Here is a 57,671-nt window from a genome sequence, read left to right on the forward strand (position 1 = left end):
TTTGTAATTATTACAAATCCAGTTGAAATTCAGACCCAGGTTGCGCAGTTTTATGGCCAACTTTTTACCTTTTTTACCTGCTCCCCACACAACCAGCTTCGCGTGGCTGTCCCAATCCAGCTTAAAAAAGTAATGTAGTTTTAAATCGTAATACAACTGATCTTCATACCGGCTATCCGTTCTTGAAATACGGTCCGGATGTTCCCGCCACAAATGCAGAATTTCGTGACAAGCGACGATTTTTATTCCCTGGGAATAAAACCGGAAACAAAGATCGTAATCCTCCGGATAAACCATGCTGCCAAATCCTCCGCATCTCAAAAAGTCCTGCCGGTGTACCAACCAGCATGACGAAGGGATCACACATTCTCTGTAAATCTCGCGGTAATGATTAGACGATACCATCAACCGGTTGAGCCAGGCATCGTACCGTCGAAAACCACCCTGTACATCACCATCTGAAAAATGCTTAATGCAGCCGGTAGCCAGATGTCCGGTCCCTTTTTGTATCAGCAATGTTATCAGACTTTCCAACTTATGGGGGGGCATCAGATCATCTGAATCCATCCTGGTTATGAAAATGCCACAGCTTTGTACAAAACCATATTGCAGGCCAGGTATGATTTCTGCTATCCCCGGATTATTGTGCACTTTGATTCTAGCGTCCTTATCAGCGTATTTTTTTAACAAGGCCAAGGTGTGATCACCCGACTGATTATTAACAGCCAGTAACTCCCAATTCCGATAGCTTTGAGCAATAATGGAGTCCAATGTGGCCTGGAGAAACCTCACACCATTTCTGGTGGTCATGATGATACTAATCAGTGGACCGGACAATTGACCGGTATTCATAAGCTATTAATTTAAATGCATTATCATCGAAATTAGTTAATATTTTATTCAGTGATTCATACTTTTAATTTATTAATACAAAAACAGGATAAATTATTTGTTTAAAATTTAATAATATTGCAATCTTCATTCGCGTTCGATACTTAATAAACAAAAACTGTGAAAGAATACCTCACCCTTGAGCAATTAGACCAGATTGGCTTGCCTCCGATAATTCCATACGCGGCCCCCATAATGCTTACACTCGTATTAATTGAGTGGATTATCAGCAATTACAAGAAAAGGAAGGTGTATCATGGAAAAGATTTTTTGGCTGCTTCGGCAATCGGAATCGGTAACATTATTGCCGGAGCATTGTTAAAAGCGGCTACCTTTGGTTTTGCCTTATTTTTTTACAACCTGGTGCCGTGGACCATCCCATCCACATGGTGGTCCTACATACTATGCCTGGTAATTATAGACTTTTGCCGGTATTGGGCACACAGAATCGCTCATGAACAACGTTTCTGGTGGGCAACACACGTAACACATCATTCCTCAAAACAATACAACTTTTCTGTTTCTTTTAGATTAGGCTGGACACAACACATCAAAATAATTTTTTTTATCCCCGCTTTTTTAATGGGCTTTCATCCGGTAGTATTCTTTATTTGTCATCAAATAGAGGTTTTATACCAGTTTTGGATACATACCGAGTTTATCAGAAAGTTGCCCAAACCCATAGAATACATTTTTGTCACCCCCTCACACCATCGCGTACACCATGCGGTAAATGACAAATATCTTGATAAAAACTACGGTTCCACACTGGTTATTTGGGACAGGATGTTTGGAACTTTTCAACCGGAAGAGGAACAGCCTGTTTATGGCATTACAAAACCTGTAAATTCTTTTAACCCTGTGTATCTGGTGTTCCATGAATGGATGGATATTTTCAGGGACATCAGAAAGTCAGGTTCAATAAAGAAATCCTTTAAAATCCTGTTCGGCCGTCCATAAGGACTTTTCTCTTAGGCATGTTCATTTAAATTTTGACGGCTACATTACGGAAATTTAATATATACATTACCGAAATGTAAACAGCAGAAATCGGCTATTACCCGTTTTGCTATTTTTTTGGACTAAAGATGCACAGACCGCAAAATTTATTACATGGGGTATAGCACATAAGACAGGTAAAACATGGTATAGATTTAGTATAAAAAAAACTTTTGAAAATTCAATTAAGGCGATTTTCATGGATCAAATATTGTCAAATCCTTACTAACCAGGTACATTCAAAAGTGGCAAACAGAAAAATTTCCTTTCCGCTAAGAATATTGAATTTAAGTCGTTATATATTTGCTTATCAGATATTTATGGTTTTAAGATAAAGATTTATCAGAATCAACTAAAAACCTGAATTTTACGTTTTTACTCTTTATTCATACATGTTGGCTATCGTTTGAAATTGAAAATTTATTTTTTCTATTGATTGTTATTTTTGGCGTTATTGTAATGGAATCTAGAACTGTAACAAACGATTTTTTAATAGATGCATCTTTCTTTTTCAAACAATCCAAAGATGCGATTTTCATCATTGACCATGATAAGCTGATTGACACCAACCGTGCCGGGGTGGAGTTATTGGGCTTAAAGGCGCATGATGATGTTTTTGATGACGATGTCTTTAAACTCATCAGAGACCAGAAGGGTAATGCCTATACTTTGCAGGAGTTTATTACCCATCTCAACAATTATCCTCACCAAAACAAAGTTTTTCAGTTTATTACCCGGTTTGCTTTATGCTGGGTGGAAATCTCAAATACCATATACAAAAAAGGTAACCAGGATCTGCTGTTTTCGATCTGGCGGGATATTACGGAATCCAAGCAAATGGAATTTACTTTCCAAAGCAATGAGAAAAAGCTCAATGAGGCCCTGATGCTGGCTAACTGTGCAACCTGGGAATATGATTTCGAAAAGGATGCCTTCATTGTGTGCAAAAGCATGGTGGACATCATCGGAGGCGGAGAAGATTTCCGGATTGTTGAACAGGGTAAATACCTGGTTTCCATTAACCAATACAAAAAACTGATTCACCCTGATGATCGTAAGGTTTTCGACAAAACCAGGAAAAGAATCGTCAATAATGAGCTGGATAACTCTATAGATCACACCGAATACAGGATTATCCGTCCCGATGGTCAAATCAGGTACCTTTATGCAACCACCAGGGTTTTAGTGGAAAAGGACGGTAACTCAATTAAACAATATGGTACTATACAGGATATAACAGAAATCCATAAAATCGAAGGCGAATTAAGCAGAAGTAAAGAGCAACTGTCAGATGCCCTTGCCCTGGCCAATCTATCGACGTGGGAATTGGATGTAGCATCTGACCGGATGAAAGTGGGAGAAAATTTTGTCAAAATGCTCGGTGAAGGTTTGACGGTGTGTGAAGGAAATGTGGTGAATGTCGATGATTTTGTAAGTCTGATTCACCCCGACGACTTGCACACTTATTATCTTGCCATGGACCGGGCTATGAAATCAAGGGTTGAAGACTACCTTGATTTTACAGAATACAGAATTATCCGGCCCAAGGGTGAAATCCGGAACATTTACATTAGCATCAAAGTACAGAAAGATCATGAAGGTAATCATTTAAGGCATTTTGGAACCATACAGGATATCACCCCGATCCGCAAAGCTATTGCCGAAAAGGAGCGATTCGGAAGTATTATTGAAGCCACGTCTGATATCGTCCTGATGCTGGACAAACATCTGAATTTGATTTATCTGAACCAGGCCGCCAGGGATTTTTACGGATTCAGTCCTGAAGACAATGTAACAGGATTTCCTGTGAAAATTTTACAATCGGAGCATTCCCAGAAGCTTACCAGGGATTACGCAATTCCGGTAGCGGCCAGCAGGGGTATATGGAGCGGTGAGAATGTCATTCAGCGCTATGATAAAGAATTGATTACCGTATCTCAGGTAATCATCTCCCATAAAGCCATCGATGGAGAAGTGGAATATTATTCCAGCATTATTCGTGACATCTCGGATCAGAAGCAAATTGAGCAGGATTTGAAATATAAAAATAAAGAGCTGGATACATTTGTTTACAAGGCTTCACACGATCTGCGCGGGCCGATCGCGTCGTTGCTGGGTTTGTATAAGATCGTGGAGAATGAGATCAAAGATGAAAAAGCACTGGAGTATTTTGACTTGTATAATAAGCAGATAACCAGGCTCAACGACATTATTTTAACGCTCATACAACTGACGAAAATCAAGGAAGTAGACATAAACAAAGAGAAAATCAACTTTAAAAGTATAATTAACAGTTGCATCAACTTATTTACCAATTTGCCCAACTTCGATAATGTCAGATTCAATCTTAAAATTGATCTTGACAGGCCTTTTGTGAGTGACCGTGGCTTGATTACCACCATTTTACAAAACCTGGTTGAAAATGCCATCAAATATTCCAAGCCCGGTCAACCGGGCGATGTCGATATAGAGATTAAAAGAAACCTCAACGATGATTTGCTGATCAAAGTGGAAGACAATGGAATTGGCATTGAAAAAAACATTCAGGGAGAGGTCTTTAACATGTTCTTCAGGGCCAACGATCAGGTAATTGGCTCAGGGCTGGGGCTTTACATACTCAAGAATGCTGTGGAAAAATTAAATGGCAAGGTGAGCTTGTTCAGCAAAGTAAACGAAGGAACAACATTTTCCATCAAAATAAAAGATGGGGTTCAACGCTGATATAGCGAACGGATTCAACACAACTTCTCCAAAAAAACAAAAATATTTCATGATGATTTAAACGAAAATAATCTATCAGGTTATATTAGCGTTTAAATTAGCAACGAATTGAAATATGCCGCAATCTTCTAACCAGGTATTGCAATCCCTGAAGAAGGGCCAGTATGCGTCTGTATATTTTTTGCAGGGAGATGAACCCTATTACATAGATCTTATCGCAGATCATATTGAAAAAAATGCCATTCCGGATCATGAAAAGGGTTTTAACCAGATAATCATGTACGGCAAAGACGTCTCTATGAATGCTGTCATCACTAACGCAAGAAGATTTCCTATGATGGCTGAAAGACAACTGGTTTTAGTCAAAGAAGCACAGGAGATACAGGATTTCAATAAACCGGATGCTGTAAAACTACTGGAAGCCTACCTGCAAAACCCGGTGCCGTCTACCTTACTGGTATTTTGTTATAAATATAAAGCACTGGATAACCGCAAGGCACTGGCAAAGCTTATAGACAAAAACGCGTTGCTCGTTAGTACCAAAAAGCTTTATGATAATCAAATACCTGATTGGATCAACAATTATGTGTCGGAAAAGGGTTATGAAATAGCGCCAAAAGCAACTTTTATGATAACGGAGTTTGTTGGTAACAATCTGAAAAGAATCAGCAATGAAATCGACAAAATGCTGGTTAACCTGAATGATACAAAACAAATAAAGGAAAGCCATGTTGAGCAGTACATTGGAATCAGCCGGGAATACAATGTATTTGAATTGCAAAAAGCCCTGACCACCAAAAACGTACTGAAGGCCAATCAGATTATTAATTATTTTGCGGCTAACCCGAGAGCTAATCCCGTTTTGCCAATTATAGCTATGTTATTTTCGTTTTTCAGTAAACTCCTTATGGCTCATCATACCAAAGACAAGTCAGATAAAAACCTGGCTGCAGTTTTGAAAGTGAACCCTTTTTTTGTCAAAGAGTATAAACTGGCGATGAATAATTATCACCTGCCCAAGGTGATAGATAATATTCATCACCTCAAAAATGCAGATTTGCAATCCAAAGGTGTACAGATTGGCACGGTTAATGAAGTGCAGATTTTGAAAGAGCTGGTGTTTAAGTTGTTGCACTGAAAAATAATATTCGCGCGGCAATATAAGCTAAAAAAGACAGTCTCTTGAAAATCACAATAATTGCGTTATTCTAAAGTTATTAGTAAGATTGTTCTGGCTAATTTTTATGGATAAAATAATCCTTTTTATACTAATCCTGCTTTGCTGCTGGTATGGTGTCCCGGCCCAAAATACCATGATCCAGATTGATAATGACAGATATTTCCGCCAGGGGATAGATTTGTTCGATAAGCAACAATACGCGGCTGCACGAACGGCATTTGAAGAATACATCAATCATGAGCCTGAGTCGATAAAGGCCATAGATGCCCGATACTACATTGCCTTTTGCGCGATGAGCCTGTACCATAACGACGGTGAGTTTTTGCTCGACCAATTTGTAAACCGGTATGAAGGGCACCCCAAATCGGTGATGGCTTTTTATGAATTAGGCAATTTTTATTTTAAAAATAAGGATTATACCAAGGCCATAGCGTACCTTGAAAAAACCGACATCAACAAGCTGACCGCCGATCAAAGATTGGAAACCCGGTTTAAACTGGGCTATGCTCATTTTAACAAAAAGAATTTTGATAAAGCCCTGAGTTATTTCAACAATGTGAAACAGGGAACAAGTCCTTACACGGCTGCCTCAAACTATTATGCCGGATTTATTGAATTCAGGAATGGTGCCTATGACGAGGCATTAACAGATTTGAGAAGGGCTGAAGAGGACGAGGCTTATTCTGCTATTGTACCTTATATGATACTCAATGTATATTACAAACAGGAAAGATATGACGAATTGCTGCAGTATGGGGAACAGGTAGTTGCCAGCGGCAGAAAAGTAAAAAACCTGGAGGATTTTAGCTTATTGATCGCTGAATCTTATTTCAGAAAACAGCAGTATGATAAAGCAGCGGAATTCTTTCACACCTATATGCAGAACCAGCGCGGCAAAAAAGATCCCGAGGTTAAATACAGGGTGGCATTGGCCTTCTACAATATGGATAATTTTGACCGTGCTGAAGCATATTTTAAAGAACTGGCATCCGGAAAAAATGCATTGGGGCAGCGTTCCTCTTACTATCTGGGGAACCTGTATTTAAGGAGTAATAACAAAAATTTTGCCCTCACCGCTTTCGATAACGCCGCCAGGATGAACTTTGATCCGGTCATGCAGGAGGAGGCCATTTTTAAACAGGCAAAAATCAACTATGACCTGGGTAACTTTGACGAAGCTATAGATGCTTTAAACAACCTGGCCTCATTATTTCCTGATAGCGAGCGTTCGAGTGAGGCTAATATTTTGCTCAGTGAAGCTTATTTGAAAACCAGCGATTATAACAAAGCTATTGAACACATTGAGAAAATCGGCAAAAAGGATCCCAGAATCAAACGGGCATATCAACAGGTCACTTATTTTAAAGGCACAGAAAATTTCAACAACCGCAAATATCGCCGGGCAGTGCAAATGTTTGACAAATCGCTTACTTACCCTGAAGATGAACAGCTTGTTGCAAAAGCTCATTTCTGGTCCGGAGAGGCCTACTCGATCGGCAAGCGTTACGATGATGCGATCCGTAGCTACAAGGCTGTAATTTCAAGTCCATTCGAGGCCAACAGCAACGAATTTCTAAGAGCCCGTTATGGTATTGGCTATGCCTACTATAACACACAGCAATATGACAGGGCGCTGGAACATTTTGAGGGTTTTGTAAACAGTCCCGGAAATGGCATCGACAGACAGTTCTATACCGATGCTTTAATCCGGCTTGCCGATTGCTACTATGTCACAAAAAACTATGATCTTGCCCTGGCTAACTACCAAAAGGCCATCCATGCCAAAAGCCCCGATCTGGCCTATGCTTATTTTCAAAAAGGGATCATTTTGGGTTTACAGAATAATGTTACGCAGGCGAGGGAGAACTTTGATATCGTACTGAACCGCTACCCTTCATCCACCTATGCCGATAATGCCATGTATCAAAAGGCGCAACTGGATTTTGAACAGGGAAATTACCAATTAGCGGTAGATGGTTTTGGCAAATTGATTTCCCGCAGGCCACAAAGTTCGTTTATACCCCATGCGTTACTTAAAAGGGGTTTTTCAAATTACAACCTCAAAAACTATAATCAATCGAAAAGGGATTATGAGAGAATTCTGGATGATTATCCGACACATACCACTGCCAGTAGCGCCATTTCTGCGTTGCAGGAAGTGTTGACTTTGCAAAACAGGACTTCAGAATTTGAAACCTATCTGGCTAAATACAAAAGCGCCAATCCGGACAACAAGTCTTTGGAAAATATCGAATATGAGACAGCCAAAACCTTGTACAATAATCAGGAATATCAGCAGGCGATACAGTCATTCCAAAAATACATGAGCAATTATCCGGGCAACACCAATGCCTACGAGGCTAAATACTACATGGCTGAGTCTTATTATCGCATGCGGCAGGATGACCAGGCGCTTGACCTCTATTATCAGGTAGAAGCAGATAATAAAACCAGCAGGATCAATAAGGCGGTTCAGCGGATTGCCGAAATTGAATTTGAAAAAAACAATTACAAAAAAGCCATCACTTACTTTGAAAAACTGGCTAATATTGCCAGAAACAAAAGACAATCTTATAATGCCTGGTCAGGATTGATGAGGGCTCATTTTTATTTGAAAAACTACCCTTCGGTGAAGGAATATGCAAACCTGATTTTAGAAAAGGGGAATGTTTCCGCAGATGCCACTAACAAGGCGACCCTTTACATCGGAAAAGCCGAATATGCCTTGGGAAATATTGATATGGCCATGGACCAGTTCATGAATACCCTGAATGCTGCCAAGGATGAAAATGGGGCAGAAGCCCAGTTTTTGGTAGGTAAGATTTTGTATGACCAGAAATCTTATAAAAGGTCTATTGAAACCCTTATAGACTTAAATGCCAATTTTGGTGTGTACGAAAACTGGATTGGTCAGTCGTTTCTGTTAATTGCCGACAACTACATTGCCCTGGAGGAATATTTCCAGGCAGAAGCTACACTCAATTCGATTATTGAGAAATCACCTGAGCAGGAGATAGTTAACAGGGCGAAAGATAAATTACGTCGGTTGCAACAGTCAAAAAATCAGCGACAGGAACAACAGGAAGTGTTGGAAAGTGATACCACCTTCCGGGAGATTGGCAATTGATAATTGACAGTTGACAATTGTAAATGGACAATTTTAAGTTGAAGGGTTAGAATAGGAAAATATGCGTGTTAAACAAAGGTGTTATGTTTTATGTGTTTTCAGCCTTTTTAGTTTTGTAGCAACGGGGCAGGATTGGGAGGATCGAACGGGGGAGATTGAGGATGCCGAGATCGTTGTTGAAAAAGACAAAAAGATTGAATTGCCACCGGCTTCCAGGTTGTATGAGAAAATCTCACCACTGCCGCTTAAAAATGAGGCCGGGCAAATGCAGTTTCAGTACAAAGACTTTAATTATCAGTTGCCGGATCTCGACCCAAAGATCCGTGTATTGACGATTAAAGACCCTTTGTTGAAAAAGTTATATGCCAATTATTTAAAGGCAGGTATAGGAAATTTTGCCAGTGCCCACCTTGAGGCTTTCATTAACAGTAAGAGGAATGAGAAGTATGCCTACAGTTTCCATGGCAAACATGCCTCCTCCGCCAGAGGCCCTGTGGACAAAAAGAATTCCGGATCGGCAGAAAGCTTTTTAGGGGTAAACGGAAAAGTATTTTATGATGCCTTCATATTAAGCGGTAATCTCAACTATAACCACCGTAAAAATCACTTTTACGGATACGATCGACGGGTCGAGGCTTTGCGCGATACGATAGAGCAAAACTTCAATAACTTTTACATAGACGGAGTACTGGAAACCAGGGATACCGGCAGTGATTTTTATTTTAAACTCAAACCATCATTCAGTCATCTCAGCGATCATTTTGACGCGAGGGAAAGCAGGTTCGGAGTGGATTTTAAATCCACGTTTTCTCTGGATGAAAACGTGGGATTTGACCTGAGCAGTTATCTTTCTCTGACCAGAAGAACGGATGGGACTTCCATTAACAGAAATCTGTTCAAGGTCCGGCCAAGTGTCGACTTCCTGGCTGGTCAATTAAAGATTAATGCGGGTTTGAACATAGTTTATGAAAATGACACCATTGCCGGCGCAAACCGGACCCACGTGTATTTATCAGGAAGTGCCACCTATGATCTCAATGATGATGTGCGTGTATATGCCGGTCTGGATGGTGATATAGAGGAGGTAAACCTGCATACCCTTGTGGATGAAAACCCTTTTATCAATGCACAAATCCCACTGGTACATGCCAATAAAGAACTGGAGTTTTATGGAGGAATCAAAGGCTCGTTATTGAGAAGCTTTACACTGAAGGCCGGCTTTTCACTAGCTGATTATGAGAATATGCACTTTTTCATCAACGATCCACTGGATACCGCCAAGTTTAATGTGCTTTACGATACAGGAAACACTACCAGGTTTAATTTCTTCGGTGAGTTCGGGGTTGATAAAAACAACATTTTCAGGGGAGCGGCCAGGTTTGACTTTTATGCCTATGGTATGGACAGGGTAGAAGAGCCCTGGCACTTGCCTACTTATAAATTTAGTCTTTTGGGCTCGTTTAATCTCTTTGATAAGATACTGTTTGGCAGTGACTTGTATACAATGGGAGGCATTAAAGCTAAAAACTTCCTGACAGACGAGGAGGTGGAACTGGATCCGATCGTCGACCTGAATTTTAAAGTCGACTATCGCTATTCGGACCAGGTATCTATGTTTTTGAATTTTAACAATGTACTTTCCAGGAATTATGAGAGATATTATAACTATCCGGCGAGAGGATTTATGTTGATGGCAGGTATTACCTATGCTTTTGATCGCCTGTAAAGAGGAAAAACCGGAAATTTTACAATTTGCCCAATTATTAAACGGAGTGAGTTTATTTCATTTTTTTTGCTTTGTAACTAAAGTTATAAACTTTACATTTAGGTGGATTTTAAGACGTTACGGAAGATTTGGTTACTTTAACTTTAAAAAATCATAAAATGGCTGAATACATGAATCAGAGCGGAAGTAATATGGAATTTGGTAATGATCCCGATTATGGATTGCCGGAAGTAACTTTAACTCCTATAGAACGGGGTGGCATTGGAAGGCGCCAAGGTACGGTAAGATCCGGAAGCCGTTATGGTGCCAATCAGGAAAAAAAATCAAACGCAGCGCTGATTGTTTCTTTACTATTCGGGCTCTTGATAGTGCTGGCAGTACTGTGGTTTTTTTTCGGACAGGATATGTTTAGTTTTGGCGGCGAGGTGAGTCAGGATACCGATAACATTGAAAACACTACTCCTGAAGACCAGAATAGCACACCATTAGATACGGGTGTCGATAGTGATGCAGACAGTGATGAACTGGGTGACGGCGACCCGGAAACGGGTGACGGGGACCCGAATGATGAAGGGGCCGAAAATCTTGGATATGATGAATCAGGAAACGATGTGGTGGTTGGGGCGGGCGTTGAAGCAGGTACTTTTAATGTAATTAGCAACCGGACCGGTCGCACTTATGTCATTATTGGCAGCTTTTTTGATGAGGATTTAGCAAGGGACTATGCTGCCAAACTCGGAAAACAAGGAATCAGTACTACCTTGATAATACCATCGGGGAATAACAGGTTTTATCGTTTATCCATCGCAGATTTTGATACGATTACGGAAGCTATTAATAACCTGGAAGGTTTCAGAGCTGAGTATGGGAGCAGCCTGTGGATCATTAAGCATTGATAGTCATTAAGATCGAATAAATCACCTGATATTTGCCCTGGAGTTTTACTGACACAATTTTAATCAAGTTAAAGGTAAGTATGAATTTATTACAGATTTCAACATCTCAGGCATTGGATACTGTAGGCATCGGATCTGCGGAACAGGCTATTTCCGTATGGGATTTAATGCTTAAAGGGGGGTATATGATGATCCCCTTACTGGTGCTTTCCATGGTGGCGGTATCCATTTTTGTGGAAAGGATGTTTACCATCCGAAGTGCCTCCAGGACTCCCAACCAGTTTATAGATAAAATCAAAAATCTGGTGACAGCCGGAGATATCAATGGGGCCAGGCTTTTATGTTCTCAAACAGAATCACCTATTGCCAAAATGATTGAAAAGGGTATCAGCCGGATTGGCAGCCCTCTAAAAAACATTGAGGTTTCCATTGAAAATGTCGGTAAAATTGAAATTTACAAGCTGGAGAAGAATCTTTCTACACTGGCTACCATATCGGGAGCAGCACCCATGATCGGGTTTTTAGGAACTGTAACCGGTATGATCCAGGCCTTCATATCCATTGCCCAGGAAGAAGGCTCTGTAAGCCCCAAGCTTTTATCGGCAGGCATTTACGAAGCTATGATTACTACTGCCACTGGCTTGATGGTGGGTATCGTAGCTTATCTGGGTTACAATTACCTTGTGGCCAGGGTGCAAAAACTGGTACATAAAATGGAGTATACTTCGGTAGATTTTATTGATTTATTGCAAGAACCCAGGTGATATGGATTTAAAATCAAAACATAAAGTGGAAGCCGCATTCAGTATGTCTTCGATGACAGATGTAATATTTCTGTTGCTCATTTTTTTCATGCTGACCTCATCGTTTATTACGCCCTCTGGCTTGCGGGTAAACCTTCCCAGCAGTAAAAGCTCCACGATTGTTTTACAAAAAGTCACGGTGACCATCACCGAGGATTTAAAGTATTATGTGAATGATAAGCCCACTTCCAGAAGGAATTTTGAAGATGCTTTGAGAAGGGAACTGGAAGGGCAGGAAGGTATTGTTGTTTTACACATCGATAAATCAGTGCCCACCGAGCATCTGGTCAGTGTAGCTGGTATCGCCAAAGCGTTAAAAGCTACGGTCTCTATTGCCACTAAACCCACATAAACGTGTCTGCGCCCAAGGAAAAAAAATATGATCGAGTAGGAACGATTGTCTCCATAAGCATCCACGCCATTTTATTGCTGATATTTTTCTTTTTATTGGCGTGGCAGGCTCCCGACCCTCCGATTCCGGAATACGGCATCGTAGTAAACTTCGGTACGGGTAATGCCGGTAGCGGACGGGTGCAACCAAGAAGGCCGCCTGTCGAGACCAAAAAGGTGAAAGAAAAAGTACCTGAGGAGCCTAAACCTCAAAAACAAGAGCCGGTTGAAGAACCTGTAGAAAAGGCCCCTCAAGCTGTAAAACAAGAGACAACGGAGGAGTCACCCAAGCAAGCAGTCGAAGAGTCAGTGACCCAACCGGATCCTGCCCCGGTAGTTGAAAAAAAACCACAACCTAAAAAGGAGGTTCAACCTAAGAAAAAGGAACCCGGAAAAAAACCGGAGCCCATAAAGGATCCGCAACCCAAAGAGAAAGCGCCGGAAAAAAGTCCGGTAAAAAACAAGCAGCCTGAAAGCAACAGTCAGGGAAAAAGTGAGAAGGAACCGGCCAGAAGCAACCAGGGAGACCGGCCTCAAAAAACCGGTGACCAGGGAAAACCCAGGGGCAGCGTAGACTCAAAGGCACTGTATGGCAGCCAGGGTGGCGGTGGTGGGTCGAGACTGGATTTGGCCGGCTGGAACTGGGATGAGTTACCAAGGCCCGATGACCGCTCGCAGGAAAGTGGCCGGATTGTTTTTGAGATAAAAGTTGACGATCAGGGGGAGATTATTTCAGTAAGAACCATAGAAAAAACGGTAAGTCCCGCCGTTGAAAAAATCTACCGTGATGAAGTAGAAAACCTGACATTCCACAAAACGGCCGAAAATACCAGGCCGGCCCCGGTATCTACCGGCCGGATTACGTTTATTATCAAATCAAATTAATCTGTTTTTTGTAAATTCGGCGCAGATTATTGATTTGTATGAATTATCAGGAAGCACTGGATTTTCTTTATCAAAGTTTACCTATGTTCCAAAGGCAGGGGAAAACTGCTTTTAAAAAAGACCTGGGTAACACCATCACATTGAGTCGACATCTCGGCAACCCGCATCACAAGTTTAAATCAGTACATATTGCAGGTACCAATGGCAAGGGAAGCACCGCCCACAGCATTGCTGCTGTATTGCAATCCGCGGGGTATAAAACGGGACTTTACACTTCACCACACCTGAAAAGCTTCACTGAAAGGATAAAGGTGAATGGCAACATGATGAGTGAAGAGGAGGTCGTCGCTTTTGTGGATAAAAATCAAGCGTTTATCAATGACCTGAAACCTTCTTTTTTTGAGACCACGGTGGTGATGGCATTTGACCATTTTGCTAAAGAGGGGGTAGATATTGCCGTGGTAGAGGTAGGTCTGGGAGGACGGCTGGACGCTACCAATATTATTACGCCATTGATAAGTGTTATCACCAATATCGGCCTTGACCATACCGACTTACTCGGAGATACCCTGTCGCAGATCGCCTCGGAAAAAGCGGGAATCATCAAACCGGGCATTCCTGTTGTCATTTCCGAAACCCAGGGGGAAATTGCCGGTGTGTTTAAGCAAAAGACCGAGGAGTCGGCGGCCGGATTGTATTATGCAGACCAAGAATACCAGGTGCAAAGCAATGAGCTTGGTAATTGTCAGGTACGTAACTCCGATGGAAAGGTGTTACTGTCTTCACTGATTTTTGATTTAAAGGGAAGTTATCATATCAGAAATATTCCCGGTATTCTCAAAACCATTGATTTACTGAGGAAAAGTGGTTTTATTATTCCCGAAAAGGCACTCACTGAAGGACTTAGCCATGCTGCGGCCATTACAGGTTTAAAGGGAAGATGGCAACTGCTCGACAAAAAACCGACAACCATATGTGATATTGCCCATAATGAGTCAGGAATAAGACCCATAATAAAATTCATTTCCCGGCAGTCCTATCCTGGTGTGCATATAATATGGGGCATGGTTAATGATAAAAACACCATCGATATTTTAAAATTGTTGCCACGTGATGCCCACTATTATTTTTGTCAGGCGCAGATTCCAAGGGCCTTGCCTGCCGGAGTACTGGCAGAAAGTGCAAAGACTTTGGGTTTGTCAGGAAAAACATACGACAATGTTAACACGGCTATATCTGCGGCCCGGGAAGCGGCCGGTGAAGATGACATTATTTTTATCGGAGGAAGTGCATTTGTTGTGGCTGAAATTGATAACCTGTAGCCGGGTTATTCTATCGTAGCCAGAATCTTTTCATAGATAGCTTCAGGTTCTGTCGCGTCCACCAGGTTGTTCCGGATGGCATTCACCAAATCTTCAACAATTTGTGGCTCATACCCCATTTTCATCGCTACGCGTGAACAAATATGGATCTCATTAACATCGATGTTCCCGTCAATAAGCATCAACCAAACCAAATCGAATACCATCTGGAAGCGGGCTTTGGCGTTTTGTGGCTCCCTGAACTTGATGTTCTGAAGGTTGGATTTAATGTCAGTGATGTCCTCATTCGACAAATTGAATTTTACAGCGATCTTATTGATGAACTTGTTTTCCTTTTCATCAATATTTCCATCAGACATTGCTACTTTTATCAACTGTTTGAGGTAGTTTTTGTCCGTACTATCTGAATCTTCCCTTTTGAATAAATCAAATAATCCCATTTGATTATAATTTTTTAGAAAAATAGCAGAATAAACACTGGGTTCCAGTGCAAAATCGCCATTATCGCATCTATATACATATATGAGCAAAAATTAAAACGATTTAATATAGGCTATACAGGCTGTATTGAGAGATATTGAAGGTAATGCTGTTTTTTATGTATCGGCCGATACAGGATTTCCATCTATCTGTGAAGTAATGTTTTAATAGTTAGATGAACTGCATGATTGGTAAGTTTCAATTCAATATAATTTTATGGCTATCGCTATAAATCGGTTCTTTCAAGACAGAAATGGGTTAAATACAAAATAAAATTTGCCTTTTTTATCGAAATTTTACCGATGGATATCTGCTGTTTACCGATTTGCCTTTCCAGCCCGCCTGTCTGGCTACTATATTTGAGCAAACAAAATCATAATTAACTCATGTCAAATTTCGTTAAAGATAAAAGAACATTGTTAGGTGGATTTTTCATCCTTGTTGGATTGATATGGATACTGGAGGTGGTGGATGTGATCCCTTATTATATATTCAGGGAATTTCTGTCGGTACCGGGATTTTCATTTTTGTTGGGATTGTTTTTGCTTATAAGCAGCAGGCACAAACTGTTAGGAGCGATATTTGCCGTATTTGGTGGCTATTTTCTACTGGATGAATTTTTCAACATCCCTTACAATGTCGAGCGATTGATTTTTCCGACATTTTTAATTCTTATCGGTGCATTTATTATTTTCAGGGGTAAAAAAAAATCCTATGATGATTATGAGATCGAACCCGAAAGCATGGACTTTTTCGATGAAGTCTCGGTATTTGGTGGCGGGGAAAAAATCATTAATTCCAACAATTTCAGGGGTGGCAAAATCACCTCGATCTTTGGAGGTTCCGAACTCAACCTTAAAAGCGCCAAGTTAAGTGAAGGAAAAAAACTGATAGATATATTCATATTGTTTGGTGGAACCAAACTCATTATTCCGGAAGACTGGAACATTAAAAATGAGGTAACAGCCATTTTCGGTGGATTTTCGGATAAACGAAAATTAGACCCTAATGCCATTCCGGATCCAAGAAAAGAAATAATTATCAAAGGGGTGGTATTGTTTGGAGGAGGTGAAATCAAAAGTTTTTAGCAACACTCATTAGTTTTCGTAACACTCAAAGGTCAAAGCCAATTATCAAGGTAAGCAGGTCAAATATATTTGGTAATGGTTTATTTTAACTCAAACTTCAACAATTGCAAAGTACATGGTTAATCCCATATTACGAAAAATAAGATATTTATGGAATTACCTGATAATATGGGCACTGATTACTGTGGCCCATATTTTGATTATTCACCTCTTTTATGAGGTAAAACTGTTGATAGCTGCAATAGACAGCCTGGTATTTAATAGCCTGTTTTGTGGCCTCGGATTGGTTTATTGGTATCCGGTAAAATATAGTAATATTGATTCCCAGAATTTTATTACCATATTTATTAATCATTTTGCCGCTTCCGTATTAGCGATAGGTACCTGGCTGTTTATCGGGGAGTATATGCTTGAAAAGATATTCTACCGGGATGTTGAATATCTGGGGTTCCTGATGTCTTCACTTCCCTGGCGTTTTGTGGTGGGCATTTTATACTACTCATTGATCGTACTGTTTTATTATATGATCTTGTATTACAACAACCTGCAGGAAAGAATAAGGCACGAAGTGGCGCTGAAATCCCTGGTTCAACAGGCTGAACTCAAAAGCCTGAAGGCCCAGATCAATCCTCATTTCATTTTCAACAGTTTGAATTCTATCAGCTCACTGACTATCACCAACCCTGCAAAAGCTCAGGAAATGGTCATAAAACTATCCGAATTTTTACGATATTCAATCAATCAGGATGGAAATCAAAAAACGACATTTGAAGAGGAACTCAGAAATATTGACCGTTATCTCGACATAGAAAAGATCAGGTTTGGGGACAGGTTGCATTTTGACAAGCAAACAAGTTACGAATGTTTACAGAAAAAACTCCCTAACCTGATCCTGCAACCAATTTTTGAAAATGTTATCAAACATGGTGTGCACGAAAGTATAGATGAAATAACCGTGAGATTGGCAAGTTATTCCGAAAATAATATTTTGTATATCTCGGTAAGTAATAACTACGATCCTGAATCTGTGATAAAAAAAGGGGATGGTATCGGTTTGAAAAACATTAAGGAAAGATTACAGCTATCCTATCAACAAAATAATCTCATGACTATTAACCAAACAGCGCAGTGTTTTGAAGTCAAACTAAGTATTCCCCAGTAACACCTAAAACCCTATAATTTTGATTTTATGAAGTTGACGACAATCATAATCGACGACGAAGCACCCGCCAGGGAGTTGATACAGGCTTTTTTGACAGAAGATGATGAAATCGATTTGCTAGGGGCATTTCAAAATGGATTTGAGGGATTGAAGGCCATCAATGAGTTAAGACCCGACCTGGTCATCCTGGATATTCAGATGCCAAAAATTACGGGATTTGAAATGCTTGAACTGCTGGAACATCACCCTATTATTATATTCAGTACGGCATTCAATGAATTTGCAATCAAGGCCTTTGAGCTAAATGCAGTTGATTACCTGCTAAAACCTTATTCAAGGGAAAGATTCCGCGAAGCCCTTAAAAAAGCTAAAAGCAAAAAGTTAAGCCAGTCACCGGCCCACACGCCCATTCGGAATCTCATTAAACATGTACAGGAGCAGGGGCAGAACTATCTCGAACGTATTGTGGTTAAAACCGGAACAAAAATACACGTCATCACCATCGACCGGATTCACTACCTGGAATCTCAGGACGATTATGTGATGATACATACCGGTCAGGGCAAGTACCTGAAACAAAACACCATGAAATATTATGAAGAACACCTGGATCCTAAACACTTTGTAAGAATTCACCGGTCTTACATTGTAAAAATCAGTGAAATTGACCGGTTGGAGCTGATGGAAAAGGAGTCTTATGTTTTGTGGCTCAAAAATCAGACAAAGCTAAAAGTAAGCAAAACCGGTTATCCAAAACTAAAACAAGCGCTTAATTTTTAGGCCTGGCAATAAAAATCCATACCTGAATTCCTTTGTGGAAAATCCTTCCGTATTGTAGAAAAAATACCCAAATTTGTGGCAACCTTATTTAACATTCGGAGTTAGATCCTTGTATGTGAACAAACAGTCATTTTGTAAAAACTCCATATTTTTAGGTGAAAATCAGCCCTTAATATGCCCAGAGAGAGGTTTTTAATTTTTTTAAACTTATGTTTGGGGGCAATATGGCATAATTTTATCTTTATCGACAGGAATAGTTGTAACTTTTTAAATAACCAGATACAAAAATGAACATTAAAGAAGCCATCCCTTTTAAAGGTCTTAATTTCTCCATGAGCAAACTGTTGTTGATTTCGATGATAGCAGCAGTAAGTATTGGGTCTGTAGGATGTAAAAGCCAGAAAAAGTTGGCCAGGGAGGCAGCGGCGAAAGAGGCAGCGGCCAAAGCGATCCAAATCGAAAAAGCTAAAGCAGAGTTAAACAGACTTTTGGACGACAACAGCGGTCTTTCTTTGGAAGAAAAAGAGAGAATTTTGAATCGCATAAAATCTATGAATCTGAACGATCCGGAAGTGAACGCTTTGATTCGTCAGGTGGAAAACAAGTTGGCAGAAGAAAGGGCAGCCCTGGAAGGTAACGCAGGGGGGGCAGGTAATATGGAAGCCGAACAAAGGTTAAACCAGTATTTCGAAGCCATCGCCAATGCCGGTTCCATTACGGCAGCCAACAGAAACATCAATGAGGCATTGAGTCTGTTCAGTACTCCTGACGCCCTTGTGCTGATAATTATTAGTAAATCGGGAGGTCAGAAAGACTATGACAGGCCCACTTCCATCAAAAAGTACCTCGAATACCTGAAAGATCAGAAAAAAAACATTAACGCCATTGACAACATCGTGTATGATAGTCAGGGAAAAATTAAAGAACTGGAACTAATCAAACAATAATTTAATCCCCCTCATTTCGTTTTGAATATTAATAAAAATATTATGTCAAAGTATCAATTCATATTTGTGTGTGTTTTCGCCTGGTTGATTTCTTTACCGACACTGGCTCAGGATGATGTCAGTCCCGAAAGAAAGCAGGCCATCGACTCTCTGGCCCTGGAAAAAGTAAAGGACCTGGGTAAGTACATCAGTATTATTGGCAACAAAGATACGCCCTTTTCCGAAGCGAACCGGGTTATCGAAAGAGCCATGGAGCTTTTTGCAGACGGAGCGCAGATGGGTGTTTCTTCATTGAACCGTGAAGAGGTGAAGTATTACGGGGTGAGAAAATATTTTGAAAGATTGATGGCCCTTAACTACGATAGGGTAACCATCAGATGGTTCAACATACAATACATAAGCGATCTTGAAAAACAGCCTGATGGCAGGTATGTAGGGGTAATCACCATATATCAAAGGTTTCAGGGTGAATCCGATGATGGCCTGAAATACATGGATACCACCAAAAAAGATATAACAATTTATGTTGAAAGAAAGCAAACCCAAATCGGAGGACGGGTTATCGGCTTCTGGGACGTTTTATTGGGGGACATTAGGGTTACTGAAACTACATCATAAATTTGACCTTGGGAGGCTGTGGCAAATGGAATAGTTTTAGGCAGATCGTTTAAAACATTTACTTTTGCCATAGCTTCTTTGTTATTTTAACAAAATATGGACGCAGGAAAAGTATTGCTTTTTTTACTGACTTTACTGACCCTTCCTTTTTTTGCCAACGGGCAACAGGGAGTAGGTTCCTACCTTGAAGATGAAAGCGCGTTTTACGCGTCGACAAAGCAGGTAAACCAATTTTTTAGACGTTTTAACAGTGAAGAAGACGAAGAGGGGAACCGCATTTATGCCGATTCAAAAAAATACCACAGCCCCAGGTTAAGAAAAAAATACATAGAAATACTTTTCGATAATGAGACTTCCTCCCTGGATAAGGCCCTGAAAGAGATCTTCATCGAGGAAGTTACCGATGCGGCCAATCCCATTTACCTGGATTTTCACGGAGGGGAATGGTTTGCAGAGGTGCATACACGGTTTGTCTATAAGGGCAAAGATTCCCCAGCCGTCTTATTTATGCAGCTTCAGGAAGAGCCGGTGGGTTCCAAATGGGTCATAGACAGGGTATACTTTGAACCATTCAACAAACTTTTTAAGGAAAAAACCAACAAAGAAGGTAAGTTTTTGCATCCGCTGAGTCATGAGCTGGATTTTATGAATCTGAATAAAATTTTTGAAAGAAGGGACGAGATAGAATTATATACCGGCAAGCACTACAAACCGGACCATTTGTCTTTGATGCTGATGGAGGTGAAAAGGGGTAATTTATCATTTGTTACCATTAAGCATGTGAAATTTCATTTTTTTCAAATAGACAATTGGTATTTTGAGCTGTCAGAATTTAACAGAAAAGGTTATAATACAGGGTGGCTTATCTCAAATCTGGCAAAACTTGATCAGGAACAAAAAGAAAGTTACAAGAAGTACATCTTCTTTGAAAACGATTGACGGGATGAGAATTAAGGGCTTACTTACGATTCCGCTTTTAGTATTTTTACTAAGCACCAATGCTTTTTCGCAGACTGCGGCCTTTCAGGAAGAAGAAATCAAGGGCTATGAAGAAAAGGCCAAAAGTCTTGTTTCATTTCTCAATTTTGCCATGAATACCATCGGTGATGAACAAACTTCGGCCAGGGAAAAGGAAATTATCATCACACAAAGCTATTTAAAGGCTTTCAGGGATGAAAAGGTGCAGGTTGAGGATGATTTGGTAGAAAACAGGGATGTGGTAACCAACAAAGATGTACAGGCATATCTGAAAGATATTGATTTCTTTTTTCACAATGTGAAATTCGAATTAAACATTGACAAAGTCGAACACTATGTCAATGCGCAAAACACTTTGTTTTTTAAGGTAAGTATTACCAGAAACCTGAATGGTGTAACCATAGAAGGGGAACAGATAAACAACACCATGCCCCGGTTCATCGAAATCAACGTGGACGACCGGCAGCGGGACTTGAGAATTGTCAGTATTTACACCACCAAGCTGAGTATCGAGGATGACCTGAGAAATTGGTGGACCGATCTGAGTTTTGAATGGAAATCAATCTTCAAGCGGGAAATTGGGGCGATAGACGATTCGTTGAACACCGAACAGTTATTGCGAATTGCCGATATGCAGCATTTAAACATTGACCATAACCGGTATATCCAGGACATCGGCCCATTGACGAAAGTCACCGGACTGAGGTCGTTAAGCATGTCGAATACTCAGATAGATGACTTACTGCCTCTTAGAAACCTTACCAATCTGGAAAGCCTGAATTTTTCTTATACAACGGTCGAAGATGTCGCCCCTTTAAAATATGCCATAGGTTTGAAGGAACTGGTTATGAACAACACCAATGTAGACAATGTTGCGGATTTGGGCAGTTTGAATCAGTTGGAGAAGCTGGATATCAGCTACTCGCGTATCCTTTCCATAGATCCAATAGCGCATGCCACCGTTATGAAGGATCTAAACCTTTCTTTCACACAGGTCAACAACCTGGATTTTGCGAAAGAAATGCAAGGATTAAAAACGCTGGAATTATCCGGAACGCCTGTTAGCCGGTTAAATGGTCTGGAGGAGGCAGACAGTCTCGAAGTGTTAAATATCAGCCAGACCATTATTGATAATTTTTATCCCCTGGAAGGCGCTTCTAATCTGAAATACATTTTTGCGGATAGTACCGAAGTCAGGTCACTGGAACCATTATCCGGGATGAGTTCCCTGGAAAAAGTATACTGCGACAATACCGAAGTCGATGATGAAGAAGTCAGGAAATTTAAACGCAAAAACCCTAACGTGCTCGTTATCCATAAATCTGAGAACATGGAAAGCTGGTGGTCACAACTGTCCTTTGATTGGAAAGCAGCGATGCGCCAAAGCCTGGATTTTGAAGGGGCTCCTTCAAAAGACCAACTCGCCCGGATGACCTATCTGGAAAAGTTGGATGTTGGCGGATCCAATGTGGTAGATCTTGTGCCTTTAAGGGCCTTAAGGAATTTGAAATCACTCAAATGCCATAATACCACCATTGCGGATCTCGAGCCGATCGGATCCCTCACATTGCTGGAAGAGCTGGATATCAGTTCTACTTCGGTGCAATCCTTACACGACCTTTCATCCATGATTAATCTAAAAAGATTAGTTATTGACGGAACCTATGTCGACTCCCTCAATGCGATTGATGGGTTAAAGTCTTTGGAATATCTAAGCTGTGAAAACACAGCAATCCATATTGAGTTAATTGAGGCTTTCGCAGCACAAAACCGGCAATGTCTTGTGATTTACCAATCAGAGACCCTGCAGGGATGGTGGGATAGCCTGTCTTCCGACTGGAGAACTGTATTCCAGGGGCATATGGATATTCAAAATACACCTGATCCCGTACAGTTGCATACCCTGTCCAACATCGAAAGACTGTCCGTGGAAAATGATTTTGATATCATCTCATTAAGGCCGCTGAAAAAACTTACCCGTTTAAAAGAATTAAGGATTAACAATACAGCCGTTAGCGACCTTGGCCCGGTTGAAGGCTTAAAGGAACTGACCTACCTGCAGGTAACCAAAAGTCCGGTAAAAAGCCTTGAACCTATCCGGAATTTGACGGGAATCAGACACCTGGACATTTCGAATACACCCATTGATACCATCGAACCCATCACTATACTTACTGCGTTAGATTATCTGAAATTCTCCGGTACCGGGGTAAAAAGCATTAAAGCGTTATCGTATCTGATCAAATTAAAACACGTAGAATTTGACAATACAAATGTAAGCAGCCTTTCACCGATTATGGATTTATTCAACCTGGAAACGCTGGTTTGTTACAATACCAGGCTAAGCCAAAAAAAGGTTCAAAAATTCCAATCCGCTAACCCGGGGTGTAAGGTAACTTTCTATTAACAAACGTTCATAACATGCCAAGACAAAAAATTACTACCCCTGAAATCATCGGGATAGCTATTAATGTTTTCAGAAACAACGGCTATCACGGTACCTCCATGGCCAAACTGGCAGAGGCCTGTGGTTTGATGAAAGGAAGCTTCTATAACCACTTTTCCAGTAAAGAAGATATTTTGTTGGTGACCATCAGGTCCCTGAATGATTATCTGAATGAAAGGATATTTAAAATTGCCTATGACAATGCCCTGAAACCCAAAGACAGAATGAAAAAAATCCTGAACAAGCTCAGTAATGTGTTGAGATCCGATCAGGGGGGATGTCTGGTTGGCAACATGACACTGGAATTATATAATGGTCATAACGAGTTCAGGCAAATCCTTGAAAAATACTTTCAGGACTGGTTAAACGCCTTTACCACCATTTTTGCTGAAAAATATAAAAACAAACGGGCAGAAAAACTGGCCCGCCTATCAATCCAGGAATTTGAAGGGGCTATTATGATGGGCCGTATTTTTAAAGACGACGAACTTCTCAGTGAAACTATCGATACGATTACGTCAAGGCTTTGACCCCTCTCATCGCCCGAGATAATGCTGTAAATAAGCCAGCCCATCCATCAGGTAAGCTGTACCAATGTGGATCAGGCAGCCGGCAAAGATGCTGCGACTGTAACAGGCGATGATGCCCAGTAAATAGCCACCGAATATAGCAGCGACGGTTTCCGGCAGGGGTTTTCCAAAATGCAAAAATGCATAGGTAGCTGCCATCGGTAAAATAGCATTCCTGCCCAAAAATTTTACCATACCGATAACAAGTCCACCCCTGAACATCCATTCGAGAAAAATAAAATTTACCCCATAGGCCAACTCAAATAACGCCGCAAAAACTTTAGCGTCGACACCAAAAACTACCGGATATTTCCATGGCTTGAAAAATGGATATTTCGCCAAAAAGTCTGGCTGGAAAGCGGCAAATATTACAAAAGGAGTTGCCAGTATGAATAATAAGCAATAAGGCCGGTAATCGATACCTGCCGTTTGGAAACCATAGATCGTCTTGTCCCTCCGGTCAAAAATGCGGTGTATCAACAACAAAGGAATCAGGTAGAAAAACCAACCTTTCAAGGCATTTGACAAGTAGAAAGAATAGAGGTAATCACCGTAACTTTCCATTGATTTTATCATCGAGGGAAAAAGATAATACCCGTTGAAGAGCCCTATACAGCCAATCAACAATATACTTTTTGCCCAAAAAGTGCCATTTGCCAACACGTTTGCTTGTTTATTTATCCATAAAACCGGAATAGCTATGCCAAAATAGGCAACACTAAAAAAAATGATGTTATAGCCTATGCCTCTTAAAGTTCCTATATGGATGTCCAGAAATTGATTTTCAAAATCAAGGACATAGTTGAGCGTGATGAAAAAAGCTAAAAAAACGGCAGTGTAGACATAGGACTTTAGATTGAATCCATTTTCAAAATGCCGTTGAATGTAAGACAGGATGGCTTTGATGCTTCTCTTAATTTAGTAAGACACGGATTAAACTAGCTCATAAAAATAGAGCTTTCCTCACTCTAATCTTGAGATCAGGTCAATAATTTTTTTTGGGTGTTTCGGATTACCCCTTTGACAGTCGCTAAGAGCCGGGCAATTAAATCGAGCTTTGGCAGTCATTTTGTCAAACAGTTTGTTTACATCGAAACAATTGTTAATTTAGTTACAAAAATGGTATTCATTACAATCTGAAACACTCCCAAATCTATGAAGACGTGTCTGTAATAAAGCTTAATGTGAATTCGAAAGATTATGAGGTCGATGTGGATCCTGCCATGCCGTTGCTTTGGGTTTTGCGCGATGAACTTGTTCTCACCGGAACAAAATTTGGCTGTGGCATTGCCCAGTGCGGGGCTTGTACGGTACATATTGACGGTATGGCAACACGATCTTGCATCCTACCTGTATCAGCAGCCGAAGGTAAGCAAGTAACAACGATAGAAGGTATTTCCAGTGACCTGCAACATCCGGTGCAACAAGCCTGGATAGCACAGCAAGTACCTCAATGCGGCTATTGTCAGTCGGGGCAGATCATGAGTGCGGTGGCATTATTGCATGATAATCCTAATCCGTCCGATGAAGATATTGACATCGCTATGCAAGGAAACATTTGCCGATGTGGCACCTATCCGCGGATCAGAAAAGCCATCAAACAGGCAGCAGAAAGTCTGAAGACCAATTAAAGACATGAGAATAAATCACTACTGATCAATCGAAATGACGGTAATGCTTCGTTGCCGTCATTTTTCAGGGTACCGTTGGTTTGTGGTTTTCGTGAAACTTGTCAAAAAACAAATTTAGTTTTGTTTATTTATCCCCTTTTTCTTTAATTGGGCTCCTTATAATTTCGAGTTATGTCCTTCGAAGACCCTGAAAAATCATGTGTGGGGCTAATTATATTAGCTGCCGGAGCTTCAAAGCGGCTTGGGCAGGCAAAGCAATTGTTGAAATTTGAAGATAAAACTTTGATTTATCATATGGTGAGGGTTGGATTAAGGTCTGTTTGCTTCCCCGTTCAGGTGGTTTTGGGGGCCAATTATCTTCGGATTTTGAAGGAAATTGAAAACATGCCGGTGTTCATCGATGTTAATCCTGAATGGGAAAAGGGGATGGGCTCCTCCATTAGCTTCGGAGTGAAAAAGATTAATAAAATTTACAGGGGATTGAATGCGATCATCGTTATGGTTTGCGATCAGATTTATGTTACTGCCCAAACCATCAACGATTTGGTTTTCAAGTATGTACAATCAGATGCGCTGATTGTCGCTTCGGCCTACAACGGCATTAGCGGTGTACCCGCCTTATTTGATAAAAAGCTGTTTGCTGATTTAATGTTGTTATCCGGTGATGAAGGGGCAAGAAAACTGATTAAACGGTTTGATCCCGCAATGATTAAGACTGTGCCGTTTGAGAAAGGAAAAGTGGATATAGATACCTATGAGGACTATTTTCACGAATTAAAAAAGTTTAAACCCTAATGATGTTTTAAAGAAAAAATTGGTTTTCATGAAGTATGAACGAACAGACAAGATGGAAGAACCAGACAAGATGGAAGAACAGGGTATCCTGACCAGTATGGCCAGGTTTTTTTGGTGGCTGCTTTTGTTGGCGGGTCTTAATGCCTGTAGTGACGAGGATCCGCTTCCCCCACCTGAGGAAGATGAATTTTTCATAGCTTCCAATGTATTATTGGAACTCTCCCGCGCTGAAACGCAACAATTGGTGCAATTAACCGGTTATGGAGAGTTTGTGGATCTGGTGGAAAACGGTTTTACCATTCACCGGGTCACCTATAAGACAACATTCAGGGACTCCGATATTACCGCCTCGGGCCTGGTGGTAATTCCGGATGGTGTGGACGGGCCTTTTCCATTGCTTAGTGCCCATCATGGCACCATCTTTTCCCATGAAGAGGCTCCTTCGGAGTTTTCACTTGCCAGAGGAGTCACCGGGTTTGAACTTTTTTCCGCCGCTGGTTTTGTATCCATCATACCGGATTATCTGGGTTATGGAGAGTCAAAAGAAATATTGCATCCCTATTATAACTTTAAGTATACATCCTCGGCCATTTTAGACATGATTTCTGCTACTAAGGAGTTTTTAGATAACCAGTCCGTTCCTTTTAACGACAAGCTGTTTTTAGTAGGGTATTCAGCGGGGGGATATGCTACACTTGCCACGCACAAAGCAATAGAAAATAATTCAACACTGGGTTTAACCGTAACAGCGTCTGCTGCAGGGGCCGGGGGCTATGACATTGTAGGTGTGATGGACGAAATTCTCAAAAATGAGACCTACAGCACACCAGCTTATCTGGCCTTCATCACCTATGCGGCCATCCAAACCAATCGATGGCCGGATCCGCTTACCGACTTTTTTCAGGAACCCTATGCCACGACCATTCCTGGGTTGTTAGATGGCAGTTTCACACAAAGTGCTGTAAACAATGCGTTAACCACCGATTTGGGGACATTGTTTAATACTGATCTGCTAACCGGTTTAAGAAATGGCGTGGGCCATCAACTATCTGATGAGTTTGAACGAAACAGTGTGGATGATTGGTCGCCAACCACCACAATAAGACTCTATCACAGCCCCGGTGATGAAATTATTCCTATCGACAACTCTGTTGAGACTGCGGCACGACTTTCTGCCAATGGCGGAACGGATGTTAAATTTATCGAGGTAGGAGGTAATTCACATGGTACGGCATTTATTCCCATGTTAGAAGATGTGGTTCCGTGGTTTATATCGCTACGATAAACAACGCTCAATCCTTTCAAACTTTTTTCGTCAACGGGCATTAACTATGCCGGGAATAGTTTACTTTTGGGCAAATCATGTATTTTTAAAACCAGTCTAAAATGATAAATACCTTAGACCTGAATTTTCAGGGTGTGGAAAAGGCCATTGCCTCCTTTTTGATTGAAACCTCTGAGGGCCCGGTTTTAATAGAAACAGGTCCCTATTCTTGTTTTGAAAAACTCAAAGAACTTGTTGCCGACTGCCAATATGATATTACTGACATAAAGCATGTTTTTATTACCCACATTCACCTGGACCATGCCGGAGGTGCCTGGGCATTGGCCAGGCATGGGGCTACCATTTATCTGCACCCGTTCGGGGTCTCACATATGGCTGATCCTGCAAAACTCTGGAAGTCAGCCAAGCTTATTTATGGTGACAAAATGGAGCTTTTATGGGGGAAAATGGAGCCAATCAATGCAGACCGCTTACATCCGGTCGAGCATGGCGTAGATGTGAAGGTGGGTGACCTGACCTTAAAAGCATGGCACACACCTGGCCATGCCAATCATCATATAGTATGGCAAGTTGGTCCGGAAATGTTTTGTGGGGATGTGTCAGGGGTGAAAATCGGAAAAGGGCCGGTTGTGCCTCCATGCCCGCCACCGGATATAAACCTGGAAAAATGGGAGCAATCAATATCTCTTATCAAAGATCTTAAACCTGAAAAACTTCACCTGACCCACTTTGGGGAAGTACTAAACATTAACGAACATTTGGATGAGCTAAGTGGCATATTGACTAGTTGGGCAAATTGGATAAAACCCAGGTTTGACAACAACGAGTTACCCGATGAAGTCATCCCGGAATTCCAAAAGTTTACCTGGCAACAACTCAGGGCGTTAGGACTGGGCGACCGGGAAATAAATCAATATGAAACCGCCAATCCATCGTGGATGAGTGTGGCAGGATTAATGCGGTATTGGAAAAAGAGACAGGAGGCAGAGCAGCAAGCTAATCCTCTCTGAGTAATAAATGCTGGTAAAAACCAAAACATTTTTATTGGAATTCGTAAAAGATTAAAAGCTAAAGCTGTATTAACCAAAAATTACCATTATGAAAAATACTATTTTAATTGCCTGCGCAATTTTATTAACTGTATCTGTTCCTGAATTCGTATCAGCTCAAAAATATGCTTCGTTAAATGCCAGCCCTGCTGATATTGAATATTTCAGACCGGGAGGTAGAAATTCAGTGCCGGTGGCCAAGGTGATCTATTCCAGGCCCCAGAAGAAGGGCAGAGAAATGATTGGGGGAAAAGAACCTTTTGGAAAAATATGGAGGGCAGGGGCTAATGAGTCCACTGAAATCAAGTTTTACCAGGATGTTGTCTTTGGCGACAAGCCGATAAAAGCCGGAACGTATACTTTGTACGTTATACCCAACAAAGAGCAATGGACTATTATCATTAATGCTAAACTGGATACCTGGGGAGCTTATGGCTATGACGAGAGCAAAGATGTAGCCCGCATCGAAGTGAATGTTGAGAAACCGTCACAGGAAATCGAGGCCTTTTCCATTGCCTTTACCGGAAGCGAAAAAGACGGGAAAATGTATCTTGCCTGGGAGAATCGCCAGGTGGCAATCCCTTTGAAGGCGACTGGAGACCTTTCAAATAATTAATTTAATCATCAGGTTAAGCGTTCGGTGCCTCCGTGGTGAATGATGGTGAACCACCGAGACACCAAGCATTTTGTCCAAAACGTTGTGCAACAGCTCCCGGATGGCGCAAACGTCCCGTGGTTGTTGCACAACTCAAGCATGTGCTTGAATTTTTATCTTACAGGCGAAAACCTCTGTGTCTCTTTGTGCCTTTGTACCTCCGTGGTGAAAAATGGTGAACCACGAAGACACCAAAACACAAAGAGACACCAAGCATTTTGTCGAAAACGTTGCGTAATGTCAACAATTTTTCCATTGTTTCTTCTTGCTGAGAACAACATGAATAGCCCTGTATTGCCTTTATGTTTTTGGTTTTCTGATGGCTTTAAAAATAATGACAAGTCCGGTTATTGCAATTATTGCCGTCAAAATTGACATTTCCGATTCCCATCCTTCAGGTTTTACATCCAATATCAATAAAAGTCCGCTTAAACAGGAAATTGCGGTTCCGATGTTCCTTAAGTTTTGATTCTTTTTGTTCATTTAATTTTTGGTTTAGTCGGTGGTTTTGCCGAAAACGCTTTAGCGTTTTCCTTTCTTGGGAATCAGGTTATATTGAAAGGCACAAATGCATTAATTCTCGGTGTACCTTTCAACTATTCAACTTGTTGACAAGATACCTGAGAGTTTGTACGATAATGCGGGCTTCTTCAATTCCTTTAGCTTTGATGGATAGCTTATCTAAAAACTTATCATCTTCATCGTTTTTTGTGGATTTGATCAGGTCTTGTTTACCCTTTACTTCAGCTTCCACCAATACTTCCCGCCCACGGGCGTTAAAACCGACCTTTGATTCATTAAGATCCTTCAGATTAAGTTCATAGCTTAGTTTGATATCTTTATCCACGTCAATCAACTCGAGGGTGATTAGCTCCGGCTTATTTTCTTCATAAAACAGCGATTGTTTATAAGTTTTATCATTCAGTGAGACATCTGTAATGTTTTGGATCAGATAGTCCAGTGACTCCTTTACTTCGGGATCTTTTTTGCCCTTGATGAGAAACTCCTGATTTTTCTCATTGCTTAACTGCACCAGTCTGACCAATGCCTTTTTCAAGGCGCGTGCCTGCTCTATACTTTCCGTGTAGATGTCAAAGGTGTTTTTGTAATTACCCAATTCACTGTTTTCATGGTATTGGATCAGTGATTTTTTCCCTTTGGTTTCGCAATTCACTACAATATTGGTTCCTTTTGTTGTGAAATCAATCTTTGCGCCGTTTAAATCAGAAGGATTGAATAAGTAGCGGCTTGTTTTGTCCCTGTTTTTATCACTGATTTCAAAGACCAATTGCTGATTTTGCCCGGAATGCTTACTGATAGTTTGCTCAAAAATGTCATCATTCCTGGAAACCTTTTTGACATTTGTCTGCAGGTAAGCATCGGTGTTTTCCCAATTGGCATTAGGATCAAACAACTCTTTCTGGTGCTGATCAGCCAGTTCCTTCAAATTAACCAGGGCCGCAGCAAGTTTTCTTCCTTCTTCGATGTTATTGGCTTTTAAGGAAAGTTTATTCTTGAATCCCGATATTTCACCGTTTTTTACATGTTCAATCAGGTTTTTTTTTCCGGTTGTTTCTGCTTCAACATAAACCTTATTGCCCCTGGTAATAAAATCAATGCGTCGCAGGTTAACGTCACCAAAATTCAGTGTCATTGATTCACGCGCGGATTTATTCACATCACTGCTAGCGAATGTCACTATTACGTTGTTATCGTTGTCAAATGAAAAGGACTGCTCGAAGACTTCATCATTTATTTTTACCTTACCCACCTGCTTTTCAAGGAAACTTAAAAGTGCTGCAAGATCTGTCTTCTTGGGGAAAAAGTCAGGCTGGCTTTTTCCGGCCTCTGCTATGACCGCTTTTAATTGATTATGTAAGCTTCTGGCTGCTTCCACACCACTGGCCCTGATCGTTATCTTGTTCAGGTAACTACCCAACTTATTATCGACGACATTTTTAATCACCTTTTTGTCACTTTTGGTGCCTATTTCAACCACAGCAACATTTTTTTTCGTGTCAAACTTTATTTTATTTTTTTCCAGGTCAAATAAATTGAAGCTGTATTGGGTTACCTTTCCCCGTTTAGATTCACTAATAGCTATAGAAATTATGTATCCTGATGATTTTTTATAAGTTAATTGTTGATCATACTCAATATCTTTTACCATTACCTTTTCGACTGATGACTGCAGAAGGTTTAATTTTTCTTCCAGGGACTGGGCACCGGCAGGGTAGCTGAAAACAATAACAAGGAAATAAAGGGTTAGATTTTTCATGATAAAACAGGATCCTAATTTTCATCAAATTAATAAAATTTATAAAATCAGATTACTTTATTTTAATAAAATTCATGACAAAATTATTGAATCAAATACGTCGTTTTAGTAATTGACAGCAGCATGATAAAAGAATATATTTGACCAGAGAATTGAACCAGCGGCGGAGATGCAGTAAAGAGAGACGCATAATTTTGCTGCTTATTGGTTTTTATAGAGATAAAATAGTAATATTGGCGTAAAATTTGGGGATTTACTTAAACAATAAATGGTAATGACCAATCATTCGCCAGTTTCTATTTATTAACAATTTTAATTCATTTAAATCAGACAATTCACGCTAAAAATGATCAACATGAAAAAAATTATTGTTGCAACCTTACTTTTTATTGGCTTTTTAAGTTATTCTCAAGGCACTATGGCCCAGGCTCAGTTAGGAGGAGGACTGGTTTTAGGTTTTGACATCGGAGCTGTTGGAATTAACTTGAGAGGTGATATTCCTGTCACCGAAGAAATTGATGTAGTACCCGGTTTTATTTACTATTTTGAGAGCGACGTCAATATTTTTGAGTTTAATGCTAACGGTCACTACAACTTTGAGGCGGGCGACATTGTACAGCCTTATGCCCTGGCCGGATTAAATGTTTCCCATGTCGATTATGATCTAGAAGTGTTTGGCAGGGATCTTGATGATACTGACATAGGACTCAACCTGGGCGGGGGCGTAAATTTTGAGCTGGGAAGTATCAATACCTTTGCCGAAGGAAGGCTGCTGCTGGGAGGATTTGAGGATTTTTCTATAACGGCAGGTGTATTATTCCCTATCGGCAATTAGAAGGTAGAACAATTGACAGTATTATAGTTGTCAATTGTACCTATTAATAAAACCATATAGACCTAAGAGGCTGTCTCAAAAGGGTAGCCTCTGATTTTTTTGCCAACTATTATTTTGCTTGGTTAAAATCTCACTGAGAATCGATAGAAAATAAGGGGTGTTTTACTCATATCTTGAGATAAATACCCATTCAACCTGTATCCTACAAAAGGATATTCGGTGTTAAAAAAGGCCATCTCACTTTTGAGACAGCCTCGTTTTTGTTTTTAGGGGGTCAATCGACAGTAACCAGATAATAGTTTCTGCGGCCTTTTTGAACCAGCAGGTATTTGTTTTGTAATAATTCAAAATCCATCTTTTGATCAATATCGGTTATTTTACTTTTATTGATACTTATACCGCCACCTTGTATCATTCTTTTGGCTTCCCCTTTGGAGTTGAAGATAATGCCCCGGGTAGTTTCAGAGAGAAAGGTGATAATATCATTTTCATTCCCTACCTGGCCTTTTGAGATTGTCACCTGCGGAACCCCTTCAAAAACCGACAATAAGGTGGTTTCATTGATGGTTGCCAGATCTTCGGTAGTTGATTTGCCGAAAAGTATTTGTGAAGCTTTGACCGCCATTTCATACTCTTGCCGTGAATGAACGCGCGTGGTTAGTTCTTCCGCGATGGTTTTTTGCAGTAACCTTAAATGTGGCTCCTGCTGATGTTTTTTTTCCAGAATTTCCACTTCTTCCTTTTCCAGGAAAGTAAAAACCCTTAACAATTTGGGGGCGTCTTCATCTGTGCAGTTCAGCAGGAATTGATAAAATTTGTAAGGTGAAGTTTTTTCCGGATCCAGCCATATGTTTCCTGCTTCCGACTTCCCAAATTTACTTCCGTCAGATTTGGTTAAAAGCGGCGTGGTAAGCGCAAAGGCATCGGTACCTGATTTTCTCCGGATGATTTCAGTTCCCGTAGTTATATTCCCCCATTGATCTGAGCCACCCATTTGTAGTTTTACATTGTAATGCTTGTTCAGGTGGTAAAAATCATAACCTTGAACCAGTTGATAAGAAAACTCGGTAAAAGACAGTCCGGTCTCCAGCCTGTTTTTTACGGAGTCCTTGGCCATCATATAGTTGATGGTGATATGTTTACCGGCCTCACGTAAAAAATTCAGAAAACCAATGTCTTTGAACCAGTCATAGTTATTCACCATTTCAGCCGAATTTTCGCCACAATCAAAATCTAAAAAATAGCTTAATTGTTTTTTAATACACGCTTGATTGTATTTCAGCTCATCTTCACTTAACAATTGCCTTTCCTGCGACTTTCCTGAAGGATCACCGATCATCCCTGTGGCTCCTCCAACGAGGGCGTAGGGCTTATGTCCTGACCGTTGAAAGTGTGTTAACAGCATGATAGTGGCAAGGTTGCCGATGTGAAGCGAATCAGAGGTTGGGTCGAAGCCAATGTACGCAGCGGTGACTTCCTTTTGTAATTGCTCCCTGGTTCCCGGCACCATATCCTGCAGCATGCCCCGCCATGTAAGCTCCTCAATAAAGTCTTTCATACCTTTTATTTCAATTAGGAGCTGCAAATATAGAAACTTTGTACAATTTGCGCGGATATTATCGGAGGGATGTTCCTATAAAAAATGCTACCAGCGATGAGCCGATAGCATTTTGAAGTTAACCATAATGAGACTTTAACTATAGATTTTAAAACTCATTAATTAATCTTAACTTGGGCATTACTGATTAATTAATTCTTTCTTCTGAACATTAAATACGTTTTTAAAACCTACGATCCAAATTTAGGACTTCGATACCAATATGTTAATTCAATATTTTCTAATAAGCTACCTGTAAAAGCAATCTATTTTAAAGGTAAATTTACAGCTCCTGCCGGTGTAAGATTTGGCGTGTATTCAAACAAAATTTGAACTATTTAAACAAATAAATGGTACTTTTCTTATAAAAAACATAGAAAATATACCGCAAAATTGCATGGCTCTGTTGAAGTTTCCGGGTTGAATCTTTTGGTTTTTCATTGGGTAAATTCGGACTTTTCACGATGACGAACCAGGTGACCGGCTGGTTTTGTTATTGATTGAACGGATTTATTACACCTCGAAACGGCCATTGTTTCTCAGATTAATAGCACCTAATCCGGAATTAATACCAAAAATCCCTGTGATTACTTATAGGTCTTTGAAGAAAAATCATTTCTTTCGAAATGGATCGATTCGGAAACACAAAAAAAATCCAACACTTAATTAGCTTTTTTCAAAAATTATCCTTATATTTAACAATTCAAATATTTTATAGGACTATTTAAAGTAAATTTCAAAACTTTTATTTTAATTACTTTAGGTTTTGAATTTTTTTATCAACATATTTGTAGTTAATAAAAAAGAAATAAAATATTTCAAGATATAAGTCGTTTTTTTTTAGAGTAGCAAAATCATTTGTCTCTATAAAAAACCTTTAAAAGTCAATTGGATGTTTTGGTTGTAATTTTGGTTTAAAATCCAATAGGCACGCGATCCCAACGCGTGCCTCTTTTATGTTTATACCTTTTTAGGCTCGATGCCCTTCCCCGGCCGTACCCCCTTCTCTGATTTCTCTCCCTGAAAGCTCTATTTCTCTCCCTTGACACGTTTCTCCCTCTTGATACGCCATCAAAAATCTTAGCGCCATAATGGGCTGGGATATACACCCTGGCTCACAAATTGACTGAATGCCTTTTTCACAATTTCCTTGTCCTCTTTGTAGGTAATACCAAACCATTTATCTTTACAGGTGAGCACCTCAATGGTAGCCATATCATTGACAATCATATTGTTGACCACCAAAGGGATGTAAAACTCTGCTTTGGGGTTATCGGTGTTCTGAGCTACAAAGTCTATAAACTGCTTTCTCAATTCATTAAAGATAGAAGGAGTAAACCCCCAGAAATTCATGGAGACCACTGTATTATCTGGCAGCTCATGTTTTTGACCACTATCATCTGTAAAGTAAATAGTTCCGTTTTCGGCCTGGATTTTGGTTCTTTCGGTGACACCTATCAAATGATTTTCATCGTTGGTTTCGCAAACACCTCTGGAAACGGAACCATAATCGGACAATGTATTTTTGAGTACGTAACCCACCATGGCATATTCATAACCATTTTTATCCTGAAGCTTTTGCGTGAACGTTGCCAACGCTTTGAAAGCCCCGCTTCCATAGAAATCATCAGCATTAATCACGGCAAATGGTGCATTGATTTTGCTTGCGGCTACCAGTAAGGCATGGCCGGTGCCCCATGGTTTTTCGCGTTTAGGCATGTTATCGATCCCGTCAATCTTCACGTCGATCTCCTGTATAGCGTAATCGACTTCGATCAAACCTGCAAACTTATTTCCCAGCGCTTCTTTAAATGCCTCTTCAATACTTCGCCTTATAACAAATACCACCTTTCCAAAACCAGCTTTTATGGCATCATATACGGAGTATTCTATAATGGTTTCCCCCGAAGGCCCTACCTGGTCTATTTGCTTTAACCCTCCGTAGCGACTGCCCATGCCTGCGGCTAATACTAATAGTGTTGGTTTCATTATTTACCTGTTTCCGATTATACATAATTTCCCGCAATATTTCAAAATAGAAATCAATAGTCCAACAAATGCCCTGAATTATTTTTGCCAGCGGAGATTTAAATCAAAATAAAAATATGAATATCACCTGATTTACTAATTATTTAGAATACATTGCTTATTTTTAGACGTTTTAAGTCCTTTTATTACATCATTAAAAGCAGGCGCGGATTTTGCTCGCATTTTAGGAAAACCAAATTATTTTGTTGTTAATAAAAGTTACTGCCCTATTTTATGAATATCGACGATTTTAAATCATTGTTTGATCAATATTATGAAGGAATTAAAAGCTTTTTGTATTATAAGATCGGCGATATTGAAGTAGCGGAGGATATTGTTCAGGAAGTTTTTTTAAAGTTGTGGGACAAAAGGAACGCAATCGAACTGAAAACTGTTAAAAGTTTTTTGTTCACCATTGCCAATAACATGGCTATCAATCATTTGAAGCACCGCAGTATAGTCTTCAATTTTGTGAGAAATGAGAACAAAACCGAAAAGGTGAATTCGCCTCATTATGAGCTCGAAATGAAGGAGTTCAAGGAGAATCTGGAGAGACTTTTAGCGGAGATGCCTGAAAACTACCGGATCGTGTTTTTGATGAACAGAATCGATAAGCTGACCTATAATGAAATTGCCGAACGATTGGAGTTAAGTGTGAAGGCCATCGAAAAAAGAATGAGTAATGCACTATCATTTTTAAGAGAAAAATTGAAGCACCCTATTTGACTTGAGTTTTTCCTTGCTTATATTGTTACGTATTTGAGATTTAATAAATGTAGCTATTATGTTGGACGAAACGTTTTTCAGAAGATGGCTGGAAGGTGAGATGTCTGATGATGAAGTTTCCCGCATAGGCAGGAAGGCTTTCGATGATGACAAGGAATGGTATACCTTCAAAAAAATTGTCGATGGCAGCCAGGGCTTGAAACCGCCTGAAAACAAAACCAGGGAGGAGGCATGGTCTCATCTTGTGACCAAAATCGATTCAAGGCCATCACTGCCCGATAATCCTGAAACAGTTATCCGGCCTCTTTATAAAAAGAAGATCGTAAAATATCTCTCTGTAGCCGCTGCAATCATTATTATTTTTGGCGTATACTCAATATTTTCCACAAAAAATCCGACCATATATGAAACGGCAATGAGTGAAATCAAAACCATTACCATGCCCGATCATTCGCTAATTACTTTAAATGCGGATTCAAAACTTTCATTTGTGGAAGGCAACTGGACGAAAGATCGATCCGTCTCGCTTGAAGGAGAGGCTTTTTTTGATGTAAAAAAAGGTACGAAATTTGAGGTAAACAGTGAAGTTGGTAAGGTAACCGTTTTGGGTACAAGTTTTAATGTAAAAGCAAGAAAGGAGCGTTATGAGGTTGCCTGTTTCACAGGTAAGGTGGCCGTGTCACTTTTCGATAATCAGTCAGAAAAAGTATTATCCGATGGTCTGGCAACCAAAATAATGAACAGAAAACTCCTTGAACCTTTTGACTTCAAACCGGAAAGTATTGCCGGATGGAAGTATGGGGAGTATTACTTTGAAAAGCAACCGTTGAAAGAAGTTTTTGAAGAATTCGAAAGGCAATTTAACCTCCGTGTAAAAATAAATACCGATATAAGAGGTCGCGTTTATTCGGGGTATTTTAACAAAGAGGATAAAGCAAATGCCTTGGAACTGATCTGCTTACCAATGAATTTGCAATTTGCAATTCAAAATGACACGGTCATCATTTATTAGTGGATTATTAATGTTTAGACTTCCCGTCATACTACTCTTCTTACCGCTGCTATTGGTCAGCCATGCCGGGTATGGCCAAAACAATACGCCTTTATTGATTAGTGAAACATTTTATGAAACCCCGTTGGTCAGGGCCCTGAAAAAACTGAAAAAAAAGTACAAAATTAAATTTGCCTATGATCACAAACTTCTTGCCCATCACAAAGTCACTCAAAACATCGACCAGCTTCCGTTGTCAGAAGCCTTAGCGATGCTGTTAGATGGAACCCAATTGAGATTCAGGGTAGATGGCCAGGGTGTAATCATTCTGCCGCCTACCCGGCATAAGACATTTCCTATCAGTGCTGAAATCAAAATCAGGAAACTGATAAATATTAAAGGAACTATCAAGGACGCCCAAACAGGGGAAACCCTGCCTTTTGCTAATATCCGGGTGCTGGACTCAGATGTAGGTACTACTTCTAATGTCGATGGTTTTTTCTCCCTGCTGGCGGTGCCTGAGGAAGCGACAACAATTGAAATCAGCTACCTGGGCTATATCAATGAATACGTTGACCTCGATGCTTATGACATCCGTGGCCCGTTGATCGTCAATCTTACCAGCAAATCGGAGGTTTTAGATGAATTGATTGTTTATGATGAAAACGCGGAAATGCTGGACAATGGAGATGAAATAGGCCAACTGTCCATGAACCCTTCCCGGCTGCTCAGCCTGCCAAGCCTCGGTGAGGTAGACATATTCAGGACTTTGCAGTACCTGCCGGGAATCAGTGGCACGGATGAGACATCGGCCGGCCTGGTAATCCGGGGAAGTACTCCTGATCAGAACCTTATCTTGTTCGATGGTTTTACAGTTTATCATATTGACCACTTTTTCGGTGTTTTCAGTGCGTTTAATTCCAACGCTATCAAAAATATTCAGGTTTACAAAGGTGCTTTCGAAGCAAAATACGGAGGAAGGGCCTCCAGCGTGATTGATATTACCGGGAAAACCGGGAATTCAAATAAGCCATCTTATGGGGTAGGAGCTAACTTAATCAGTGCCAACGCCGTCCTGGAATTGCCGATTAACGATAAGTTATCATTGTTTATGGCCGGAAGAAGATCCCATACCGACATTTTGCAGACCGGACTTTACAAAGAGATTTTCGATAAGGTCATCATCGATAACAGGGCGATTATCAATAACCTGCGCAGTAACAATTTTGAAGATATTGAACCTGAATTCAACTTTTATGACATCAACGGAAAACTCACTTACCGGCCTTCCGGCAAGGATGTAATCTCCTTATCTTATTACAGCGGCAGGGATAATCTTAATATCGATGCCAACCGCCAGTATCCTGAACTGATCGAGGACCCGATTACCCACCAGGGGTTTACAGTAGATGTAGACTGGACGGTAGATGATGACTCCAGGTGGGGGAATAACGGTTTCAGTACGAGGTGGGGTAGACAGTGGAATCAAAAATTTTACAGCAATCTGAACATCGGCTATTCGGATTACAGCAGTGTGCAGCGTAACTCTGACCGGTTATCATTTTCCGTACAGACTTTTGAAATCGACACATTGATTCGCAATAAAAGGCAAACCATCAAAAACGGCCTCACCGATTTCAGCATTCGCCTGGATAATGAATGGAAAATAGGGAAGCGGTCAGAATTGGCTTTTGGTACCCTTTATACTAAAAATGAGATTAACTTTCATTATGCCGGAGGGGGGGTATCTGACAACCTTTATGACAGCGGCAGGCAACTGGCTTTTTATGTGCAAAACACTTTTTACCCATTCAGGAATTTAGGTGTGACGGTCGGTATAAGGAACACCCAATATAATGTCATCCGGGAAGATTTCGTCGAGCCCAGGGTTTCTATAAATTATCAGGTATCTGAAAGGCTCAGGCTAAAGGCTGCCTGGGGAAGACACAATCAATTCATCAACAGGGTTGCTTTTGAAGAAAACCTTTATGATGCCAACACGGCATTCTGGCTAATGGCCGATGGCAATAACATTCCTCACGTGTTTTCAAGGCATTTTGTAGGGGGATTCTCTTATGAGACAGAGGATTTTTTAATTGACGTGGAAGCCTATCACAAAGATACCGATGGTATCACCGATTTTTTGCCAAATGTAAAAGTCAACAACAATGGCAGGGAAGAGTTTGTCAATTTTTACCTGGCCGGTACCAGTGTGGCCAAAGGGGTTGATTTTCTGGTACAGAAAAAAACAGGTAAGCATACCGGTTGGCTGAGTTATTCCCTGAGCAAAGTGGAAAACTCCTTTCCCGATTTGAACCGGGGCAGGCCATTTGCTGCAAGGCAGGATCAACGCCATGAAATAAAACTGATAAATATGATGTCCGTAGGCCGTTGGGATCTGTCTTCTACCTGGATATACGGTTCGGGTAAACCCTACTCCGACCCGGGACAAGGGTCGCCTTTGGTTACACTGGATAGTCTGAATATCAACTATGTGGCGGCAGATAATATCAATACCGAAAGATTGCCAGCCTATCATCGTCTTGACCTCGCGGCCGCGTACAATTTTAACATCGGAAAGGGAACAGGACAGTTTGGAATATCGGTGTATAATGTTTATGGCCGAAAAAATGTTAAATACAAACGCTTTACAAGCCTGGATATCGATGGAATAACTAATGATAATTCAGGGCGCGGTACTACGCTTAGTAGAAGTGAACCCCGGTATGTAGAGTCTGATGTTTTACTGTTAGGATTTACCCCTAACATATTTTTCAATTTGCGGTTTTAAAGTTCCTCACACGGCTTATCGCCCAAAAAATCACGATCTTTGAATCTTGGGTTAGGATAATGATAAAACCCTTCCCCTGATTTAACACCCAATTTTCCCTTTTCAATCATTTGCTTCAGAAGTATAGCAAACCTTTTGCTTTTATCATCTTTATATTTTTTTACCACATGCCAGGCAGTATCGAGGCCAACAGCGTCCAGGATTCCAAATGGTCCGATTTCGGTTTTAAGGTTACCCATCCAGCTTTTGTCGATCGCTTCAACCGATCCGGTACCATTGGTTAACAGTGCTCCGGCACTTCCCAGGACTGACATAAGCATGTAATTAAAAATATAACCGGGGGATTCTTTTTCGATGTAAACCGGAATTTGATCCAGTACAGGCCCTAGCTGAATCAGTAAATCGACCACCCATTTCTCCGTATTGGCGTGTGGCATGATATCTACTACCCTGGCGTAAAAAACATCATGAAAATGGTATGCGCAAAACCGTTCCGGCCGTCCTGAGATTTCAGCAAACATAGAAGGCAATAAATAGGATGTGTTGGTAGTAAAAATAGTATGCTCAGGGCTCAATGCGCCAAACTGCTTCCAAACCCGGAGCTTTACTTCTACATCTTCGGTTACCGATTCATTGATCAAATCAGCGTCGGACGCAGCCTCCTCCGGTGAAAGGGTCCAGGAGATTCTATCCGTAACTTTATCAACATGCTGAGGGGCTAAAAGATTGTTTTTAACCAGATATTGTAGAAGTTGATCCTGGGTTTTTTGGGCGGAGATGAAAATTTTTTCGTCGATGTCATACATTTTTACCAGATAGCCACTTAAGGCAAATCTTAAACCCACCCGTGTTCCCAATGTACCACACCCCAATATCAGAACTTTTTTAATATCCTTGAGCGATAAAATCATGTTAATTTCAGTATAAATGACTAATTCTTTTCAGGTCTATGGCCCTTTCACCATTTTCTGCCATTGCTTTTACAACATGTATCAGGTTTTTAAATCTGGGATCATTTGTATGCCCTTTTTTATATCGGGCATATATTTGCTGAACAATTCCGGCCACTTTAAAACATCCGAAAACGTAATAAAACAAGATATCGGCGGTCGCCGGTTTTCTTTCGCTTAAGTACAGGTCCACCACTGATTCCCGGTTGAGGTTACCAGGGAGCCAGGTGAGGTTAAATGGTTTGAGCAGGTCATTGTCGCCAGGTTCTGCCCAGTAGGCCAGCGTAGTGCCCAAATCCATGAGCGGGTCACCTACTGTAGCCATTTCCCAATCCAATACGGCGATGATTTCATCCATTTTGTCAGGATTCAGCACAATATTGTCATACTTATAATCATTGTGTATGAATGAGGCCTGATAAGAATCCGGCATATTTTCGGGAATCCATTTTATGATTTTTTCTATAGATTTAATGCGATCTGTCCGGGCATTATGATAGCGATTGATCCATCCTTCAACCTGTCGCTGTACATATCCTTCCGGTTTACCCAAATCCACCAGCCCTGTATTATGAATATCCAGTTGATGAAGCTCAACGAGATTGACAACAGAGGCCCTGGAGATAAGTTCCATCCAATCAGGTGTAAGTGTAATGTTTTCAGGCGGTTTATCCCTAAGTATTATTCCCTTAACACGCTCCATGATATAAAACGGGGCCCCGATTACATCATTATGGTCATAGTAAAACAAGGGGGCGGGTATTTTTTTGTAGGTTTGGTATAGCAGATTGAGCACATCGAATTCCCTGCTCATGTCATGCGCGGATTTTATATTGGCACCAAAAGGGGGTCTTCTCAGCACATATTGCTTGTCTTTGGTTGATAATAAATAAGTAAGGTTAGAAAAGCCACCCGGAAATTGCAACACTTCCAAAATCTCTCCAAACGCCGGCCACTCTTCCTGTAAAAATTTATTTAATCTGTAAAGGTCGAGCTCCTCACCCAACCTGATCCTGATTGCTTCATCACTCATAACCGTGTTTTAAAATGGGATAATGATTATGTTTAAAAATGGAAAAACTCATGTTTACTTAGGTTTTAACCCATATCCTTTCAAAATAGACTGCGCTAGTGCACTTTTATGTACTTCATCGGGACCATCATAAATCCGGGCTCCCCGCTCATGCCGATACCAGAATGACAGTAATGTGTCATCTGTCATGCCCAGTGCGCCATGTGTTTGCAGTGCCCGGTCCAGCACCCGCATCAGGATATTGGCTACGTAAAACTTAATTCCTGAAATATCATTTTTGGCTTCCCTGGAACCGAACCTGTCAATTTTTTCAGCCGCCGCCAGCACCAACATCCTTGAAGCGTCAATTTCCACCCGGCTTTCGGCAATCCAGTTTTGAATGGTTTGTTTATGGCCTAATTTTTCCTCATCGGACAAGGATCTGGTGGCAGCCCTGTGACACATCATGTCGAATGCCCTCTCGCAGATGCCAATCCAACGCATACAGTGATGTATCCTGCCCGGGCCCAGCCTTTCCTGTGCCAGCTTAAATCCACTTCCCCGTGCACCTATCAGGTTACCGGCAGGTACACTGCAATTTTCATAAATGATTTCGGCATGACTATGGTATCCCTCTCCTGTTTCTCCCATGATAGGAATATTTCTTTTGAGGTGAAAACCCTCAGTATCGGTTGGTACCAGAACCATACTGGCGCGTTGATATGCCGTGGCGTCAGGATCGGTGATCGCCATAACAATAGCGAAAGAAGCGCCATCAGCGGCAGTCGTAAACCACTTGTGCCCGTTTATGATTATTTTGTCTCCTTTAAATTCAGCCGTGGTCGCCATGCTCACAGGATTAGAGCCAGCAAATGAAGGTTCGGTCATCGAAAAACAACTGCGTATCCCGCCTTGCATGAGTGGCTCCAGGTATGCTTTTTTTATCGCTTCCGGGGCATGCTTGATCAATAATTCCATATTGCCGATATCCGGTGCCTGGCAATTCAACACATAATGTCCGAAAGGAGTGCGGGCCAGTGTCTCGCTGATTGAAGCAAATTCCAATAAACTTAACCCCAACCCCCCATACGAACCGGGAAGGTGCGGTACAAATAATCCCCTTGATTTTGCCAGCGACCTTTTTTCCTGCAACACAACGGCCGCCTCATTGAATGGGATCTTCAAAAGCTCAGACTCCACTGGCATCATCTCCTTCTCCACAAACTCCTGAACGTCCTCCTGCAATTTCCTGATACGCTCCGATTGTCTATTTATCATGCTAACTTAGCTAATTTTCTCCTCCTAAACTCCTAATTCGCCGCCACTCGACTATTCCATCATGCCATTTCCCACCAGCCCACTTCTCCATGCTTCCACCATTCCATCACCCCAACATAGCACTTATCCTTCCACTATCCGCTACGCCATCCATACCAACCACACCTAGCCCCAAAAAAACTCAAACACCATACCCCCCATCAGCCACAAAAACACCCCCTGTACAATAAGAAGATGCCTCCGAAGCTAAAAACAATGCCAAACCAGCCATTTCATCAGCCTCACCGGCTCTTTTCATCGGAATTCTGGCCATAGCCAGCTTCATGATCTGCTCATTACCTGTCAGGGCTTCACTAAATTTGGTTTTTATTAAGCCCGGGCAAATCACATTACTTCTTATGTTATACCCGGCCCATTCATTAGCCATTACCTTCGTTAGCATGATCAGTGCGGCTTTGCTGATACTGTACATGCCCAGTCCATGCCCAGGTGAAAGTCCTTCGACACTACTGATATTTATGACCGATCCTCCACCCCGGGATTTCATGGAAGGCAGACATAATTTACTCAGCTCCAGGGGGCCTTTCAGGTTTACATCCATGATTTTTTCATAAGCCAGGTGGTCTGCTTCCTCCAGGGGACCAAAAACCGGATTGGTTGCGGCGTTATTGACGACGATGTCAATGCCACCAAAATGCGAAATGGTTTGGCTGACAAGATTTTCCAAATCCTCGGGCTTTCCGGTGTTGGCTGCAACGGGGATAGCTTCGACATTTTCATTGGAAAGTCGATGGACAACTTCCTGTATCGCCTTTGCTTTCCTGCTTGAAATTACAACCTTCGCCCCGTAAACACCCAATAATTTAGCAATTGAAAGACCAATTCCCTTGCTGGATCCTGTGATAACAGCTACCTTGCCATCCAGATCGAATGTTTTGTCTTCTTTCATATTGGAATATTGAAGTTTAAATATAGGTATTTCGATTTCAAATTATGAAAAATGTTAAAGTTGTTTGAAAGTTGTTTTTTTTACCGGGAAAATATATTAAGTTAATGGAGATATGTTATTTAATTGGTGAATTATTATAACGATTCCGAAAGCTTCATAGGGGTAACTAAAAACTTATTTTTTAAATTTGTTGGTTAATCACTGTTTAACTCGATGATCCATGAAATGCTAATCATAGAGGACAATGATATAACTCGTAAACTTTTGAAGGAAGGTTTAAAAGGAGCCGGTAAATCCTATCACCCGACAGCCGTTGGTTCCTACAAGGAGGCGAAAGAAAAGATGGAGAAAAATTCCTACGATGTTATTATTACCGATCATTATCTGGGTGATCATGATGGGTTTGACATATTAAAAATTGCCGGTAACATCCCGGTCATATTTGTTACCGGACATGAGGAGGTAGCAGTGGCTGTAAAAGCCATGAAACTGGGTGCTTATGATTTTATTCTAAAAGATGAAAAAAGGAATTTTCTTACAATTTTGCCTTTGATAGTCGAAAAGGCACTTCAAAGTAATACCGACCAGAAGCTTTTAAAAACTACTGAATTCAGATATAAAAATCTGTTTGAAAATACCAATGATTTAATTCAATGTGTGGATGAAAGCGGACAGTTTATTTATGTAAATCCCGCCTGGCTGTCGACCTTGTCCTATACGGAGGATAATGTTAAATCACTTCACTTTCAGGACATAATCCATCCGGACTACTTGAAGTACATAAAAACCAATTTAAGTCAATTAAATAAGGGAAAGGATGTGGTCCATGTAGAGCTGAAGCTGTCGGGCAAACACGGCGAAGAAATTTTTGTTGAAGGCAATATTCACAACGATTATACTGCCGATAAGACCAGGAATCAGCGGGCTATCTTTCGGAACATCACCGAAAAAAAACTCAATCAGCAAAAACTGGAGAAAAGTGAAAAATTATACAGGCTGTTGGTGGAGGAATCATCGGAAATATTTTATGAGACCGACATTCATGGAAATTTTACTTTTATCAATGATGTTGCCGTCGACATGATTGGCTTTACACGCCGGGAGCTCATTGGCAAGCCTTTTCATGCACTGATCAATGAAGAGTACACCACTGATGTCCTTGCATTTTATCAGGATCAGTTTGAGAAAAGGCTGCAAAGTACCTATATGGAATTCCCGGTTGAAACTAAAAAAGGAGATACCGTTTGGGTAGGCCAGAATGTACGACTTTTATTTGAGGATGGTGACAGTCATTTAATAAAGGGTTTTTCCGCAGTGGCCAGAAACATTACAGCGCGGAAAAAATACGAGCTTGAGCTTGAAAGACTATCCCTGGTGGTTAGCAGTACGGATAACTATGTAATGATTACCAACAAAAATGACACGGTGGAATGGGTAAACCAGGCGTTTTCCAACATTACCGGTTATGACCTGGATGAGGTCATACATAAAAAGCCGGAGTCATTTTTAAGGGGCCCCAAGACTGATAAGAATAACGCCAGAAAACTGAATGATACGGTCAAGGTACATGGCAAACCTTATGTCGGTGAGCTTTTAAACTATACCAAGACAGGGGAGGAGATATGGTTATCAATGACGGTAACACCAATTTTTGATGCCGCAGGTTTTATCAGCAACTACGTGACCATTGGTAATGACATTAGCGAAAAAAAACTGACTGAGAAAAAAATAAATGAGCAAAATAAAAAGCTTGAAGAGAAAAATAATCAGATCAGGGAAACCAAGATCCAACTGGAAGAAAGCAATAAAAAGCTGAAATCCATCAACAATCATTTGGAAGAACTGGTTAACCAAAGAACAAAATCGCTACAAACGACCAACGAAAAACTTCTGGATGCCAACAAGGAGCTCGATTTGTACGTTTACCGGGCCTCACACGACTTGCGTGGTCCCCTGGCCAGTTTATTGGGGCTGGCAAAAATCGCTCTATTAGAAAGTAATGAACCTGTGGCCAGGGCTTATTTTAACAGGATAGAAGACAGTACGCTTAACCTGGAGAATATATTAAGAAAATTGCTTTCGGTCAGTAAAATCAGAAAACATGTGATCAAATATGAATCGCTGGAAGTTGAAAAACTGGTTTTGGAAATCAATCGATCCTACAAGAATTTTATTGAAGCTGCCAATGTTTCGATTACTTTTAATTACGGGCAGGATGCTAAAATCTTCTCAGATCATTATCTGGTGACGATAATTTTACAGAATTTGATTGAAAATGCGATTTATTTCCGGAATGAATATCCTGAATTTAAATCTCAGATAAGGGTGTCGTTTGATGATGATGAGCACCGGCAAGTCATAGAGGTCTGGGACAATGGTATTGGCATCGATGAAATATACCACGAAAAGATATTCGACATGTTTTTCCGTGTCTCTGAAAAATCGAAGGGCAATGGTTTGGGGTTATTTATTGTGAACCTGGCCCTTGCAAAATTGGATGGGAGTATCACTGTGGAAAGCGAGCCTTACAATTCTACCTGTTTCAGGGCCACACTGCCATTGGTTACGGGCGCGGGTGGAGGAAAATTTCAATATGAAGGAATTAAAAAATAATTCGGTAAAATAAGGTAGAAAAGGAAAATTAAAGACCAGAACGTGATTTTGCAGGGTTTACGGAGATACGGGAATTTTTTATATCATGCTATACGGCATGTTTTTGTACCGGTAGTAGTATTGCTCGCAGTCAGTTGCCATGATCGACAAGATAAGGAGAATGTGGGCAAATCACCTCAGGAGGCAGGTGAAAGACTGGCAAGGCTGCATTGCGGGGGGTGCCATATTTTTCCTGAACCCGCCTTGCTTGAAAAGCAGATTTGGAAAGATAGGGTTTTGCCGGCTATGGCTCACAGGCTGGGGGTGGGGGATTCTACGGACCATCCCCTCATGAAGATACCTTATTATGAGCGATACGCCGTCGAACAGGCCAACCTATTTCCGCAAAACTCCCTTTTAAGCACCGAAGACTGGGAAAAAATTGTCAACTATTATCACAACTCCTCTCCTGAAAAGATATTGCCCGGTCCTGACACCGCCTCACTGGCACCCCTCGAGTTATTTGAACCCAGGCCTAAACCCAGGGACTCCGTAAACCTGCCGCTTACTACGTTAGTTCATATAGATACTGTTCACCGGCAACTGATCATTGGTAACCGTTACAATAACATTACCATCAACAGTCCGGAAGGAGTACAACTGGATCAACGGCCTTTGAGTAGCCCTCCGGTCGACTGCCAGGTCATCGGTGATACATTGTTATATGTATTGTCAATAGGCATCATGGACCCAAACGACAGGGATCTGGGTACAATTGAAAGCATTGGCTATCAAAAGGGCAGGTGGAATCGTAAACAACAGCGGGTCCTTGGTAAATATCTTAAAAGACCGGTAAACTTTTTGTTATCAGATTTCGACAAAGACGGTCGGACGGATATATTTATGTGCAACTTCGGGCATTACACCGGTTCATTCACTTTGTTTGAAAAAACAAACTCGGGCGCTTTTAAAGCAAGGCAGTTACTGGATAATAATCCAGGTGCCAGAAAAGCAGAAGGTGTGGGTTTAAATGGTGATGGATGGGAGGATATCGTTGTTTTGATGACCCAGGGTGATGAGGCCATCACCGCCTACATAAATAAACAAGGCAAGGGGTTTGAGCAACGGATACTCATGAGATTTCCACCGGTTTATGGCTCAAGTTATTTTGAGTTGACAGACTGGGACCATGATCATGATTTGGATATCATTTATACCAACGGGGACAATGCCGATTATTCTTTCAGTTTGAAAAATTACCACGGTGTACGATGTTTCATTAACCAGGGGGATTTGGAATTTGAAGAATTGTTTTTTATACCTATTTACGGGGCTACTAAGTCGTTGACCGAAGATTTTGATAAAGATGGCGATATGGATATAGCCGTTATCTCTTATTTTGCAGACTTTGAAAATACCCCCGAAAAAGGCTTTGTTTACCTGGAAAACACCGGGCAAAGCCGTTTTGTTCAGCGTACTTTTGAAGGCTCGGATCGTGGCAGGTGGCTCACAATGGACAAAGGAGATGTCGATGGTGACGGAGATGTGGATTTATTACTCGGATCATTTGTTTACAATGCTACGCCAGTTCCAAAGTCCATACAAAAAACCTGGATCAATCATGGATTGGAATTTATTCTCCTGCTTAATTCACTTGAAACCAAAGAAGTCCCTATGCCATGACAGACCGGTTAAAATTGGCAAAGAAATAGCTGACCGATAGCTTAGTTTTTAGCACATAAATGGTTAAATTACAGATTAATGTTTTCCTCAAATGTTTAAAACTAAGCTGTTACTTTTTATTCTTTTCATACCTTTTCTGCCAGCCCATCCGGGTATTGGAAGGCAACTTCCGGATAAAAAGATAAATTTTAAACATATTACCAAAGGCCTTTCCAACAGCACCATTACCTGCATTTACCAGGATAAATATGGCTATATGTGGATTGGCACCAGAAATGGGTTAAATCGTTATGACGGTGTGTCAACCAGGGTTTATGAAAATATTTTTAACGATACTACCAGCCTGAGCGACAACTATGTGACGTGTATTTATGAAGATAAAAAAAGCAATCTGTGGGTCGGTACTAGTTTTGGCGGTTTAAATCTTTTGTCAAGAGATCAGGACACATTTACAAGATACAAGGCAAACAACAGGCCCGGTGACATTAGTGACAATGCGATATCCGGTATTATCGAGGACCGTGACGGTAATTTGTGGGTGGCTACCTTAAATGAGGGGATCAACCTGTTTTTGGGAGAAGGTAAAGGTTTCAAAAGTTATAAATACAATAAGGATGATCCCTTCAGTCTAAGCTTTAATACTGTCTCGGTATTGTTTGAAGACTCCGAAGGAAATCTATGGATAGGCACAGAAGGGGGAGGCTTGAATCTGTTTGATAGAGACAACGACAAATTCATACGTTTTGAACACCATGGCAGCGCCCCCGGAAGCATTAGCAGCAATATCATTACCGACATCCATCAAAATAATAAGGGAAAAATATGGGTAGGTACAAGGGACAAAGGTGTTAATTTGTTGTACAAGGACTACAATGGCGATTACAGGTTTAAATGGTTTGTCCACCGGGAAAACAGCCAAAACAGTATTTCACACAATACTGTTTTATCACTTTGGGAAGGTGTTCAGGGAAAGCTTTGGATAGGCACTGAAAACGGTGGATTAAATTGCTACGATCCTATCACCCAAACATTCGATCATTACTACTATGATCCCAATGATAAAAACAGCATTAGCAACAATTCCATATGGTCGATTTATGAAGACATGTCAGGGATGCTGTGGATAGGAACTTATAACCAGGGTTTAAACGTCGTTGACATATACAGTGATCGCTTCAAACATTATGGTGTTAATGTGTTTGACCGTGTTTCTGTTAACAACGGTAACGTTACCTGCATTTACGAAGACGATTTGGGTAATCTTTGGATTGGCACCGATGGTGGCGGCCTGAATTTTTATGATGTCGATACAAACAGGTTCACCTATTATCGACATGACCCCAACGACAAAAACAGTATTGGCGCGGATGCGGTGATAGACATTTTTGAAGATTCGAAGAAAAACCTATGGATAGGTACATTCAACGGTGGTCTGAACCTTTTTGACCGGGACACCAAAACTTTCAAGCGATATAAGCATAACGAGCTGGATTCAACCTCGATAGGCAGTAACAACATTTATAGCATATTGGAAGATCGCAAAGGAAGACTATGGGTCACCACTTACAGTAATAGCATTGATCTTTACGATCCCGCTACGGACTCTTTCCGCCACTTAAAATTCGGTCTCGACGAGGTAGTCGACACCAGGAATGTATATGCCCTGAAGATTTTTGAGGACAGTAAAGGTTATCTTTGGTTATGCACGGAGACAGGTTTGATTAAACTTGAAATTGATAGCAGGTTAAATGTAAAATCCGTAAAATATGAATATAACGAAAAAGACGCCTATGGCTTAAGCAACAATCTGATTCATACGATTTTTGAAGACAGCCATCAGAATCTGTGGATTGGTACGGGCAGTGGGTTGAATTTGCATGACCGTACTTCTGACACTTTTAGCACATTCCGGACTGAAGATGGCCTTCCGAGCAACGTGATTTATGGAATACTGGAGGATGATAACGGTAATTTATGGATTAGTACCACTTCGGGAATTTCGAAGTTTAATATTGATAAAAAAACCTTCAGGAACTACGATGAACTGGACGGCTTACAATCCAACGAATTCCTGAGAGGCTCCTGCTTCAAAAGCAACAGCGGGAAGTTTTACTTTGGAGGAATTAATGGTTTCAATGTATTTCACCCGGACAAAGTAAAGGATAATCCATTTATCCCTCCGGTCTACATTGTGGGTTTGTCTATTGACAATGAGGAAGTTACAGTAAAAACAGAAAATTCTCCCCTGAACGGATACATCGCTGAAACCGAAGCGATCACCCTGACACATGATCAATCCACATTTAGCCTGAGTTTTGCAGCTTTAAATTACTCGCAAGCCAGCAAGAACAGATACCGCTACAAGTTGAAAGGGTACGAAAGCCATTGGCACGAAACAGTAAACATGAGAACCGCCCATTACAGTAAAATTCCTCCGGGCGATTATACCTTTTGGTTGCAGGGTTCGAACAACGATGGCCTGTGGAATGAACAGGCGGCCTCTATCAGGATTACCGTATTACCTCCTGTCTGGAAAACCTGGTGGGCTATGAGTATTTATGTGTTATTTATTGCAGGCATCATTTGGATGCTCTACAGAAACATTATCAACCGGGAGCGATTAAAAAGCAACCTGCGACTGGAAAGAAGTAACCGTGAGCACTCCGAAAAGCTGTACAGGTCCAAAATTCAGTTTTTCACCAACCTGTCGCACGAGTTACGTACGCCCCTCACACTGATCATAGGTCCATTGGAAAAATTGATTTCAATGCACGAAGGCAGCAGGTTTTTGAGAGAGCAACTGTACATTATTAACCAAAATGCCTACAGGTTGTTAAGATTGGTCAATCAATTGCTGGATTTTCGAAAAGCCGAGTCCGGCAATTTAAAGCTTAAGGTAGCTAAGGGAAACATTATCAAGTTTATCCGGGAAATTATTCTGTCATTCCAGGGTTATGCTTCGCAAAAACAAATTGAACTGAAATTCAGCAGCAGCCTGGATGATATCCGGGTTTATTTTGACCGTGACCAAATGGAAAAAGTAATTTTCAATCTTCTTTCCAACGCTTTGAAATATACGCCTGAGGCTGGTCAAATTAGGGTGGATATACATAAAATCAATAAAAACAAGTTCAATCATCACCCGGAAGCCCCGAGTCAAAAAAACACCTACTTCAAAAACGGTTACGTTGAAATTGCCGTGAGGGACAATGGAAAGGGTATTGCCGAGATACATCAGAAAGATATTTTCAAAAGGTTTTACAGCATTGACCAGCATGATTCCCATGAGGACATCGGAACAGGCATTGGTCTTTCACTGGTAAAAACTTTAGTCGAATTGCACCACGGAAATATAGAAGTTGAAAGTAAAGAAGGTGAGTTTACCTGTTTCCGGATCAGGTTACCCCTTGGCAAGCCAACTTATGATGATGACAATTTCCTGAAGGGCTTCAGGGACAGTGAGGATATTTATGGTTATCATAAAACTGAAAATGACCGGGGTGGGAACAATGGTGAACTCCTCGAACATCCTATGGTAGATGATTTAGAGCAGGACAATGAGCGGCCTATCCTATTGATTATTGAGGACAATAACGATGTCAGGAGTTATATCAACTCAATTTTTGAAGCTGACTACAAATTGTATGAAGCAAAAGATGGTCCGGAGGGCTATGAGCTGGCGCAGAAAATAATACCGGATCTGATAATCAGTGATGTCATGATGCCTAAAATGGATGGTATCAACCTTTGTCATAAATTGAAATCTGAGGTTAAAACCAGTCATATCCCCATTATTTTGCTAACCGCGCGGACTTCATTAATATTTAAACTAGAGGGTCTGGAAACAGGGGCTGACGATTACATTACTAAACCATTCAATGCCAGTATCATCAAAGTACGGGCTAAAAACCTGATTACATCCAGGAAAATACTCCGGGAACATTTCATGAATGGAGATGGTATGAAAATCGAGCCTTCCAATGTTTCTTTTACTTCCAAAGACGAATTATTTCTCAACAATGCTATCAAGATTGTGGAGAATAATATATCAGACACCAGCTTTACGGTAGAATATTTAGGCAAGGAATTAGGCATGAGCAGAATGCAGTTATACCGAAAGCTCAAATCGCTAACCGGGTTTTCCGCCAATGAGTTTATCAGGCTTTTACGATTAAAAAGGGCAGCCCAGCTTTTAAAACATAATCAAATGACCATCTCTGAAATTACCTATGAGGTTGGCTTTACGGATCTTCAATATTTCAGAAGTTGCTTCAAAAGGCAATATGGGGTTAATCCCTCCGAATACAATGAGGAACAAATGGTAGAGTAAACCGTCAAAATCGGAATTGACGCAACCTTCAGACAGTGCCCGGTGCTATTTACCCATCTCAAAAGGGAGATTTGTCTTTGTCCGGAACTATTATTTTTCACCAAATTTGGCCTACTCACGTAACACCGGAAAAGTTCGATACAGTCTGGGTGCAAACCGGCGTCATGGGTTGAATCACCCGTTTTGCCCGTGTAACAATCCGGAGCCGGGTTAATTTGAGGTATTAAGTTTAACACAAAACGATGGTTATACAATTTTTTAATCATCATCTGATCTGAGGTGAAGTGTCATGCTTCACCTTATTTTATGTCCTTGAGGAAAACTAGGGCTATAAAAAAAGGGTCTCATAAAGACCCTTTCGATACATCCGGCTTTTATACCAAATAACTAAACAATCAATTCATTGAAGGCGGCAAAATCACCTTATCTATCACATGGACTATGCCATTTTTAGCTTCAACATCTGCCATGACCACCTGTGCGTCGTCAATTTTTACTTTACCATTTTTAATGGAAACGCCTACTTTTTCACCCTGTACCGTGGCTGCTTTTTGACCGTTGGACAAATCGGAAGACTTTACCTTGCCAGCGACCACATGATACTTTAGTATGGAAGCAAGCTGATCCTTGTTTTCCGGTTTAAGCAACGACTCGAGCGTGCCCTCGGGCAACGCAGCAAATGCCTGGTCAGTTGGGGCAAATACGGTAAAAGGTCCATCACTTTTCAACACGTCTACCAGTCCACCGGCTTTTACCGCTGCCACCAACGTTTTTAAATTGTCATTCCCTGCCGCCAAGTCAACAATGTCTTTGGATTGGGATTTTACAGATGAGGTGAAGGCGAATACAACTATCATAGCTCCGATAAATACAATACCTGATTTTTTACTTTTCATTTTGCTTAGATGTTTGATTAATAATTATTCAATACATCCTAACTACGACTTGTCTGGGGGTTTTGGATTTTCAGGATTGTTTTTTTTTACAAAAAACCTTTGACATAGGTTTTTTCCACCGTAGCATGCGGGGTTCCTCCTTCCTTTTCGAGTGTCACCGCAAAAGCCATGACATCTCCTTTGATGACTTTCAACTTCTGGATTTGTTCATTATAATCAAAAATACCGGCGTCAATGGGTGATTGCCCTGGTTTTATGGCCCAGAGCTGGTACTGGTGCCCGTGGGGAGGTTCAGGCAAATTATCAACACTGATAAACACGGTATTGGTTTTTTTATTCCAAAAAACATGTGCAAAGGATCGAGGAGATATCTCCGATCCCTCCATGCGGACCCGGATATTGTCTTCGTTAGTGAAATGAGCTATTCTCGTTTCGGCATCATCCAGTTTCAGAGAGGCCGTTTCAACCTGCTCCGCCAATAGGGTCCGTTGAGTCGTCAATGATCGGATTTCTTCCCGGTTCTCTCTGAGTTTCCTAAAAAGGATCAGATTGAAAGTGATGCTTACCAAAAGTAAAACACTGGCGGCTACATACCATACCGGAAAACTTTTTATCCTGTTTTCAGCGGTATCCTGAAGCTTTGAAAGTCCGGCTTGTGTATCTTCCTGATCATCTTGCAGTGTTTTCAAGGCCGCCAGGAGCACATCAGGGTGAGGTCGATTACCTGTTGCCTCAGCGTATGTGAGTATACCTTTTCTTATTTTTTCCAGTTCCTGCCCGATGACCGGATGCCTGGCCGCCAGGCGGTCTACTTCCTTCATTTCCTCATCGCTTAATTCACCCATCAGATAGGACTCAAGCAATCCTGATTCTATGTAGTCCTTTAAATTCACTTCAAATAATTGATCTCAAATTTCTAATGGCCAACCTGATTCTTGTTTTTACCGTGCCAAGTGGCATTTTCATGAATTTAGCAATTTCCTTTTGAGTATAACCCTGGAAATAGGCCAAATCTATTAATTTTTGCTGAACTGAGGGTAATTGATCGATCATTTGACGCATATAAAGCTGTTCGGTTCGCTCCTCATGTGCAGCAAGCTCTGATATATTTACGAGGTCGACAGCGGTGTTGGATTTTTCGCTAAGCTTATAATCTTTGGTTCTTGTCTTGTCAATTGCTGCGTTTCTGCAAACCCGGGTAAGCCAGGTAAACAGACTCCCATTTTCGGCCTTATAAGCCTGTCCGTTTTTCCATATTTTAATGAGTACTTCCTGGAGTGTGTCCTGGGCCATGGGTCTGTCTTTTACGATACGCAAAATCATGTTTAGTAAAACCGGACCATAGTTTTCGAAAATCAGTTGAAGGGCTTTCTTATCCCTCGTTTTTAAGTAATGCACAATATCTGTTTCAACTGAATTTCCTTTGGTGATATTTTGAGTTGGAGGTGACACAACAATTAGGGTTAGGACAAATAAACAGGCTGACCCTCCAATTGTTCAATGCCAGCAAAACGGGCTGCTGCCTTTAGGAAGCCAGGCTATGGATAATAGCCACTGAAGAAGGTTAACAACACGGCAAATGGCCGGATTCCCAATCAATTGCAACAGGCAGGAGGAAGCAGAAGAACTGCGAAAAAAAATTCAATAGCCCCCGGTAGCAATACGAGATCAATTTTAGATTGTCGATAGTAACACAAAACGATGGTAACAGAAATGCCCGGTATTCCGGGCACTGCGGAAATGTCGGTTTTACGTTTAGAGGGTTTTTCCGACTCGTTCCAGTAATCTTTTGGTAGCTATTATGCCATCATCTTCACTCATCTTATTGCCTTCATATTCTATGCCTACATAGCCGGTATAGCCAGCCTTCTTGACAATTTTCATCATCCTGGTGAAGTCTGTCAGGATTTCATTGCCATTTTCATCGAACTCATTGGATTTGGCGCTTACACCTTTTGCAAAGGGCATTAGTTCTTCAGTACCTTTGTAGCGGTCATACTCTTCCAGACATTGACTCCCTTTTCTTTTTATGCAAAAGTTTCCAAAATCAGGCAGTGTACCACATGTTGGCATGTTCACTTTGGAGATCACCCCGGCCAGCCAGCTTCCATTCGATGAATAACCTCCATGGTTTTCCACAATTACATTGATGTTATAGTCTTTGGCAAATTCGGTAAGGCTTCCAAGTCCATCGACTGCCGCTGCTGCCACCTCTTCAGCACTACCCTGACCTGCGGCGTTGACCCTGATAGCATGGCAATCCAAAAATTTTGCAGCCTCGACCCATTTATAATGCTTTTCTACGGCCAGCTTTCTTTTGCTTTCATCCGTGCTGCCCAGATACCCTTCTCCGTCTATCATAATGAGCAGACTACTGACACCGTTATCAGTAGCCCTTTTTTTCATCTCTCCCAAATATTTGGTGTCTTTGGCTTTGTCTTTAAAGAACTGATTTACATACTCTACTGCTGAAATCCCAAAGTCGTTTTTAGTCTTAGCCGCAAAATCCAGGTTATCCAATTTTTTGTTGAACAAAGTTTTATGTAAAGACCACTGGGCCAGGGAGATTTTAAAGAATGGTGCTGCACCAGGCTGGCCACTTAACGTCAAGGGATTCAAGCTTCCCAATGTACCCATCCCAACCCCGTACATCATTGATTTTTTTAAAAATGTTCGTCTTTTTAGTGTCATTTTTCTATAGGTTTGTACAAAAAACATTCGATAATTTACAAAAAAAACGAAAAAAAACACATCTTTCGAAAATTTCCAATGAACTGTAAAACCTGTTTTTTGAATTTTTGCCTGTTTCTGATGTGGGGTTTTGTGGCTGAGGCCCAGAATAATGTCTCCGGAAAGGTCATGGATGCAGTGCATGGTGTACCTGTACGGGGTGCCTCGATAATGCTACACAATGGTCAGGGAACTGTCACCGACCATCTCGGAAGGTTTGTCCTGACCTCATCATATGCCGGGGATACAATTTTCATCTCAAGAGTCGGCTACAGGGAGTTACAGTTGATTTTAGATGACCGGTTACATTTTATCAACATTCAACTGACACCTGCCATTGTTCAATTGAGTGAGGTGATAGTGGCAGGTTCTAACCTGGACAGGAAACTGGTGGATGAACCGGGTGCTGTGGCCATCATTAGCCCTAAAGACCTTCGCAGGGACAATGACCTGGCAATCACCCCGGGCCTGAACAGGATCCCCGGGGTTTATATGCATTCCGGTGCTTTAAACACCAACAGGATCACCATCAGGGGCATAGGTTCCAGATCACTTTTTTCGACCAACAAAATCAAAGCCTAT

46 protein-coding genes (2 of these 46 only partly in view) are annotated in these 57,671 nt (G+C 41.0%); 31 read left to right on the forward strand and 15 right to left on the reverse strand.

The annotated features are described in order from the left end of the window. Positions 1–852, reverse strand: the 5' portion of a protein-coding gene (locus tag AC04NP_RS08280) for a glycosyltransferase (RefSeq protein ID WP_482859099.1). It extends 159 nt beyond the left edge of the window; only the first 852 of its 1,011 coding nucleotides appear in the window; the start codon lies at positions 850–852; its stop codon lies beyond the left edge, outside the window. 159 nt (positions 853–1,011) lie between these two features. Between AC04NP_RS08280 and AC04NP_RS08285 the strand changes: the two genes are divergently transcribed. From AC04NP_RS08285 to AC04NP_RS08330, 10 genes are all read left to right on the forward strand, one after another. Beyond that, positions 1,012–1,851 carry a sterol desaturase family protein gene (locus AC04NP_RS08285; RefSeq protein WP_482859100.1) on the forward strand — a complete coding sequence of 280 codons (840 nt, stop codon included), beginning with the start codon at positions 1,012–1,014 and terminating at the stop codon, positions 1,849–1,851. A 498-nt stretch (positions 1,852–2,349) separates the two neighbouring features. Further along, positions 2,350–4,611 carry a PAS domain-containing sensor histidine kinase gene (locus AC04NP_RS08290; protein ID WP_482859101.1) on the forward strand — a complete coding sequence of 754 codons (2,262 nt, stop codon included), beginning with the start codon at positions 2,350–2,352 and terminating at the stop codon, positions 4,609–4,611. Positions 4,612–4,726: 115 nt separating this feature from the next. Next, positions 4,727–5,749 (forward strand): DNA polymerase III subunit delta, encoded by a 1,023-nt coding sequence (holA, locus tag AC04NP_RS08295; protein ID WP_482859102.1) that lies wholly within the window; start codon positions 4,727–4,729, stop codon positions 5,747–5,749. 106 nt (positions 5,750–5,855) lie between these two features. Further along, positions 5,856–8,918 (forward strand): tetratricopeptide repeat protein, encoded by a 3,063-nt coding sequence (locus tag AC04NP_RS08300; RefSeq protein WP_482859103.1) that lies wholly within the window; start codon positions 5,856–5,858, stop codon positions 8,916–8,918. 61 nt (positions 8,919–8,979) lie between these two features. Beyond that, positions 8,980–10,644, forward strand: coding sequence for a TonB-dependent receptor (locus AC04NP_RS08305; RefSeq protein ID WP_482859105.1), 1,665 nt, complete (start codon positions 8,980–8,982; stop codon positions 10,642–10,644). 158 nt (positions 10,645–10,802) lie between these two features. Next, positions 10,803–11,540 (forward strand): SPOR domain-containing protein, encoded by a 738-nt coding sequence (locus tag AC04NP_RS08310; protein ID WP_482859106.1) that lies wholly within the window; start codon positions 10,803–10,805, stop codon positions 11,538–11,540. An 80-nt stretch (positions 11,541–11,620) separates the two neighbouring features. Further along, positions 11,621–12,304, forward strand: coding sequence for a MotA/TolQ/ExbB proton channel family protein (locus tag AC04NP_RS08315; RefSeq protein ID WP_482859107.1), 684 nt, complete (start codon positions 11,621–11,623; stop codon positions 12,302–12,304). Position 12,305: 1 nt separating this feature from the next. Beyond that, positions 12,306–12,695, forward strand: a complete 390-nt coding sequence (locus tag AC04NP_RS08320; RefSeq protein WP_482859108.1) for an ExbD/TolR family protein — start codon at positions 12,306–12,308, stop codon at positions 12,693–12,695. Between the two features lie 2 nt (positions 12,696–12,697). After that, positions 12,698–13,618: a hypothetical protein gene (locus AC04NP_RS08325; protein WP_482859109.1), complete on the forward strand. Its 921-nt coding sequence runs from the start codon at positions 12,698–12,700 to the stop codon at positions 13,616–13,618. 38 nt (positions 13,619–13,656) lie between these two features. Further along, entirely contained in the window at positions 13,657–14,940 is a 1,284-nt protein-coding gene (locus AC04NP_RS08330) for a bifunctional folylpolyglutamate synthase/dihydrofolate synthase (protein WP_482859110.1), read from the forward strand. A gap of 5 nt (positions 14,941–14,945) precedes the next feature. On the opposite strand, the gene AC04NP_RS08335 is transcribed toward AC04NP_RS08330, so the two are convergent. Then, on the reverse strand, positions 14,946–15,380 hold the full coding sequence (locus AC04NP_RS08335) for a tellurite resistance TerB family protein (protein ID WP_482859111.1): 435 nt from the start codon (positions 15,378–15,380) through the stop codon (positions 14,946–14,948). Positions 15,381–15,806: 426 nt separating this feature from the next. Between AC04NP_RS08335 and AC04NP_RS08340 the strand changes: the two genes are divergently transcribed. From AC04NP_RS08340 to AC04NP_RS08375, 8 genes are all read left to right on the forward strand, one after another. Further along, positions 15,807–16,508 carry a LiaF transmembrane domain-containing protein gene (locus AC04NP_RS08340; RefSeq protein ID WP_482859113.1) on the forward strand — a complete coding sequence of 234 codons (702 nt, stop codon included), beginning with the start codon at positions 15,807–15,809 and terminating at the stop codon, positions 16,506–16,508. A 115-nt stretch (positions 16,509–16,623) separates the two neighbouring features. Then, positions 16,624–17,670, forward strand: coding sequence for a sensor histidine kinase (locus tag AC04NP_RS08345; RefSeq protein WP_482859114.1), 1,047 nt, complete (start codon positions 16,624–16,626; stop codon positions 17,668–17,670). 27 nt (positions 17,671–17,697) lie between these two features. Continuing rightward, positions 17,698–18,450, forward strand: coding sequence for a LytR/AlgR family response regulator transcription factor (locus tag AC04NP_RS08350; protein ID WP_482859116.1), 753 nt, complete (start codon positions 17,698–17,700; stop codon positions 18,448–18,450). Positions 18,451–18,737: 287 nt separating this feature from the next. Then, complete coding sequence (locus AC04NP_RS08355) at positions 18,738–19,397, forward strand: hypothetical protein (protein WP_482859118.1); 660 nt, start codon at positions 18,738–18,740, stop codon at positions 19,395–19,397. Between the two features lie 42 nt (positions 19,398–19,439). Further along, positions 19,440–20,015 (forward strand): hypothetical protein, encoded by a 576-nt coding sequence (locus tag AC04NP_RS08360; RefSeq protein ID WP_482859120.1) that lies wholly within the window; start codon positions 19,440–19,442, stop codon positions 20,013–20,015. A 96-nt stretch (positions 20,016–20,111) separates the two neighbouring features. Beyond that, the gene (locus tag AC04NP_RS08365) at positions 20,112–20,954 is read left to right on the forward strand and encodes a hypothetical protein (protein WP_482859122.1); all 843 of its coding nucleotides are present in this window, start codon (positions 20,112–20,114) and stop codon (positions 20,952–20,954) included. Positions 20,955–20,958: 4 nt separating this feature from the next. Then, positions 20,959–23,400, forward strand: a complete 2,442-nt coding sequence (locus AC04NP_RS08370; protein ID WP_482859123.1) for a leucine-rich repeat domain-containing protein — start codon at positions 20,959–20,961, stop codon at positions 23,398–23,400. 14 nt (positions 23,401–23,414) lie between these two features. After that, the gene (locus AC04NP_RS08375; RefSeq protein ID WP_482859124.1) at positions 23,415–23,969 is read left to right on the forward strand and encodes a TetR/AcrR family transcriptional regulator; all 555 of its coding nucleotides are present in this window, start codon (positions 23,415–23,417) and stop codon (positions 23,967–23,969) included. Positions 23,970–23,975: 6 nt separating this feature from the next. Here the strand turns inward: AC04NP_RS08375 and AC04NP_RS08380 are convergent, their stop codons facing one another. After that, complete coding sequence (locus AC04NP_RS08380) at positions 23,976–24,572, reverse strand: CPBP family glutamic-type intramembrane protease (RefSeq protein WP_482859126.1); 597 nt, start codon at positions 24,570–24,572, stop codon at positions 23,976–23,978. Between the two features lie 599 nt (positions 24,573–25,171). Between AC04NP_RS08380 and AC04NP_RS08385 the strand changes: the two genes are divergently transcribed. The 5 genes from AC04NP_RS08385 to AC04NP_RS08405 all read left to right on the forward strand — a co-directional run bounded on the left by AC04NP_RS08385 (position 25,172) and on the right by AC04NP_RS08405 (position 29,384). Then, entirely contained in the window at positions 25,172–25,639 is a 468-nt protein-coding gene (locus AC04NP_RS08385; RefSeq protein ID WP_482859127.1) for a (2Fe-2S)-binding protein, read from the forward strand. A 171-nt stretch (positions 25,640–25,810) separates the two neighbouring features. Further along, the gene (locus tag AC04NP_RS08390) at positions 25,811–26,434 is read left to right on the forward strand and encodes a nucleotidyltransferase family protein (protein WP_482859129.1); all 624 of its coding nucleotides are present in this window, start codon (positions 25,811–25,813) and stop codon (positions 26,432–26,434) included. Between the two features lie 28 nt (positions 26,435–26,462). Then, a complete protein-coding gene (locus AC04NP_RS08395) occupies positions 26,463–27,719 on the forward strand; it encodes an alpha/beta hydrolase (protein ID WP_482859130.1) in 1,257 nt (418 codons plus the stop codon). Between the two features lie 101 nt (positions 27,720–27,820). Continuing rightward, a complete protein-coding gene (locus tag AC04NP_RS08400; protein WP_482859131.1) occupies positions 27,821–28,729 on the forward strand; it encodes an MBL fold metallo-hydrolase in 909 nt (302 codons plus the stop codon). 88 nt (positions 28,730–28,817) lie between these two features. Further along, complete coding sequence (locus AC04NP_RS08405) at positions 28,818–29,384, forward strand: DUF2911 domain-containing protein (protein ID WP_482859132.1); 567 nt, start codon at positions 28,818–28,820, stop codon at positions 29,382–29,384. 339 nt (positions 29,385–29,723) lie between these two features. Here the strand turns inward: AC04NP_RS08405 and AC04NP_RS08410 are convergent, their stop codons facing one another. Further along, complete coding sequence (locus tag AC04NP_RS08410; protein WP_482859133.1) at positions 29,724–29,906, reverse strand: hypothetical protein; 183 nt, start codon at positions 29,904–29,906, stop codon at positions 29,724–29,726. Positions 29,907–30,015: 109 nt separating this feature from the next. Then, positions 30,016–31,701, reverse strand: coding sequence for a hypothetical protein (locus AC04NP_RS08415; RefSeq protein WP_482859134.1), 1,686 nt, complete (start codon positions 31,699–31,701; stop codon positions 30,016–30,018). 355 nt (positions 31,702–32,056) lie between these two features. Between AC04NP_RS08415 and AC04NP_RS08420 the strand changes: the two genes are divergently transcribed. Further along, positions 32,057–32,536: an outer membrane protein gene (locus AC04NP_RS08420; protein ID WP_482859135.1), complete on the forward strand. Its 480-nt coding sequence runs from the start codon at positions 32,057–32,059 to the stop codon at positions 32,534–32,536. Between the two features lie 274 nt (positions 32,537–32,810). On the opposite strand, the gene tyrS is transcribed toward AC04NP_RS08420, so the two are convergent. Together tyrS and AC04NP_RS08430 are read right to left on the reverse strand one after the other, a co-directional pair. Continuing rightward, the gene (tyrS, locus tag AC04NP_RS08425; RefSeq protein WP_482859137.1) at positions 32,811–34,094 is read right to left on the reverse strand and encodes a tyrosine--tRNA ligase; all 1,284 of its coding nucleotides are present in this window, start codon (positions 34,092–34,094) and stop codon (positions 32,811–32,813) included. A gap of 1,119 nt (positions 34,095–35,213) precedes the next feature. Next, the gene (locus AC04NP_RS08430; protein WP_482859138.1) at positions 35,214–36,122 is read right to left on the reverse strand and encodes a nucleotidyltransferase family protein; all 909 of its coding nucleotides are present in this window, start codon (positions 36,120–36,122) and stop codon (positions 35,214–35,216) included. Positions 36,123–36,395: 273 nt separating this feature from the next. On the opposite strand from AC04NP_RS08430, the gene AC04NP_RS08435 reads away from it, so the two are divergent. Genes AC04NP_RS08435 through AC04NP_RS08445 form a run of 3 tightly spaced genes read left to right on the forward strand, consistent with a single transcriptional unit; the run spans position 36,396 to position 40,669 of the window. Next, on the forward strand, positions 36,396–36,887 hold the full coding sequence (locus AC04NP_RS08435) for an RNA polymerase sigma-70 factor (protein ID WP_482859139.1): 492 nt from the start codon (positions 36,396–36,398) through the stop codon (positions 36,885–36,887). A gap of 58 nt (positions 36,888–36,945) precedes the next feature. Continuing rightward, positions 36,946–37,899: a FecR family protein gene (locus AC04NP_RS08440; RefSeq protein ID WP_482859140.1), complete on the forward strand. Its 954-nt coding sequence runs from the start codon at positions 36,946–36,948 to the stop codon at positions 37,897–37,899. Positions 37,900–37,909: 10 nt separating this feature from the next. Continuing rightward, the gene (locus AC04NP_RS08445; RefSeq protein WP_482859141.1) at positions 37,910–40,669 is read left to right on the forward strand and encodes a TonB-dependent receptor domain-containing protein; all 2,760 of its coding nucleotides are present in this window, start codon (positions 37,910–37,912) and stop codon (positions 40,667–40,669) included. On the opposite strand, the gene AC04NP_RS08450 is transcribed toward AC04NP_RS08445, so the two are convergent. From AC04NP_RS08450 to AC04NP_RS08465, 4 genes are all read right to left on the reverse strand, one after another. Next, positions 40,666–41,580, reverse strand: coding sequence for a 3-hydroxyacyl-CoA dehydrogenase NAD-binding domain-containing protein (locus tag AC04NP_RS08450; protein ID WP_482859142.1), 915 nt, complete (start codon positions 41,578–41,580; stop codon positions 40,666–40,668). The genes AC04NP_RS08445 and AC04NP_RS08450 overlap by 4 nt on opposite strands. A 7-nt stretch (positions 41,581–41,587) precedes the next feature. Further along, entirely contained in the window at positions 41,588–42,652 is a 1,065-nt protein-coding gene (locus tag AC04NP_RS08455) for a phosphotransferase family protein (RefSeq protein ID WP_482859143.1), read from the reverse strand. A gap of 54 nt (positions 42,653–42,706) precedes the next feature. After that, positions 42,707–43,909, reverse strand: a complete 1,203-nt coding sequence (locus AC04NP_RS08460; RefSeq protein ID WP_482859145.1) for an acyl-CoA dehydrogenase family protein — start codon at positions 43,907–43,909, stop codon at positions 42,707–42,709. 181 nt (positions 43,910–44,090) lie between these two features. Further along, the gene (locus AC04NP_RS08465; RefSeq protein WP_482859146.1) at positions 44,091–44,858 is read right to left on the reverse strand and encodes a glucose 1-dehydrogenase; all 768 of its coding nucleotides are present in this window, start codon (positions 44,856–44,858) and stop codon (positions 44,091–44,093) included. 225 nt (positions 44,859–45,083) lie between these two features. On the opposite strand from AC04NP_RS08465, the gene AC04NP_RS08470 reads away from it, so the two are divergent. The 3 genes from AC04NP_RS08470 (at position 45,084) to AC04NP_RS08480 (ending at position 53,463) form a co-directional block, all read left to right on the forward strand. After that, positions 45,084–47,471, forward strand: coding sequence for a PAS domain S-box protein (locus AC04NP_RS08470; RefSeq protein ID WP_482859147.1), 2,388 nt, complete (start codon positions 45,084–45,086; stop codon positions 47,469–47,471). A 42-nt stretch (positions 47,472–47,513) separates the two neighbouring features. Further along, entirely contained in the window at positions 47,514–49,133 is a 1,620-nt protein-coding gene (locus tag AC04NP_RS08475; protein ID WP_482859148.1) for an FG-GAP and VCBS repeat-containing protein, read from the forward strand. 91 nt (positions 49,134–49,224) lie between these two features. Further along, the gene (locus tag AC04NP_RS08480; protein WP_482859149.1) at positions 49,225–53,463 is read left to right on the forward strand and encodes a hybrid sensor histidine kinase/response regulator; all 4,239 of its coding nucleotides are present in this window, start codon (positions 49,225–49,227) and stop codon (positions 53,461–53,463) included. Positions 53,464–53,858: 395 nt separating this feature from the next. Here the strand turns inward: AC04NP_RS08480 and AC04NP_RS08485 are convergent, their stop codons facing one another. The 4 genes from AC04NP_RS08485 to AC04NP_RS08500 all read right to left on the reverse strand — a co-directional run bounded on the left by AC04NP_RS08485 (position 53,859) and on the right by AC04NP_RS08500 (position 57,050). Next, positions 53,859–54,359: a fasciclin domain-containing protein gene (locus AC04NP_RS08485; RefSeq protein ID WP_482859150.1), complete on the reverse strand. Its 501-nt coding sequence runs from the start codon at positions 54,357–54,359 to the stop codon at positions 53,859–53,861. An 86-nt stretch (positions 54,360–54,445) separates the two neighbouring features. Then, a complete protein-coding gene (locus tag AC04NP_RS08490) occupies positions 54,446–55,252 on the reverse strand; it encodes an anti-sigma factor (RefSeq protein ID WP_482859151.1) in 807 nt (268 codons plus the stop codon). A gap of 1 nt (position 55,253) precedes the next feature. Further along, the gene (locus AC04NP_RS08495; protein WP_482859152.1) at positions 55,254–55,811 is read right to left on the reverse strand and encodes an RNA polymerase sigma factor; all 558 of its coding nucleotides are present in this window, start codon (positions 55,809–55,811) and stop codon (positions 55,254–55,256) included. A gap of 303 nt (positions 55,812–56,114) precedes the next feature. Continuing rightward, positions 56,115–57,050 carry a sugar phosphate isomerase/epimerase family protein gene (locus AC04NP_RS08500; RefSeq protein ID WP_482859153.1) on the reverse strand — a complete coding sequence of 312 codons (936 nt, stop codon included), beginning with the start codon at positions 57,048–57,050 and terminating at the stop codon, positions 56,115–56,117. A gap of 99 nt (positions 57,051–57,149) precedes the next feature. Here AC04NP_RS08500 and AC04NP_RS08505 point away from each other — a divergent pair, with 99 nt between their 5' ends. After that, positions 57,150–57,671, forward strand: partial view of a TonB-dependent receptor gene (locus tag AC04NP_RS08505; protein ID WP_482859154.1) — the beginning only. The gene runs 1,746 nt beyond the window's last position; 522 of the gene's 2,268 nt are visible here — the first part of the coding sequence; the start codon lies at positions 57,150–57,152; the stop codon falls past the right edge of the window.

It is taken from the genome of Agaribacillus sp. DX54 (genome assembly GCF_056858335.1).

Coding starts and splice junctions, on each gene's coding strand:
- AC04NP_RS08350 (WP_482859116.1), top strand. CDS start 17,698: ATGAAGTTGACGACAATCATAATCGACGACGAAGCACCCGCCAGGGAG.
- AC04NP_RS08455 (WP_482859143.1), bottom strand. CDS start 42,652: ATGAGTGATGAAGCAATCAGGATCAGGTTGGGTGAGGAGCTCGACCTT.
- AC04NP_RS08410 (WP_482859133.1), bottom strand. CDS start 29,906: ATGAACAAAAAGAATCAAAACTTAAGGAACATCGGAACCGCAATTTCC.
- AC04NP_RS08395 (WP_482859130.1), top strand. CDS start 26,463: ATGAAGTATGAACGAACAGACAAGATGGAAGAACCAGACAAGATGGAA.
- AC04NP_RS08440 (WP_482859140.1), top strand. CDS start 36,946: ATGTTGGACGAAACGTTTTTCAGAAGATGGCTGGAAGGTGAGATGTCT.
- AC04NP_RS08485 (WP_482859150.1), bottom strand. CDS start 54,359: ATGAAAAGTAAAAAATCAGGTATTGTATTTATCGGAGCTATGATAGTT.
- AC04NP_RS08430 (WP_482859138.1), bottom strand. CDS start 36,122: ATGAAACCAACACTATTAGTATTAGCCGCAGGCATGGGCAGTCGCTAC.
- AC04NP_RS08390 (WP_482859129.1), top strand. CDS start 25,811: ATGTCCTTCGAAGACCCTGAAAAATCATGTGTGGGGCTAATTATATTA.
- AC04NP_RS08420 (WP_482859135.1), top strand. CDS start 32,057: ATGAAAAAAATTATTGTTGCAACCTTACTTTTTATTGGCTTTTTAAGT.
- AC04NP_RS08480 (WP_482859149.1), top strand. CDS start 49,225: ATGTTTAAAACTAAGCTGTTACTTTTTATTCTTTTCATACCTTTTCTG.
- AC04NP_RS08340 (WP_482859113.1), top strand. CDS start 15,807: ATGTCAAATTTCGTTAAAGATAAAAGAACATTGTTAGGTGGATTTTTC.
- AC04NP_RS08460 (WP_482859145.1), bottom strand. CDS start 43,909: ATGATAAATAGACAATCGGAGCGTATCAGGAAATTGCAGGAGGACGTT.
- AC04NP_RS08290 (WP_482859101.1), top strand. CDS start 2,350: ATGGAATCTAGAACTGTAACAAACGATTTTTTAATAGATGCATCTTTC.
- AC04NP_RS08300 (WP_482859103.1), top strand. CDS start 5,856: ATGGATAAAATAATCCTTTTTATACTAATCCTGCTTTGCTGCTGGTAT.
- AC04NP_RS08315 (WP_482859107.1), top strand. CDS start 11,621: ATGAATTTATTACAGATTTCAACATCTCAGGCATTGGATACTGTAGGC.
- AC04NP_RS08360 (WP_482859120.1), top strand. CDS start 19,440: ATGTCAAAGTATCAATTCATATTTGTGTGTGTTTTCGCCTGGTTGATT.
- AC04NP_RS08365 (WP_482859122.1), top strand. CDS start 20,112: ATGGACGCAGGAAAAGTATTGCTTTTTTTACTGACTTTACTGACCCTT.
- AC04NP_RS08405 (WP_482859132.1), top strand. CDS start 28,818: ATGAAAAATACTATTTTAATTGCCTGCGCAATTTTATTAACTGTATCT.
- AC04NP_RS08380 (WP_482859126.1), bottom strand. CDS start 24,572: ATGGAAAGTTACGGTGATTACCTCTATTCTTTCTACTTGTCAAATGCC.
- AC04NP_RS08355 (WP_482859118.1), top strand. CDS start 18,738: ATGAACATTAAAGAAGCCATCCCTTTTAAAGGTCTTAATTTCTCCATG.
- AC04NP_RS08330 (WP_482859110.1), top strand. CDS start 13,657: ATGAATTATCAGGAAGCACTGGATTTTCTTTATCAAAGTTTACCTATG.
- AC04NP_RS08445 (WP_482859141.1), top strand. CDS start 37,910: ATGTTTAGACTTCCCGTCATACTACTCTTCTTACCGCTGCTATTGGTC.
- AC04NP_RS08450 (WP_482859142.1), bottom strand. CDS start 41,580: ATGATTTTATCGCTCAAGGATATTAAAAAAGTTCTGATATTGGGGTGT.
- AC04NP_RS08415 (WP_482859134.1), bottom strand. CDS start 31,701: ATGAAAAATCTAACCCTTTATTTCCTTGTTATTGTTTTCAGCTACCCT.
- AC04NP_RS08370 (WP_482859123.1), top strand. CDS start 20,959: ATGAGAATTAAGGGCTTACTTACGATTCCGCTTTTAGTATTTTTACTA.
- AC04NP_RS08400 (WP_482859131.1), top strand. CDS start 27,821: ATGATAAATACCTTAGACCTGAATTTTCAGGGTGTGGAAAAGGCCATT.
- tyrS (WP_482859137.1), bottom strand. CDS start 34,094: ATGAAAGACTTTATTGAGGAGCTTACATGGCGGGGCATGCTGCAGGAT.
- AC04NP_RS08435 (WP_482859139.1), top strand. CDS start 36,396: ATGAATATCGACGATTTTAAATCATTGTTTGATCAATATTATGAAGGA.
- AC04NP_RS08335 (WP_482859111.1), bottom strand. CDS start 15,380: ATGGGATTATTTGATTTATTCAAAAGGGAAGATTCAGATAGTACGGAC.
- AC04NP_RS08310 (WP_482859106.1), top strand. CDS start 10,803: ATGGCTGAATACATGAATCAGAGCGGAAGTAATATGGAATTTGGTAAT.
- AC04NP_RS08345 (WP_482859114.1), top strand. CDS start 16,624: ATGGTTAATCCCATATTACGAAAAATAAGATATTTATGGAATTACCTG.
- AC04NP_RS08375 (WP_482859124.1), top strand. CDS start 23,415: ATGCCAAGACAAAAAATTACTACCCCTGAAATCATCGGGATAGCTATT.
- AC04NP_RS08470 (WP_482859147.1), top strand. CDS start 45,084: ATGCTAATCATAGAGGACAATGATATAACTCGTAAACTTTTGAAGGAA.
- AC04NP_RS08305 (WP_482859105.1), top strand. CDS start 8,980: ATGCGTGTTAAACAAAGGTGTTATGTTTTATGTGTTTTCAGCCTTTTT.
- AC04NP_RS08500 (WP_482859153.1), bottom strand. CDS start 57,050: ATGACACTAAAAAGACGAACATTTTTAAAAAAATCAATGATGTACGGG.
- holA (WP_482859102.1), top strand. CDS start 4,727: ATGCCGCAATCTTCTAACCAGGTATTGCAATCCCTGAAGAAGGGCCAG.
- AC04NP_RS08465 (WP_482859146.1), bottom strand. CDS start 44,858: ATGAAAGAAGACAAAACATTCGATCTGGATGGCAAGGTAGCTGTTATC.
- AC04NP_RS08320 (WP_482859108.1), top strand. CDS start 12,306: ATGGATTTAAAATCAAAACATAAAGTGGAAGCCGCATTCAGTATGTCT.